Annotated in this window: 53 protein-coding genes and 1 tRNA gene (2 of these 54 cut by a window edge); 20 read left to right on the top strand and 34 right to left on the bottom strand. The window is 62.8% G+C overall.

Going from position 1 to position 56,280, the window contains the following annotated elements; all coding sequences use genetic code 11:
* From U8326_RS06200 to U8326_RS06190, 3 genes are all read right to left on the bottom strand, one after another.
* Positions 1-899, bottom strand: the 5' portion of a protein-coding gene (locus U8326_RS06200) for a D-alanyl-D-alanine carboxypeptidase family protein (RefSeq protein ID WP_324742986.1). The gene continues 181 nt to the left of window position 1, outside the view; the window shows 899 of its 1,080 coding nt (coding positions 1-899); its start codon is at positions 897-899; the stop codon falls past the left edge of the window.
* A gap of 117 nt (positions 900-1,016) precedes the next feature.
* Positions 1,017-1,877: an SPOR domain-containing protein gene (locus U8326_RS06195; protein ID WP_324742985.1), complete on the bottom strand. Its 861-nt coding sequence runs from the start codon at positions 1,875-1,877 to the stop codon at positions 1,017-1,019.
* Positions 1,878-1,998: 121 nt separating this feature from the next.
* Positions 1,999-2,979: a lytic murein transglycosylase gene (locus U8326_RS06190; RefSeq protein ID WP_324742984.1), complete on the bottom strand. Its 981-nt coding sequence runs from the start codon at positions 2,977-2,979 to the stop codon at positions 1,999-2,001.
* Positions 2,980-3,144: 165 nt separating this feature from the next.
* Between U8326_RS06190 and U8326_RS06185 the strand changes: the two genes are divergently transcribed.
* Positions 3,145-3,234, top strand: a tRNA-Ser gene (locus U8326_RS06185).
* Positions 3,235-3,280: 46 nt separating this feature from the next.
* On the opposite strand, the gene U8326_RS06180 is transcribed toward U8326_RS06185, so the two are convergent.
* Genes U8326_RS06180 through U8326_RS06170 form a run of 3 tightly spaced genes read right to left on the bottom strand, consistent with a single transcriptional unit; the run spans position 3,281 to position 5,425 of the window.
* Complete coding sequence (locus tag U8326_RS06180; protein ID WP_324742983.1) at positions 3,281-4,183, bottom strand: pirin family protein; 903 nt, start codon at positions 4,181-4,183, stop codon at positions 3,281-3,283.
* Positions 4,184-4,203: 20 nt separating this feature from the next.
* Positions 4,204-4,782, bottom strand: a complete 579-nt coding sequence (locus U8326_RS06175; protein ID WP_324742982.1) for an isochorismatase family protein — start codon at positions 4,780-4,782, stop codon at positions 4,204-4,206.
* Between the two features lie 34 nt (positions 4,783-4,816).
* The gene (locus tag U8326_RS06170) at positions 4,817-5,425 is read right to left on the bottom strand and encodes an FMN-dependent NADH-azoreductase (RefSeq protein WP_324742980.1); all 609 of its coding nucleotides are present in this window, start codon (positions 5,423-5,425) and stop codon (positions 4,817-4,819) included.
* Positions 5,426-5,525: 100 nt separating this feature from the next.
* Between U8326_RS06170 and U8326_RS06165 the strand changes: the two genes are divergently transcribed.
* The 4 genes from U8326_RS06165 to U8326_RS06150 all read left to right on the top strand — a co-directional run bounded on the left by U8326_RS06165 (position 5,526) and on the right by U8326_RS06150 (position 11,770).
* Positions 5,526-5,912 carry a helix-turn-helix domain-containing protein gene (locus U8326_RS06165; protein ID WP_324742979.1) on the top strand — a complete coding sequence of 129 codons (387 nt, stop codon included), beginning with the start codon at positions 5,526-5,528 and terminating at the stop codon, positions 5,910-5,912.
* A 174-nt stretch (positions 5,913-6,086) separates the two neighbouring features.
* Positions 6,087-7,979, top strand: a complete 1,893-nt coding sequence (locus U8326_RS06160) for a site-specific DNA-methyltransferase (protein ID WP_324742977.1) — start codon at positions 6,087-6,089, stop codon at positions 7,977-7,979.
* 105 nt (positions 7,980-8,084) lie between these two features.
* Positions 8,085-8,651, top strand: coding sequence for a hypothetical protein (locus U8326_RS06155; protein WP_324742976.1), 567 nt, complete (start codon positions 8,085-8,087; stop codon positions 8,649-8,651).
* Between the two features lie 20 nt (positions 8,652-8,671).
* Positions 8,672-11,770, top strand: a complete 3,099-nt coding sequence (locus tag U8326_RS06150) for a type III restriction-modification system endonuclease (RefSeq protein ID WP_324742975.1) — start codon at positions 8,672-8,674, stop codon at positions 11,768-11,770.
* Positions 11,771-11,886: 116 nt separating this feature from the next.
* On the opposite strand, the gene U8326_RS06145 is transcribed toward U8326_RS06150, so the two are convergent.
* Together U8326_RS06145 and U8326_RS06140 are read right to left on the bottom strand one after the other, a co-directional pair.
* Positions 11,887-13,044 (bottom strand): acyl-CoA dehydrogenase family protein, encoded by a 1,158-nt coding sequence (locus U8326_RS06145; RefSeq protein WP_324742974.1) that lies wholly within the window; start codon positions 13,042-13,044, stop codon positions 11,887-11,889.
* Positions 13,045-13,093: 49 nt separating this feature from the next.
* On the bottom strand, positions 13,094-13,603 hold the full coding sequence (locus U8326_RS06140; protein WP_324742972.1) for a VOC family protein: 510 nt from the start codon (positions 13,601-13,603) through the stop codon (positions 13,094-13,096).
* A gap of 219 nt (positions 13,604-13,822) precedes the next feature.
* On the opposite strand from U8326_RS06140, the gene U8326_RS06135 reads away from it, so the two are divergent.
* Positions 13,823-15,124, top strand: coding sequence for an O-acetylhomoserine aminocarboxypropyltransferase/cysteine synthase family protein (locus U8326_RS06135; RefSeq protein WP_324742970.1), 1,302 nt, complete (start codon positions 13,823-13,825; stop codon positions 15,122-15,124).
* Between the two features lie 327 nt (positions 15,125-15,451).
* Here U8326_RS06135 and lpdA read toward each other — a convergent pair whose 3' ends face one another.
* Genes lpdA through U8326_RS06115 form a run of 4 tightly spaced genes read right to left on the bottom strand, consistent with a single transcriptional unit; the run spans position 15,452 to position 18,986 of the window.
* A complete protein-coding gene (lpdA, locus tag U8326_RS06130) occupies positions 15,452-16,864 on the bottom strand; it encodes a dihydrolipoyl dehydrogenase (RefSeq protein WP_324742969.1) in 1,413 nt (470 codons plus the stop codon).
* Complete coding sequence (locus U8326_RS06125) at positions 16,864-17,271, bottom strand: acyl-CoA thioesterase (RefSeq protein ID WP_324742968.1); 408 nt, start codon at positions 17,269-17,271, stop codon at positions 16,864-16,866. Before U8326_RS06125 ends, lpdA begins: the two co-directional genes overlap by 1 nt.
* 3 nt (positions 17,272-17,274) lie before the next feature.
* Positions 17,275-17,694, bottom strand: coding sequence for a hypothetical protein (locus U8326_RS06120; RefSeq protein ID WP_324742967.1), 420 nt, complete (start codon positions 17,692-17,694; stop codon positions 17,275-17,277).
* Positions 17,691-18,986, bottom strand: coding sequence for a pyruvate dehydrogenase complex dihydrolipoamide acetyltransferase (locus U8326_RS06115; protein ID WP_324742966.1), 1,296 nt, complete (start codon positions 18,984-18,986; stop codon positions 17,691-17,693). The genes U8326_RS06120 and U8326_RS06115 overlap by 4 nt, the downstream gene beginning before the upstream one ends.
* 119 nt (positions 18,987-19,105) lie before the next feature.
* Between U8326_RS06115 and U8326_RS06110 the strand changes: the two genes are divergently transcribed.
* Positions 19,106-19,558 (top strand): universal stress protein, encoded by a 453-nt coding sequence (locus U8326_RS06110; RefSeq protein WP_324742965.1) that lies wholly within the window; start codon positions 19,106-19,108, stop codon positions 19,556-19,558.
* Positions 19,559-19,585: 27 nt separating this feature from the next.
* Here U8326_RS06110 and U8326_RS06105 read toward each other — a convergent pair whose 3' ends face one another.
* From U8326_RS06105 to radA, 8 genes are all read right to left on the bottom strand, one after another.
* Positions 19,586-21,928 carry a ribonuclease R family protein gene (locus U8326_RS06105; RefSeq protein ID WP_416385515.1) on the bottom strand — a complete coding sequence of 781 codons (2,343 nt, stop codon included), beginning with the start codon at positions 21,926-21,928 and terminating at the stop codon, positions 19,586-19,588.
* On the bottom strand, positions 21,849-23,390 hold the full coding sequence (locus U8326_RS06100; RefSeq protein WP_324742963.1) for an aminoacyl--tRNA ligase-related protein: 1,542 nt from the start codon (positions 23,388-23,390) through the stop codon (positions 21,849-21,851). Before U8326_RS06100 ends, U8326_RS06105 begins: the two co-directional genes overlap by 80 nt.
* A gap of 135 nt (positions 23,391-23,525) precedes the next feature.
* On the bottom strand, positions 23,526-24,080 hold the full coding sequence (gene phaR / locus U8326_RS06095) for a polyhydroxyalkanoate synthesis repressor PhaR (protein WP_324742962.1): 555 nt from the start codon (positions 24,078-24,080) through the stop codon (positions 23,526-23,528).
* Between the two features lie 79 nt (positions 24,081-24,159).
* On the bottom strand, positions 24,160-25,212 hold the full coding sequence (alr, locus tag U8326_RS06090; RefSeq protein ID WP_324742961.1) for an alanine racemase: 1,053 nt from the start codon (positions 25,210-25,212) through the stop codon (positions 24,160-24,162).
* The gene (locus U8326_RS06085) at positions 25,205-26,758 is read right to left on the bottom strand and encodes an MFS transporter (protein ID WP_324742960.1); all 1,554 of its coding nucleotides are present in this window, start codon (positions 26,756-26,758) and stop codon (positions 25,205-25,207) included. The genes alr and U8326_RS06085 overlap by 8 nt, the downstream gene beginning before the upstream one ends.
* Before the next feature lie 86 nt (positions 26,759-26,844).
* Positions 26,845-27,282: an iron-sulfur cluster assembly scaffold protein gene (locus U8326_RS06080; protein ID WP_324742959.1), complete on the bottom strand. Its 438-nt coding sequence runs from the start codon at positions 27,280-27,282 to the stop codon at positions 26,845-26,847.
* Entirely contained in the window at positions 27,279-27,812 is a 534-nt protein-coding gene (locus U8326_RS06075; protein ID WP_324742958.1) for a CvpA family protein, read from the bottom strand. Before U8326_RS06075 ends, U8326_RS06080 begins: the two co-directional genes overlap by 4 nt.
* A gap of 11 nt (positions 27,813-27,823) precedes the next feature.
* Complete coding sequence (gene radA, locus U8326_RS06070) at positions 27,824-29,191, bottom strand: DNA repair protein RadA (RefSeq protein ID WP_324742957.1); 1,368 nt, start codon at positions 29,189-29,191, stop codon at positions 27,824-27,826.
* Positions 29,192-29,289: 98 nt separating this feature from the next.
* Here radA and U8326_RS06065 point away from each other — a divergent pair, with 98 nt between their 5' ends.
* Positions 29,290-31,608: a patatin-like protein gene (locus tag U8326_RS06065; protein WP_324742956.1), complete on the top strand. Its 2,319-nt coding sequence runs from the start codon at positions 29,290-29,292 to the stop codon at positions 31,606-31,608.
* A gap of 21 nt (positions 31,609-31,629) precedes the next feature.
* On the opposite strand, the gene dnaJ is transcribed toward U8326_RS06065, so the two are convergent.
* Positions 31,630-32,760, bottom strand: coding sequence for a molecular chaperone DnaJ (gene dnaJ / locus U8326_RS06060; protein ID WP_324742955.1), 1,131 nt, complete (start codon positions 32,758-32,760; stop codon positions 31,630-31,632).
* Between the two features lie 70 nt (positions 32,761-32,830).
* The gene (gene dnaK, locus U8326_RS06055) at positions 32,831-34,744 is read right to left on the bottom strand and encodes a molecular chaperone DnaK (protein WP_324742954.1); all 1,914 of its coding nucleotides are present in this window, start codon (positions 34,742-34,744) and stop codon (positions 32,831-32,833) included.
* Positions 34,745-34,923: 179 nt separating this feature from the next.
* Here dnaK and U8326_RS06050 point away from each other — a divergent pair, with 179 nt between their 5' ends.
* Together U8326_RS06050 and U8326_RS06045 are read left to right on the top strand one after the other, a co-directional pair.
* Positions 34,924-35,403: a copper chaperone PCu(A)C gene (locus U8326_RS06050; protein ID WP_324742953.1), complete on the top strand. Its 480-nt coding sequence runs from the start codon at positions 34,924-34,926 to the stop codon at positions 35,401-35,403.
* Positions 35,404-35,477: 74 nt separating this feature from the next.
* Entirely contained in the window at positions 35,478-35,918 is a 441-nt protein-coding gene (locus U8326_RS06045; protein ID WP_324742951.1) for a vgr related protein, read from the top strand.
* A gap of 5 nt (positions 35,919-35,923) precedes the next feature.
* On the opposite strand, the gene U8326_RS06040 is transcribed toward U8326_RS06045, so the two are convergent.
* From U8326_RS06040 to hrcA, 3 genes are all read right to left on the bottom strand, one after another.
* Positions 35,924-36,178, bottom strand: coding sequence for a YMGG-like glycine zipper-containing protein (locus U8326_RS06040; protein ID WP_324742950.1), 255 nt, complete (start codon positions 36,176-36,178; stop codon positions 35,924-35,926).
* Between the two features lie 115 nt (positions 36,179-36,293).
* Positions 36,294-36,884 (bottom strand): nucleotide exchange factor GrpE, encoded by a 591-nt coding sequence (gene grpE / locus U8326_RS06035; protein WP_324742949.1) that lies wholly within the window; start codon positions 36,882-36,884, stop codon positions 36,294-36,296.
* Between the two features lie 18 nt (positions 36,885-36,902).
* A complete protein-coding gene (gene hrcA, locus U8326_RS06030; RefSeq protein WP_324742948.1) occupies positions 36,903-37,946 on the bottom strand; it encodes a heat-inducible transcriptional repressor HrcA in 1,044 nt (347 codons plus the stop codon).
* Positions 37,947-38,028: 82 nt separating this feature from the next.
* Here hrcA and rph point away from each other — a divergent pair, with 82 nt between their 5' ends.
* A complete protein-coding gene (gene rph / locus U8326_RS06025) occupies positions 38,029-38,742 on the top strand; it encodes a ribonuclease PH (RefSeq protein WP_324742947.1) in 714 nt (237 codons plus the stop codon).
* A complete protein-coding gene (gene rdgB / locus U8326_RS06020; protein WP_324742945.1) occupies positions 38,739-39,365 on the top strand; it encodes an RdgB/HAM1 family non-canonical purine NTP pyrophosphatase in 627 nt (208 codons plus the stop codon). The genes rph and rdgB overlap by 4 nt, the downstream gene beginning before the upstream one ends.
* A gap of 12 nt (positions 39,366-39,377) precedes the next feature.
* Here rdgB and U8326_RS06015 read toward each other — a convergent pair whose 3' ends face one another.
* On the bottom strand, positions 39,378-39,914 hold the full coding sequence (locus tag U8326_RS06015; protein WP_324742944.1) for a CAP family protein: 537 nt from the start codon (positions 39,912-39,914) through the stop codon (positions 39,378-39,380).
* A 46-nt stretch (positions 39,915-39,960) separates the two neighbouring features.
* On the opposite strand from U8326_RS06015, the gene hemW reads away from it, so the two are divergent.
* Positions 39,961-41,112 (top strand): radical SAM family heme chaperone HemW, encoded by a 1,152-nt coding sequence (gene hemW / locus U8326_RS06010; RefSeq protein ID WP_324742942.1) that lies wholly within the window; start codon positions 39,961-39,963, stop codon positions 41,110-41,112.
* Positions 41,109-42,005 (top strand): tyrosine recombinase XerC, encoded by an 897-nt coding sequence (locus tag U8326_RS06005; protein ID WP_324742941.1) that lies wholly within the window; start codon positions 41,109-41,111, stop codon positions 42,003-42,005. Before hemW ends, U8326_RS06005 begins: the two co-directional genes overlap by 4 nt.
* Here the strand turns inward: U8326_RS06005 and U8326_RS06000 are convergent.
* The 4 genes from U8326_RS06000 to rsmI are packed head-to-tail and all read right to left on the bottom strand — an operon-like array spanning position 42,002 to position 44,749.
* On the bottom strand, positions 42,002-42,613 hold the full coding sequence (locus U8326_RS06000; RefSeq protein ID WP_324742940.1) for a DedA family protein: 612 nt from the start codon (positions 42,611-42,613) through the stop codon (positions 42,002-42,004). The two genes, U8326_RS06005 and U8326_RS06000, sit on opposite strands and share 4 nt — an antisense overlap.
* A 14-nt stretch (positions 42,614-42,627) precedes the next feature.
* Positions 42,628-43,584, bottom strand: coding sequence for a glutathione synthase (gene gshB, locus U8326_RS05995; RefSeq protein ID WP_324742939.1), 957 nt, complete (start codon positions 43,582-43,584; stop codon positions 42,628-42,630).
* Between the two features lie 17 nt (positions 43,585-43,601).
* Positions 43,602-43,952 carry a YraN family protein gene (locus U8326_RS05990; RefSeq protein ID WP_324742938.1) on the bottom strand — a complete coding sequence of 117 codons (351 nt, stop codon included), beginning with the start codon at positions 43,950-43,952 and terminating at the stop codon, positions 43,602-43,604.
* Positions 43,949-44,749: a 16S rRNA (cytidine(1402)-2'-O)-methyltransferase gene (rsmI, locus tag U8326_RS05985; protein ID WP_324742937.1), complete on the bottom strand. Its 801-nt coding sequence runs from the start codon at positions 44,747-44,749 to the stop codon at positions 43,949-43,951. Before rsmI ends, U8326_RS05990 begins: the two co-directional genes overlap by 4 nt.
* Before the next feature lie 75 nt (positions 44,750-44,824).
* On the opposite strand from rsmI, the gene U8326_RS05980 reads away from it, so the two are divergent.
* Together U8326_RS05980 and parE are read left to right on the top strand one after the other, a co-directional pair.
* A complete protein-coding gene (locus U8326_RS05980) occupies positions 44,825-45,973 on the top strand; it encodes a penicillin-binding protein activator (RefSeq protein WP_324742936.1) in 1,149 nt (382 codons plus the stop codon).
* Between the two features lie 56 nt (positions 45,974-46,029).
* Positions 46,030-48,036 carry a DNA topoisomerase IV subunit B gene (gene parE / locus U8326_RS05975; RefSeq protein WP_324742935.1) on the top strand — a complete coding sequence of 669 codons (2,007 nt, stop codon included), beginning with the start codon at positions 46,030-46,032 and terminating at the stop codon, positions 48,034-48,036.
* A gap of 53 nt (positions 48,037-48,089) precedes the next feature.
* On the opposite strand, the gene U8326_RS05970 is transcribed toward parE, so the two are convergent.
* A complete protein-coding gene (locus tag U8326_RS05970; protein ID WP_324742934.1) occupies positions 48,090-49,985 on the bottom strand; it encodes an acetate--CoA ligase family protein in 1,896 nt (631 codons plus the stop codon).
* A 34-nt stretch (positions 49,986-50,019) separates the two neighbouring features.
* Positions 50,020-50,760, bottom strand: coding sequence for a class I SAM-dependent methyltransferase (locus tag U8326_RS05965; protein ID WP_324742933.1), 741 nt, complete (start codon positions 50,758-50,760; stop codon positions 50,020-50,022).
* Between the two features lie 113 nt (positions 50,761-50,873).
* Here U8326_RS05965 and U8326_RS05960 point away from each other — a divergent pair, with 113 nt between their 5' ends.
* The 3 genes from U8326_RS05960 to ygiD all read left to right on the top strand — a co-directional run bounded on the left by U8326_RS05960 (position 50,874) and on the right by ygiD (position 54,015).
* On the top strand, positions 50,874-51,722 hold the full coding sequence (locus tag U8326_RS05960) for a MoxR family ATPase (protein WP_324742932.1): 849 nt from the start codon (positions 50,874-50,876) through the stop codon (positions 51,720-51,722).
* Between the two features lie 249 nt (positions 51,723-51,971).
* A complete protein-coding gene (locus U8326_RS05955) occupies positions 51,972-53,153 on the top strand; it encodes a vWA domain-containing protein (protein ID WP_324742930.1) in 1,182 nt (393 codons plus the stop codon).
* Positions 53,154-53,211: 58 nt separating this feature from the next.
* Positions 53,212-54,015: a 4,5-DOPA dioxygenase extradiol gene (gene ygiD, locus U8326_RS05950; protein WP_324742929.1), complete on the top strand. Its 804-nt coding sequence runs from the start codon at positions 53,212-53,214 to the stop codon at positions 54,013-54,015.
* On the opposite strand, the gene U8326_RS05945 is transcribed toward ygiD, so the two are convergent.
* Together U8326_RS05945 and U8326_RS05940 are read right to left on the bottom strand one after the other, a co-directional pair.
* Positions 54,009-55,211, bottom strand: coding sequence for a DUF1343 domain-containing protein (locus tag U8326_RS05945; protein ID WP_324742928.1), 1,203 nt, complete (start codon positions 55,209-55,211; stop codon positions 54,009-54,011). The genes ygiD and U8326_RS05945 overlap by 7 nt on opposite strands.
* 11 nt (positions 55,212-55,222) lie before the next feature.
* Positions 55,223-55,744 carry a DOMON-like domain-containing protein gene (locus U8326_RS05940; RefSeq protein ID WP_324742927.1) on the bottom strand — a complete coding sequence of 174 codons (522 nt, stop codon included), beginning with the start codon at positions 55,742-55,744 and terminating at the stop codon, positions 55,223-55,225.
* 44 nt (positions 55,745-55,788) lie between these two features.
* On the opposite strand from U8326_RS05940, the gene tyrS reads away from it, so the two are divergent.
* On the top strand, positions 55,789-56,280 hold the 5' portion of the coding sequence (gene tyrS, locus U8326_RS05935) for a tyrosine--tRNA ligase (protein ID WP_324742926.1). The gene runs 738 nt beyond the window's last position; 492 of the gene's 1,230 nt are visible here — the first part of the coding sequence; its start codon is at positions 55,789-55,791; its stop codon lies beyond the right edge, outside the window.

Genomic DNA, 56,280 nt, shown 5'->3' with positions numbered 1-56,280 from the left:
AGCTTTACTTCGCCCAGCGAGCCGCGCGGCGCGGTGGCGAATACGGGGCGGCTCGCAAGCAGCCCCACCGAGCGATCCGCGCCGCCCTGAACCTTGGCCTGCCCGATGCTGTCACCCTTTGCGAGCAGCCGTCTGCTGTCGAAAGCGGAAAACCCCCATTCCATGAGATCGCGGGATGCGCGCGCGCGATTGGCGGGATTGTCGGCGCCCGCCACCACCATCAGCAGCCTGCGGCCGTTTCTGGATGCCGTGCCGAGATAGCCGTAACCCGCCTGCCTCGTATAACCTGTCTTGATCCCGTCGGCCCCATCCACGACGCCCACCATCGGATCATGGTTGTTCTGGGCGATCCCGTTGAACAGCATGCTCTTGTGGCCGACGTAGCGATGAAACAGCTCGGGATGTCGTTCGAGCAGGGCGTCAGCCAGGCGGACGAGGTCCCGGGCGCTAACATAGGTATATCCGTCGTCCATCCACCCGTTCGGCGTGCCGAAATGGCTGTCCCGCATACCGAGTGAACGGGCGTTTGCATTCATCAGCGCGACCCATTTCTCGACAGAACCCAATGCGCCTTCGGCCAGCACTATGCATCCATCGTTGGCGGAGACGGTGCTGATCCCCTTGAGCAATTCATCCACGCTCACCTGCGCGCCGTTGGCGAGGAACATGGTGGACCCCTTGCGCGACCACTCGCGAAAGGCCGTTTCGCTCACCGTGAAGTGCTGATTGGCCGTCAGTTTTCCGGCCTTGATCAGCTCGAATGCGGTGTAAAGCGTCATCACCTTCGTGATCGACGCCGGAACGAAGCGGCGGTCGGCTTCCCGCGCATACAGAATCTGCCCCGAGGATTGATCGACCAGCAGCGCGACCGGTATCTCCGGTCCCGGAAGGGCGGGCACTATGTGCTTGTCCGCAGCGATTGCATGCGGGAAACCCGAAACCAGAAGAAGGGCGATCGGCAAAATCGAGGCGAAGCGGCGCAAGGTTTCTCCCAGGCCCCGCCTTGATGCGGGGTGCTAATCGGTGCGGTAGATTCGAGATCCGCTATAACCCTTGGCCGCAACCTTGGCGAGGGAGGCTTCGGCCTCTTTCCTCGTGGCGAACGGCCCGGTCTGGGCAAGCCACAAAGTCTTGCTTTTCTTCACCCTGCCGCCGATCGCATCGGCGACCCGCTTGGCGCGCTCTTCGGTTGAAAATGCACCGACCTGAACAATGAAGCCATTGGTTACAGTCGGTTTTGCGCGCGCTTCCGGCGGCTTGTCCCCTTCGGTAATTGCAGGAGACACAGGCGTAGCTACAGGAGACGGCGCAGTTACAGGCGCGGCTTCTGCTTGAGGTGCCTCGGTGCCAGACTTTTCATCCAGAACCGGAGTGGCGGCGGCCGAGGGCGGCAGTTCAACCGCGCTCGGGCCAGGCAATGGAACTGCATTCCTTTCCGGTTCGGCCGTCGCGGAAGAGGCAGGGTTTGCCGGCAATTTCCGGCGCAATACCTCGACCAGCGATTTCGGCGTGTCCATTCGCAGGGGAGCGGCTTCTTTCTGCCGCAGCAATGCCCGCTCCTGCTCAGGCGGATTGACCCGGCGCACGCGTATCGGAGCATTGCCCGAAGAACCCAGCTGCTTTTCGGCATCCGCGGACAAGGCGATCAGATAGGGGCCTTCCATCGGTCCACGGCGCTCGACCCTGACCAGGATGGTGCGACCCGTGTCCAGCGATGTGACTTCCACATAGCTCGGCAAAGGCAGAGTGCGATGCGCTGCGCTCACCCCGGGGCCAGCCTCCCCATCAAGGGTCGCATATCCGACTGCGTCGTAATTCAGCGTGTCGAGCGGCGTATAGGTCACGCCATCAATGGTAAACGGATCTCCGATCACCACGGGATAATCGGCGGCCGGCCCATTCGCCGGAGGCGCCACGGGGGCCTCCGGCCTGCCCTCGCCGCCGCAGCCCGCAAGCGTCAGCAGCAGGCCAAGCGACAGGGAATGAACGAAAAAATGATCAACGCGAAATCTCATCTGCAAGCAACCCCACGGACAATGCGTAGTAGTTCGAGCAGTTATATTCGAGGATAACCCTATAATTCCCGGTTAAGAGGTATGCAGGTTTTCCCGGACCGTCCGGTTCGAACAGGGACGCCATGACATTGTCAGCCAGATAGCGCTGGGGCTGAATACCCAACGCACGCCATTCCTTCACCGTTTTCCACTTGCTCAGCCTTATATGGACGCGCGGGCATACCGGCGAGGCAAGGCCGGTCTGGACGGCGCTGCGGTTGAAGCTCGAAGGAACAGAGGCCGGAACGCCCCAAGGCTGCCCGGGCCTCCAGCCCGCATCGCGGAAATAGTTCGCAATGGAAGCCAATGTATCGGCCCTGCTCGACCAGATATCGCGCCGGCCATCCCCATCCCCATCGACAGCCAGGCGCAAATAGACGCTCGGCAGGAATTGAGGGTAGCCAAAGGCCCCGGCCCAGCTCCCTTTCAGCCGATATTGAGGCACACCCTGATCGACCATCTTGAGCAGCGCGATGAACTCGCTGGCGAAGAGATCGCGCCTGCGGCCTTCCCATGCGAGAGTGGCGAGAGAGCGGGCCAGATCGAAATCGCCCGTATAGCTCCCGTAATTGGTTTCGTGGCCGAAGATCGCGACCACGATCGGTAGGGGCACGCCATATTCACGCTGGATTGCGGTTGCCGTGGCCGGCGAGATCGAAGCCAGGACGCGCCGTCCGCCGTTGATCCGGGCCGCGTCAACATGCTGGGAAATATAAGGCGCCATGGGCGGAAAGCCGCTGGTCGTGGGTGAACCGGGCTGTGCCCGGTCGAGGTCGATCACTCTCTGGTTGGGGGTAAGCCCCTGCATAACCTGCTGTATCGTGCGCTCGCTCACCCCTTCCGCCCGTGCTTGGGCGGAGAGAAGCTGAAGATAGGCAGGAAAGCTGCCGCCATAGCCCGAGGACTGGGCGGACGCCCCACCCATCGGGAGGCAAAGGGAAAGCGCGGAAACGGCTGCCAGGATTCTTATGCGATTCATCCTGCGATTGTGTCACAGTCAGCGCTTGCATGTAATCCCTTGATGTCCGAACGGTGGGCTAACCGGGACAGGTGACAAACCGTTTCGGCCACGCTAGCGAGCCGGCAATGCGGACAGGTGGCAGAGTGGTTGAATGCACCGGTCTTGAAAACCGGCGTGGGTGCAAGCCCACCGTGGGTTCGAATCCCACCCTGTCCGCCAAAACCGATTTCCGGTCGTAAGTGTCCTGGGGCGCTCCTTCCTGCATTTAGCGGAATACCGGAATCGTTCCCGATTGCGTGCGCCGGTCGCCCGCCTCCTGGAGCTTCCGCCCCAATTCCGCGATGCGGCTTTCGCCAGCCGCAAGGGCCTGCGCCGAGGTGTGGACGGAATAATAACCAAGGTGCAGCGGATGGGGATGCGGCACCGCCGAACCCAGGACGAACACGGCTTCGCCAGCGCCCGCCGCTTCCAGTGCGATTGGCGTTTCGGCCTGCTCGAAGATGACCATTTCGCCCGCATCGATTGGCGTATCGGCGCGCAGCTTGCCCTTGGCGAGCGCCAGCCAGCCGACAGCATGGCCTTCCGGCGGGCGATAGGCCCACTTCTCGCCGGGTTGCAAGGTGACAAGCAGGTAGTTGATGCCCGCGGGCGCGGACGCCGACAAGGGGCTTCGGGTCCCCTTATACTTGCCGAGGATGACATGGGCGGGACCAGCCCGCGCCATGTCCCTGGCCTCGACATAGTTGCTTACCGGCGCCGTGTTTTCGAGATCGGGCGGCAACGCGATCCAAAGTTGGAAGCCCTGGATGCGGTCGACATTCCCCGGCGACAATTCCTTGCCGTGCCAGACGCCACCTCCGGCGCGCATCCATTCGACGCCGCCATATTCCAGCACGCCGGAGCCTATGGCCGGATCATTGTAGTGCATATAGCCTTCGGTAAAGACCGTTACCGTGGCGATCCCGGAATGAGGATGCAGCGGCATTTCGCTCATTGCTCCGATGGTCGCCTTGTTCGCATCGAAAATATCGAGGAACACAAAGGGCTTCACGACGTGGCCGAGATCGGAAGGGCTCATCAGCCGTGTGATCGGGCCATGCCCGTGGCCCCGCGTACGGCGCGTGATGCCCCGGAGAGCGAGGTCATTGGCGACGGTGGAATTGGTCATTCTGGATACTCCTTTCGGCCTCACGCACCGAGGCCGAGAAGCTGGCCAAGCGCCTGCCCTCTTGGCGTGGTCCAATCGACGGCCAGTTCCGAAATGATTTGCCCTGTCGAGGTGATGACCGCGCACGCCTGTTCCACGCGGCGGAGGGCTGCATCGTCGCCAATCCTGGTGAACGATGACGAGGCATCGGTCACGACCTGCACCTCATAGCCTTCGTCAAGCAATTGGAGGACGGGGAACACGACACAAACTTCCGTCGTGATTCCCGCGACCACGACTTTCTTGCGCCGGGTGGCTTTGACGGCGTCGTTGAAATTGTCGTCGTGCATCGCGTTGACGATGCCCGCCCGCCTGATGCGCTGGGCAAATGCCTTCGGGGCCGCCTCTTGAAGCTCGGGAATCAACAGCCCTTGGACGTGTTCTTCCATGCTGGAAGTCAACACCAGCGGCATATCGACAGCCGTTGCGATCCTGGCGAGTTGGACGGCGTTTTTCTTCACTGCTTCGACGTCATGCGAATGCGTCCAGGACAGTGTGCCGGACTGATGGTCGATCAGCAGCATCGCTGCATTTTCGGGAGTATATACCTTGTTGTGCATGGCCATTCTTTCGCGTGGATGGTGCGCTTGCCGCTCAGGCGGCGAGTTGCTGGATCTCAGACAGCGCCGCCTGAACGGCAGCCGTGCGGCTGTCCGGCGACAGCGCCAGGCCTTCGGCGCGCACGAAAGTGATGTCGGTGATGCCGAACAGGCTGAAAATGCCGCGCAGGTAGGTTTCCTGATGGTCGAGCGCAGCCTGCGGTGTGCCCTCGCTATACAGGCCGCCACGCGACGACGCGACGATCACGCGCTTGCCGCCCGCCAGTCCTTCCGGCCCGCTTTCCGTGTAGCGGAAGGTTCTGCCCGCCACCGCGAGCCGATCGAGCCATGCCTTGAGTTGCGAGGGCAGCGTGAAATTATACATCGGCGCACCGATGACGACCACATTGGCCGCGAGAAAATCGTCGAGCGCCTTGGCGTTGCGGGCAACGTCGCGCTTCGTGGCGTCGTCTTGGGGTTCCACGCCCTGCAGCGCCAGAAACTCGGCCGTGGAAAGATGCCCCAGCGGCTCGGCGGCGAGATCGTAATGGACGACTTCGGTGGCGGGGTTGGCGTCTGTCAGATGCTTGACGATGGCTGCGGTCAGCGGACGGCTGGCGGATTGTTCGCCAAGGATGCTTGAGTTGATATGCAGGAGCGTCATTGTCTATATCCCATTGTTGGTTTAAGATTGTGCCATGGGATAAAAATGTAACCTCTGCACATAACTGACGCAAGAAGGCACACATAAGGAACATGGTATTATGGATGTAACCGACGCCCTTGAAGATATTCATGGCGCCGACTGCCAGAAAATAAGTCAGGTTCTTGCCCGAGTTGGCGAGAAATGGAGCGTCCTGATTGTAATGTATCTTGCCGATGGGCCGCATAGATTTTCCGATATAAAGAGAGCGGTAAATGGAATATCGCAGAGAATGTTGACTCTATGTCTTCGAGGTCTTGAACGTGATGGGTTGGTAAAGCGCACGGTCTATCCGGATACTCCGCCGCGTGTGGAATATGAACTGACTCCGCTGGGGCGTTCACTCATCGAGCCGGTGACGGCGCTTGGCACTTGGGCGCGGGATCACATTCCCGACATCGATGCGGCCAGAGCCGCTTTTGATGCACGGGAAGCGGACCGGCGATAGCCGCTGGGGGAACAATCGCTTCAACCATCTTCGCAGCCAGCTTGCATTCGCCTATCGGAAGCGCGGGGCCTATAGGTCAAACGATCGTGAATTTTCTGGGCGCTGGTTGAGGCTGGATATTGCCTTGGTCACAACCCATACGCGCGTAACGCAAGTCCGATCAAAGGTGCAAACGTGACAATCAAGAAGCTCGACATGCAAACCCCTCAACTGTCCCGGGATATTGCAACGAAAATTCTTGAGGCAATGCCGGAGCTGGCCACCGAGGCGGTGGACGAAAGCGGCTCGATCCAGCAGCTTATCGATTTCGATCTGCTGAAGACAGTTCTGGAAGGGCATGTCATCGAGGGCGCGCGTGAGCGCTATCACCTGAATTGGCCTGGCAAGGCATCGGCGCTCATCGAATCCAACGCGCCGATACGAAAAACCCTGCGCCCGGACATGTCGGAAAGCGTGAATTTCAACAGCACAAAAAATCTATTCATAGAGGGTGACAATCTGGATGCCCTGAAATTGCTCAGGGAAACCTACCTGGGCAGGGTGGACATGATATATATCGATCCGCCTTACAACACGGGAAGCGACCTGATTTACCACGATGATTATTCGGAGAACTCGAGCGCCTATCTCGAGAGATCCGGTCAAGTCGATGAGGATGGCGGAAGGCTTGTCGCGAACTCCCAATCAAACGGGCGCTTTCATTCGGATTGGTTGTCAATGATGTATCCGCGACTGCGGATTGCACGGCAGCTTCTTGCCGATACTGGAATTATTTTCATTTCGATAGATGATAATGAACGCGCAAATTTGCAAAAACTTTGCGAAGAGGTCTTTGGTGGGCAAAATTTTCTCGGCTGTTTTGTCTGGAAACGTCGAAGCGGAGCGATGGATGCGGTTACCAACTTGAGTGAAGATCACGAATATGTCTTGGTCTACACCAAGTCGAAAGGCATCCTGAAGGGTGTGCAAAGAACATTTGAGAAATACGCTAATCCAGACAATGACCCTCGTGGCCCCTGGATTTCGGATAATTTGAGCGCCGGGAAGCCTGGCGGGGATACACATTATCCGATTACAGACCCGGCCAGCGGGCGTGAGTATCTCCCGCCGAAAGGAAGATACTGGCCCTACAGCCGCACAACCATGGCGCGTAAAATTTCCGAGGGCCGGGTTCTCTTCCCGAAGGACGGCAAGGGTGTGCCAATGCTCAAGCGCTTCGCATCGGAGGCCGTGAAGCCCACGATACCTGTTTCATCATGGATTGAGAGGCCGAATGGCGGGGGCGGGCAAAGCACAATCGTTTCACCGATGAACAGTTCCGCCACGACAGCGCTGAAGTCCCTGTTCGAGGGGAAACTGTTCTCGTTCCCGAAGCCGGTTGAGCTTATCAGCGCGCTCATCGATCAGGGCGCGGGCAAGAATGCGCTCATTCTCGACTTCTTCGCGGGATCGGGAACCACGGCCCAGGCCGTATTCGAGTGCAACGCAGCCGATGGGGGCAATCGGCGGTATATTTTGATCCAATTGCCGGAGGCTGTTGGGGAAGAGTCCGACGCCTTCAAAGAGGGATACAGGGCCATCTCGGACTTGACGAAAGAGCGCATCCGCCGCGCCGGGAAGAAGGTTCTGGAAGGCGAGCGCCACGGCGACTGGAACGGCGACGTCGGTTTCAGGGTGTTCAAAATCGCTTCGTCAAACATGAAGGACGTCTATTATCGCCCGGACGAATTGAAGCAGTCCAGCCTGCTCGACATGATCGACAATGTGAAGGAGGGGCGCACGCCCGAGGATCTGCTGTTCCAGGTGCTGGTCGACTGGGGCGTCGATCTGTCGCTTCCCATCCACCGCGAGGCTGTCCACGGCAAGACCGTTTTCTTCGTCGACGACAACGCGCTGATCGCCTGCTTCGACGATGGAGTGACTGAGGATTTGGTGGAGGAAATTGCCAAGAGCGAGCCTTTGAGAGTCGTCTTCCGAGATAGCGGCTTCATCTCTGACGCGGTTAAGATCAATGCCGCGCAAATTCTTCGGCAGATCTCAGCAACGACAGATCTGAAGGTGATCTAGATGCCAAGGATTACAGAGATCCGGCATATTAAAAGTTCGGATCGATACTGGGTTTACGTGGATAATCAGTATTGCACGAGCATAAGGGCAAGAACCTTTCCCGCGATGAATCTTGATGTCGGACAGGAAATTTCCTGTGACGAGATCATCTCTTTGGAGAAATTTCACTGGAAGCACAAATATGGCGAAGAGGCCTGGGAAAAGGAGAAGCTGATAATTGAGCGAGTCAAGGAGATCATAGAAAGTAAATTTTCAAGGATAGAAGTGATCGTGACTGGCTTTGGGGCTGATTCAAATGAATTTATTCCAGAGCACCCGGATGAATCCGGCAAGCCGGATCTTGTTATCAAGGGGCGTGATACGGGTCGGGAATACTGCATGTTGGAAGTCACGGGAACAGACGTCATGCGGGGAGGCAAATATTGGATTCGCCCGGACAAACTTCGATATGCCCAGGACCATCCGGAAAAAGATGTCTGGATTTGCCTTCACTACAGTCAGCCGCGTGAGAGAATAATATTCGTCAAACCGGAGCCGTTGAGAAAATATCTGCATACCGAAATCGAGATACGAGGCTCTGTAGAGCACTTTGTTGAGTTTTCGGACAGTTCAGAAGAGCTCAGGAGTGCGGAGGGCTTCTTCGCATACCTCTTGTCAAAGAGAGAAATCTGATTCTGGGGAAGTCGGAAGAAATGAAGCTCAAGTTCAAGGTCCAGCCTTATCAAACCAATGCCGTCGATGGTGTAGTGGATTGCTTCGCCGGCCAGCCGATGACCTCGGACCTGACCTATCGCATCGACCCCGGCGGCAAGGAACAGGCCAGCGCCTTCGAGGAAGGGTTCAGGAACGCCGCCCTCGCCTTGACCGGCATACAGGTGCTGGAGAACATCCAGAAGGTCCAGCGGCGTCAGAACCTGCCCGTCTCCCAATCGCTGACGGATTTCACCACCTTCAATGCCCGTGGAGAACGGGTGCCCGTTCCGGCCGCCTACAAGCGCGCCGCGCTGGCCGCCACCAGCCTTCACCTCGATGTCGAGATGGAGACGGGCACGGGCAAGACCTACTGCTACATCAAGACCATCTTCGAGATGAACAAGCGCTATGGCTGGTCGAAGTTCATCATCATGGTGCCGTCCATCGCCATTCGCGAAGGGGTCTGCAAGTCGCTGCAGATCACGGCCGAACACTTCGCCGAAAGCTACGGCAAGAAGGCGCGATTCTTCATCTACAACTCCAAGCGCCTGCATGAGCTGGAGAGCTTTTCCTCGGACGCCGGGATCAACGTGATGGTGATCAACATTCAGGCGTTCAATGCGAGCGGCAAGGACAACCGCCGCATCTACGAAGAACTGGACGACTTTCAGTCGCGCAAGCCCATCGACGTGATCGCGTCGAACCGGCCGATCCTGATCATGGACGAGCCCCAGAAAATGGAGGGCAAGGCCACGATGGAAGCACTGCCGAAATTCAAGCCCCTGTTCATCCTGCGCTATTCTGCCACTCACCGCACCCAGCACAACCGGGTTTACAGGCTGGACGCACTAGATGCCTACAACCAGAAGCTGGTGAAGAAGATCGCCGTGCGCGGCATCCAGACCCGTGGCCTCGCCGGCACGAACGCCTACCTCTACCTCGAAGGCATCGACATCTCGAAGACGGCTCCGGTGGCCCGGATCGAGATGGAGGTGAAGTTGGAATCCGGCGAAATCAAGCGGAAGCCCAAGCGGCTGAAGTTTCGCGACGACCTCTTCGTGGAGTCGCGTAAACTGGACCAGTATCGCGGTTTCACGATCAGCCAGATCGATGCCGTCAACGACACCGTCGAGTTTACCAATGGCATCGTGCTGAACGCCGGTGAAGCCAATGGCGACGTTTCCGAGCGCGACATCCGCCGCCTCCAGATTCGTGAGACGATCAAGACGCACCTCGACAGGGAAGAGCAGCTCTTCTCCCAGGGGATCAAGGTTCTGTCGCTGTTCTTCATCGACGAGGTGGTGAAATACCGCGACTACGGCCAGGCCGATGAAAAGGGCGAATATGCGCGGATTTTCGAGGAGGAGTATGAACTGCTGAAGGCCGAGTATCTATCGGAGCTCGCAATCGGCAATGAGGCCTACCGCGCTTATCTGGCCGGGATCGATGCGGCCAGGACTCACAACGGTTACTTTTCGATCGACAAGAAGACCAACCGCCTGAAAGATCCGGATGTGGGCGCCCGTTCCGTCGATTCCGACGATGTGGATGCCTACGATCTGATCCTCAAGGATAAGGAGCGGCTGCTTTCGTTCGCGGAACCGATGCGCTTCATTTTCTCTCACTCGGCACTTCGCGAAGGCTGGGACAACCCGAACGTCTTCGTGATGTGCATGCTGAAGCACAGCGACAACACCGTTTCGCGCCGCCAGGAAGTCGGACGCGGGCTGCGCCTGTGCGTCGACCAGCATGGGGACCGCATCGACCATCCGGCCGTGGTGCATGACATCAACGTGCTGACTGTGGTGGCGAGCGAAAGCTACAAGGACTTCGTTGCCGGCCTTCAGCAAGAGATCGTGGAGACGCTGTCGTCGCGTCCGCGGCAGGCAACGGAAGCCTATTTCATGGGCAAGACGATCGCTACCGACCAAGGCCCGCTTGAAGTAACCGCTGCGATGGCCAGGCAGATCTACCGCTATCTGCTGAAGAACGACTATACGGACGATGCGGATCGGATCGCAGACGCCTATCATGAGGCCAAGGCGGCCGGTGCATTGGCCGAATTGCCCGAAGGGCTGAAACCCCACGCCCGGCAGGTGTTCCAGCTGATCGACGGCATCTTCAGCGACGCTCAGTTGCCCAAAGTGGATGATGGCCGCAAGCCCAAGACCAATCCGCTCAATGCGAACTTCGAGAAGAAGGAGTTCCAGGAGCTTTGGGCGCGGATCAATCGCAAGGCGGTCTATCGGGTAGAGTTCGACCCGGACGAACTGATCCGGAAGTGCATCGGTGCGCTGGACAGCCAGCTGCGGGTTACTCCGCTGCAGTATACGGTTCGGGCCGGCGTGCAGAACGATGGTTTGACCGACAGCCAGCTTCGCAGCGGTGACGGCTTTACCGGCACCGGCACCACGACCGAGCATGGCGGCTCGCTCCACTCTCTCGTGAAATACGACCTCGTCGGCAAGCTCGCCGAAAACTCGCAGCTGACACGGGAGACGGTGGCGGCCATCCTCGGCCGGATCGCGCCCGCGGTTTTCGAGCAGTTCGCGAACAACCCTGAGCATTTCATCTCCGAGGCCTCGCGCATCATCGCCGAACAGAAGGCTGCCATGGTTATCGAGCGTCTGGCATATGACGAGGTGGAGGAGCGATACGACGCCGGCATCTTCACGGCGAACCAGACCGGCCAGAATTTTTCCCGGGCCACAGGGAAACTCAAGAACCACATCTACGACTACGCGATCACGGATTCGGACGTGGAAAGGGAGTTCGTGCAGGAGCTGGATGGCAGCAGCGAGGTGGTTGTCTATGCCAAGCTGCCGCGCGGCTTTTTGATTCCCACACCCGTCGGCGATTACAATCCTGACTGGGCCATCTCATTCAGGGCCGGCAGCGTTCGGCACATCTACTGCGTGGCCGAAACCAAGGGCACGATGTCCTCGATGAGGCTGCGCGAGATCGAGAAGATCAAGATCGAGTGCGCGCGGAAATTTTTTGCGACAATCGGTCAAAGTGCCGCGCAGGATCAGGTGAAGTATGATGTCGTGACGGACTATGCGCAGCTTATGGACATTGTGGGCGGCCAGGCTGCTTGATGCCAGCCGTATCGAGGGGCGGCATGGCCTTCGATCCTTTGCGGTGCGGCGAAAACCAACATTGGTGTCAGGCGCTAGTTGGGTGGGCTTTGGGCTGATCCAGCCAGCGGCGCAGCTCAAATCAGGGGATCGTCTGTCGGCAGGCCGAGATGGAGGCAGCCGGTCGTTTCGGCGGCGGTGTCGATGTCCAGGAAGGCGTGGACCGCCAGGACATTGATATCCCGGAAGTAGCGCTGCAAGGGCGAATGATCGCGAAAGCCATCGCCCCCGATCCCTTTCGCGATGTCATTCACGCCATTGCGGCAGAGGTCGGTGATATAGGCGCCCTTCATCTTCATCGCATTGCGATATAGCCGGTCCCTCTGGCCGGGATGCGGCTTGAGCGCGCCCATCAGGTCTACCAGCAATGTCTCCGCCGCGTCTGCGGTTGCAAGCGCCCTGCCCAGGCGCATCTGCGTGGCCTGCTTGGCAATGGCCTTGGCACCGCTGATCGTCCCCTGCCGTTCCCGCACGCGCGCCTCGAACGCGGTCGTCGCCCCCCTCATGATCCCGGTAACGACGGGTATCACTTCCACCATCAGGAACGGAATGAAGGGAAACCGATACATGGGATTGGCATGGACCGCCTGCCCGGCCGTGGTCCCTTCGAGCACGTCGAGGAAGGGGGAGGCACGGTGATGCGGGACGAACACATCCTCGACCTTGATGTCGTTGCTGCCTGTTCCCCGCATGCCCGCGATGTGCCAGGTATCCAGCACTTCCGTCTCCGCCCGGGGAACCACGAATGTCATCGGCGCGGGTTCTTCGTCGCCGCCTTTCGCGATACCCATGAAGACGATCCACTCCGCATGGACCGAGCCGGAGCCCCAAGGCGTCTGGCCGCTGATGCGATAGCCGCCGGGCACGCGGATGACCTCGCGCAGCGGCGCGGCTTGCCCGGCGCTCAGGACAAAGGGCTTGTCCGCGAAAATCTCGCGCTGGGCTTCTTCCGGAAACAGGTTCATCCGCCACGCCGCGCCGATGTAGAATGCCGCGACCCAACCCGCCGAGGGGTTGGCGGAGCTCAATATCTGGATGATCCGGGCGGCGGTGGCGAAGTCCTGTTCGTGTCCGCCATAGATGGCAGGCGCAAGCGTTGCCAGAATGCCGCTGTCGATCATGTCCTGGACCGTTTCGTCCAGCGGGGCGCGGCGCTCATCCTCCAGTCCTGCCCTTTGCGCGAAAATCGTTGCGAGATCATGCGCCTTGTCGACCAGCGTCTGGGAAATTGTCATGCGTTTGGCTTTCTGGTCCCTGCTTCTGTTCTTCGGAAGTGCCGATCGTTCAAGCTGCCGCGCCGGACGATTCCTGGTGCCCGAGTTCCTTGATCTCGTCGAAGAAGGCCAGGAGCGACGGGGTCTTCTCGAAGGCTTCCAGCATGAAGCCCATAGTGTCGCGCGTGTCGATGAATCCGAACCGATAGCCCGAGAAAACGCCATTGAGGACAAGCGGTCTGCCTTCTCCGGCATGTTTCTCGACAAACAGGTCATAGTCGGATGCGATCATGCCGACATGATGCAATCCTTCCTCGGGAAAGCCGTCCGGGAAGCTGTCATGATAGATCGAGGGAGCTTCCGAGAGCGGTTGCATCAGCTCGATCTGGACGCCGTCGAATTGGCCGAGCGCCAGATTCAGCTTCACCGTGGCAGGCTGTCCGCGATAGGTCAGTTCGACCTCGATATCCCGGAAGACCCGGAACGGGCCTGCGCCACGCACAACCCATCGGTCGATCGCCCTGTCGATATCGCCCACCACGAAGCCGGTTTGAACGATTCCTTCCACGCCATTGAACATTCGTGCATCCTATCCATTATCATTGACCATTCGCACCGACTTGCGATGGCGTCGGCACCCTACCCTTCGTGCCGCGCCTTTTACAAACGATAAGAACATCTCGCGGAAAACCGCTGTGGCGGGTTCATGCTTCACCGACTTGTCGCGGCCATGCGGAAGCAGCTAAGCATCGCCGTCTTGAGCAGAATAGCTGAAGAGATCCCCGCTGAGAGGAGTGACATGTCCACCAACGCAGAAAACCCCGCGCTATCCTTCGACACATTGCAGGTCCATGCAGGTTGGGATGGCGATCCGGCGACGGGCGCGAGACAGGTGCCGATCTACCAGAATACGGCCTATCTCTTCCAGGATGCGGATCATGCGGCGCGCCTCTTCAATCTGGAGGAAGTGGGATACATCTATTCCCGGCTGACCAATCCCACCGTGAATGCCTTGCAGGCGCGGCTCGCTGCGCTCGAAGGCGGCGCCGGGGCGACTTGCTGTTCATCCGGCCATGCCGCGCAGATCATGGCGCTGTTTCCCCTGATGATGCCGGGCGACAACGTCGTCGTCTCCAATCGGCTCTATGGTGGCTCGGTCACGCAGTTTTCGCATACGATCAGGCGGTTCGGATGGCAAAGCCGCTTCGTCGATCTGGAAGACCCCGGCGAAGTGGCGCGGGCCTGCAACAAGCGGACCAGGGCGATCTTCTGCGAAAGCGTCTCCAATCCCGGCGGGCATGTCACCGACCTGCCGAAGATCGCGGCCATCGCGGAGCGCAAGGGCGTGCCGCTGATCGTCGATAATACCAGCGCCACGCCCTATCTCTGCAAGCCGATCGATCACGGGGCGACTCTCGTGGTCCACTCCACGACGAAATATCTGTCGGGCAACGGAACCTCGATGGGCGGCGCGATCATCGATTCCGGAAAGTTCGACTGGTCGGCATCGGACAAGTTCCCGTCGCTTTCCCAGCCGGAGCCCGCCTATCACGGATTGACGTTTCACCAGGCATTCGGAGCGCTGGGCTATACCTTGCACAGCCATGCGGTGGGCTTGCGGGACCTGGGGATGACCATGGCCCCGATGAACGCCTTTCAGACCATTCTCGGTATCGAAACCTTGAGCCTCAGGATGCAGAAGCATGTCGCCAACGCCAAAAAGGTTGCCGAGTGGCTGGAAGCGGATGACCGGGTGAGCTTCGTGTCCTATGCGGGGCTGAAGTCGTCGCCCTATCACAAGCGCGCGAAAAAGCTTTACCCCAAGGGCACGGGGGCCTTGTTCACATTCGGCGTAAAGGGCGGTTACAAGGCCTGCATCAGGCTGGTCGATGCGCTGCAGCTGTTCAGCCATCTGGCCAATCTGGGGGATGCGCGTTCACTGGTGATCCATTCCGCATCGACCACGCACCGCCAGCTGACGCCGGAACAGCGGCAGGCAGCGGGCGCGGGGGATGATGTGGTGCGCCTCTCGATCGGCATAGAGGATGCGGATGACCTTATCGCGGATCTCGATCAGGCGCTGGGCAAGGCGGCCCAATGAGCAGGTTCCTTCTTCAGGAATGGGGAGCATGGAATTTATCTGTTTTCCGCGATTTCCGAGGCGGCAATTGATTTCACTCGCCTCGAAATCACTCTGGGTTCCTTGCCATTCCTGAGGTCCCTTAGGTCCGCGGCGATCATGGCGCGCCGCAGGGGATTTACGGGAATGCCGTTATCGAGGCTCGGATTGTTGGTTATCGGGTCCAGCAGCTGAAAATCGATTTCATATTCCATCGCTCGTCTCCGCAGGCTTCCAACGCCGGAAGCCCCGGAAGGCTCCCGGCGTGGAGACAAAGCGTGCAGAATGGAATGCGAAGCGGGATGGTTGTCAGAAGTGCAAGGCGCGTCCGTATGCGGCGAGCACGCTTTCATGCATCATTTCGGACAAGGTGGGGTGCGGGAATATGGCCTGCATAAGCTCGGATTCCGTCGTTTCGAGCTGCTTGCCGACCACATAGCCCTGGATCAGCTCGGTCACTTCCGCGCCGATCATATGAGCGCCCAGCAACTCGCCGGTTTTCGCATCGAACACCGTCTTGATGAAGCCTTCCGCTTCGCCCAGCGCGATGGCCTTGCCATTGCCGATGAACGGGAAGTTCCCGACCTTGATCTCGTAACCGGCTTCTGTGGCCTTGGCCTCGGTCAGGCCGACGCTGGCGATCTGCGGATGGCAATAGGTGCAACCGGGAATATTGCGCCGATCCAACGGGTGCGGATGAACATCCTTGTTGCCCAGTTCCTGCGCGATGGCCTCAGCCGCCGTCACCCCTTCATGGCTGGCCTTGTGCGCCAGCCACGGTCCCGGCACGCAATCGCCGATCGCCCACAGGCCCTTCACGCCCGTGCGGCCATAATCGTCGATCTGGATGAAACCGCGCTCCGTCTTTACCCCCAGCTTTTCCAGGCCGATATTCTCGGTGTTGGGCTGAATGCCGATGGCGACGATCACATGGCTGTATTCGCCGGAAGTGACCTTGCCGTCCTTCCCCTTGATCTTGGCGGAAACCTTGTCTGCGCCGGGCTTCAGCTCCTCCAGCGCGGCGCCGGTCATGATCTGGATGCCCTGCTTCGTCAGTGCCTTTTCGAGGAAGGCGGAGATCTCCGCATCTTCCACCGGCACGATCCGGTCGAGCATTTCAACCACCGTCACATCCGCGCCCATATCGTTGTAGAAGCTTGCGAATTCGATCCCGATCGCGCCGGAGCCGATCACCAGCAGTTTGTCGGGCATTTCCGGCGGGGTCATTGCATGACGATAGGTCCACACCCGCTTGCCGTCGGCCGGAGCAAAGGGAAGGTCGCGCGCCCTCGCGCCCGTCGCGACGATGATATGCCTGGCGGTGAGCGTCTCCGTGCCCTTCTCGCCCTTCACTTCCAGCGTATTGGCGGATTTGAAGGCGCCCTCGCCCATATGCACCGCGATCTTGTTCTTCTTCATCAGATGCGTGACGCCCTGATTGAGCTGCTTCGCTACGCCCCGGCTGCGCTTGACCACGGCTTCCAGATCCGCGCTGATCTTCTCCGCCGCCAGCCCGTAATCCTTGGCATGTTGCATATAGTGATAGATCTCGGCCGAGCGCAGCAGCGCCTTGGTCGGGATGCAGCCCCAGTTGAGGCAGATCCCCCCCAGGCTTTCCCGCTCCACGATTGCGGTCTTCAATCCCAGTTGGGCCGCGCGGATCGCCGCGACATAGCCGCCGGGGCCAGACCCGAGAACGATAAGATCATACGTGCCGGACATTATTCCTCCGCCGCCGCCTTGATTGCGAGCGTTCCGATGGCGCGAGGCCGCCCTTCCCCGTCGATCACGACGAATTTGAAGGTGCCGCGCGCCACCACCTGCGTGGCCTCGCCATTGCGTTCGCGCGCGATGGCTTCGGCTGCGATAGTCAACGATGTATTCCCGACCGCCGCGACTTCGGCATAGACGGACAGTTCATCCCCCACCGCCATGGCCCCGGGAAAGGTGAAATCCGTGGCATGAACCACCACCGCGGTGCCATTGGCCTTGCGCGACGCGAGCGAGCCCGCGCCGAGCGCCATCTGGCTCATCAGCCATCCGCCGAACACGCCGCCATAGGGATTGGTATCCTTGGGCATGGCCGTGACGCGGATTAGCGGATCTCGAAAGCTGTTGTCAGCTGCCATTCCCTATCCTGCCACAAGATCGAGATATTTGGCGAGGACCCAGCCATGCCGGCAAGGGCCGCCATAGGGTTCGGGCGCGGTGACGGGGCTGCTCACCCGGCAATCGCCCAGATCCTGATAGGCGCCATGCGGATAGACGATGCCCTGCCAATCGCCGTCCTTGTCGCACAACCAGACCAGCGTGGCCGGGTCGAGGCGATCGTTCTCGTGACCGGAAAGATGCGGCGCGGCGCGAACCGCAAGATAATTGTCCCCTTCCGGATCGAGGCCGGTAACGCGGCCGACCGCAACGCATGCGTCCAGTTCCGGCCCTTCGCTGCCCACCATCACGGGATGACCATCCTTGGGATGCTCCGCCTTGAGAGGGGCCGCGAGGGCCAGGCAGGCCACCATTCCCAGCGGCCAGGCCCGGATCGATCTCACGCGATGATTCCCAGCGGGCTTTCCACCAGTTGCTGGAAGGCCTGCATCAGCAATGCCGCATCGGCCCCATCAATCGCGCGATGGTCGAAGCTGCCGGTCACGCTCATCACCGTGGCGATGGATACTGCATCATCGACGATGAACGGCCGCTTCTCCCCGGCGCCCACGGCAAGGATCATGCCTTGGGGCGGATTGATCACCGCCTCGAACTGTTTGATCCCATACATGCCGAGATTGGACAGGCTGGCGGTGCCGCCCTGATATTCATGCGGCTGCAGCTTCCCGTCGCGCGCCTTTTCGATCAGGCCCTTCATCTCGCCCGCGATGGCCGAGACGGATTTCTTCGCCGCGTCGGTGACGATGGGGGTTATCAGCCCGCTCGGTGCGGCCACCGCGACGGAGATGTCGACGCGGGTATATTTGCGCAGTTCCTCGCCGGCAAAGCTGACATTGCATTGCGGCACGCGGTCGAGTGCCTTGGCCAGGGCCTTTATCAGCAGGTCGTTGACGGAGAGCTTGAGGCCCTCCCCTTCCAGCGAGGCATTGAGTTCGCTCCGCAGCTTGAGCAAGGCGTCGAGCCGCACATCGACGGTGAGGTAGATATGCGGAATCTGCTGCTTCGCTTCGGTGAGCCGGCGGGCAATCACCTTGCGGACATTGTTGAGCTTTTCCGCCTCGAACGGAATGCCGAAATCCGGAATTTCCGTGGGCGCGGCCGGAGCCGGGCGCGCTTGCGGAGCGGTGGGAGCCGCTGCTGCGCCCTGCAGGCCGTCCACGTCGGCCTTCACGATCCGCCCGTTCGGCCCGCTGCCCTTGATCGTCGAAAGGTCGATGCCTTGCTGGGCGGCAATCCGGCGGGCCAGCGGCGATGCCAGGATGCGCTGGCCGGAACCGCTCGTCGCAACGGTGGTGGGGGCCGGCTTCGCTTGCGGAGCGGGAGCCTTTTCCACGGCCTGCGGCTGCTCAGGCTCGGCCTTGGCGGCAGGTGCCGCTTGCTCGGCCTTTGCAGGCTTGGCGGGTTCGGCGGATTTCGCTGCGCCGGGATCTTCGCCTTCCGCCGCAAGGGTTGCGATCACCGTGCCCACCTTCACGCCTTCGGTTCCTTCTGGCACGGCAATGTCGACGATGGTGCCTTCATCGACCGCCTCGAACTCCATCGTGGCCTTGTCGGTTTCGATTTCCGCCATGATATCGCCGGCGGATACTGTATCACCGACCTTTACCAGCCAGCGCGCCAGTGTACCCTCCTCCATGGTGGGCGAGAGTGCGGGCATCTTGATCGAGGTGGGCATGGCAGTTCAACTCTTCCCGTTGCTGAGTGTTTGTGCCTATCTGGCCGATAAGTGCGATGGCGGCAAGAGGGTTGGTGCATCGAGAGAGATAACCATATAGGTTTTCATAGGGGTGAGATATGCGTGTATATCTGGTTATAATGGACGAGACTGACGAGGCCCGGGTGGCCTTGCGTTTTGCCGCCAGGCGCGCGGCCAAGACAGATGGCGCGGTCCATATTCTCGCGTTGGTGCAACCGCAGAGCTTCAATGCATTCGGCGGCGTTCAGGCCACGATCGAGGCCGAAGCGCGCGATCGCGCAGAGGTGATCGCCACCGGCGCGGCGGGAAATATTCTCAGCGAGAGCGGCAAGATGCCCACCATCTCCGTCCGGGTCGGCGATGGCAAGGAAGTCGTGCATGAATATCTTGCCGAGCACCCGGAGGTAGCCGCATTGGTACTTGGCGCCGCGGCCGAGGGAAATCCGGGCCCGCTCGTCACCGCCTTTTCGCAGAATGCGGGAACGCTTTCCTGTCCCCTGTTCGTGATTCCCGGCGCGCTGGGCGAAGAGGATATCGACCGCTTGAGTTGAGCCGGTGCGCCCGGGGCGGGCGGCGATCTAGCGCTTTTTTCTGCCCTGATGCCGGATGTTGGAAGGCCGGCCCCGCTGGCCGACGACGTATTTTCCCTTCCTGCGGGGCGCTGGCTTGCCGCCGCGCGGCTCGATGGGGGCGCCGGCCCCTTCCACCGGCTCGAACTTCAAGGCTCCGGTGAGCGGATTCGCCTCGGCCAGGCGCAGCGGCAGCCGATCTCCGATGGCGTAGCGCGTGCCGGTTTGCTCGCCTGTCAGCGTATGCGCTCCGTCATCATGGTGGAAGCGTTCCGGGCCGAGCACCGAGACGGGAACCAGCCCATCGCCGCCCAGCCCCATGATGGTCGCGAACAGGCCGAAACGCTGGACCCCGGTGATGCGGGTCTCGAACACTTCCCCCACCTTGCCGGAAAGCCATGCCGCGACATAGCGGTCGATCGTTTCCCGCTCCGCTTCCATGGCGCGGCGCTCGGCGGCGCTGATCGCTTCGCTGACTCGCGCCAGATCGCCGCGGTCGCGATCCGAAAGCCCGGTGGCGGCGGGTATGGCTCCCCCGGCCGGCCGGGGCTGCTCCAGCCCGAAGGCATCGACCAGCGCGCGGTGGACCAGCAGGTCCGCATAGCGGCGGATCGGTGAGGTGAAATGCGCGTAGCTGCCCAGGGCAAGGCCGAAATGCCCGGCGTTGCGCGGCCCGTAATAGGCCTGCGTCTGGCTGCGCAGCACGGCTTCCATGATGAGCGCTTTTTCGCTTTCGTCCGCGATGTCCTTCAACATGCGGTTGAACAGACCCGGGGTGATGACCTGCCCCAGCGCAAGTTTGCGGCCGAATGTGTCGAGATACTCTCGCAGCGCGACCAGCTTCTCCCGGCTAGGCGGCTCGTGGATGCGATAGACGACCGGCGAAACCTTGCTTTCCAGCGCCTTTGCCGCCGCGACATTGGCCGCGATCATGAAATCTTCCACCACGCGATGCGCATCGAGCCACTCGCGAATGGCGATTTCCGCTATCTTGCCCTGATCGTCCAGCATGACCCGGCGTTCCGGCAATTCCAGTTCCAGCGGATCGCGTTGCTTGCGCGCCGCTTCCAGCAAACGCCAGCAGGCCCAGAGATTGCTCAGGCTTGCATCGGCTTCGCCCTCGTCGATCCTTGCCTGCGCCGCCTCATAGGCGATGTTTTCCGAGATGCGCACGATGGCGCGCGAGAACCGCCAGGCCTTGAGCTTGCCCTGCGCATCGATCTCCAGATGGCAGGCCATGGCCGCGCGGTCCTCTCCCGCTCGCAGGGAGCAGACATTCGCGCTCAGCACTTCGGGCAGCATGGGGACGACGCGGTCGGGGAAATAGACCGAATTGCCGCGCTTGCGCGCCTCCCGGTCCAGCTTCCCCCCGGGGCGGACATAGAAGCTGACGTCCGCGATCGCCACGATCGCCCGGAAGCCCCCTGCTCCATCCGGCTCCGCCCAGATCGCATCGTCATGATCGCGCGCATCGGCCGGGTCGATCGCGACGATGGGCAGATGCCGAAGATCCTCGCGCCGGTCCTCGCTGAGTGGCAGCTTGGCGGATGCCTCCGCCTCGGACAGCACTTCCGCTCCGAACAGATTCGGAATGCCGTATTTATGGATCGCGATCAGGCTGAAGGCGCGCGGCGCAAGCGGATCGCCCAGCACCTGGATGACTTTCACGCCCGCGCGAGGGCTGCGGCCCGCAGGCTCGGCCAGCACGAGATTGCCCGGCTCCGCGCCGCCCAGATCGGCAATCGGCGTGGCGTTGCGCACACGCTTGTCGACCGGCGCGAGCCAGCCCTTGCCCGCCCCGTCGAGTTCGACCACGCCAAGCATGGCCTCGCCCTGCGCGGGCAGCTTCTTCATCGGATAGGCGCACCAGCCGTCGCCGGCTTCCTCGGTGCGGGCCAGGACGCGATCCCCCACCCGCAAGGCAGGGCCTTTCCGGCTTTCCACCAGCCGCAGGCGTGGCGGCGGAGTGGCGTCGTCCGGCTGCCAGCTATCGGGAATGGCAATCGCTTCGCCATCGTCGGTATCGACAACGCGCAGCACGGTCACCTTCGGCAAGCCGCCCATGCGATGGAAGGCGGTTCGCTTGCCGTCGATCAGCCCTTCGTCCGCCATGTCGCGCAGCAAGGCCTTGAGCGCGATCTTCTCCTGCCCCTTGAGGCCGAAGGCGCGGGCGATTTCCCGCTTGCCGGCAGGGGTGTCGCTGCTCTGGATGAAGTCGAGTATCTGCTGCCTGCCGGGCAGGCCGGGAGCGGGTTTCGGCTTGCGCACCAACTCAATAGGCTCGCGCAATGAAGATGCGTTCGACCGCCGGGGCGCCGGTGAAGATGCAGGCGCCATCTGCGGGAGCGGCATCGGCAGGCACATTGCGGATGGTGAGCTTCAGCGCTTTCAGCTGCTCCACCACCTTGTCCAGCGCATCGCCCGTGGGCTTTGCCCACTGCACCTCGACCCAGCCGGGATAGCGTTGATCTTCCGCGTAGAAGGCGGACAACGCTTCGAGGCTGTCCACGCCGCGCGTGATATTGGTGTCGCGCCGTTGCCGTGCTTCGGCGAACAGCCCGTTCTGGATTTCTTCCAGCAGGGCGCCGATTGCACCCGCGCATTCCTCGGCGGAGGGGCTGGCGAAATCCGTCTTGCCCGCGGCATTCCACAAGCGGTCGCGGCGCAGCAGGCTGACCTTCCCGGCCTCCATGTCGCGCCCACCGATCTCGATGATGACCGGGGCGCCCTTGCGCACCCAGTCCCAGCGCTTGGCGGCGGCCTTGCCCGGCTTCCTGTCGAGCAGGACCCTGACCGGCTCGCCCAGGGCGGCTTGCGCCGCGATCCGCGCACGCAGGCTCTCGCAATATTCGAGCAATGCGGCATCGCTCGCATCATCGCGCAGCATCGGCAGGATCACGACTTGCTGCGGCGCGATGGCGGGCGGAACCCGCAGCCCGTCATCGTCGCCATGGGTCATGATTACGCCGCCGATCAGCCGGGTTGAAACGCCCCAGCTCGTGGTGTGGCAAAGCTGCTGCCCGCCTTCGCGATCCTGATAGCGAATGCCCGCCGCCTCGGCGAAGCTGGTGCCGAGATAATGCGACGTGCCGGCTTGCAGCGCCTTGCCGTCCTGCATCATCGCTTCGATGCTGTATGTCGCTTCCGCGCCGGGGAAGCGCTCATTCTCAGGCTTTTCGCCAGCGATCACGGGCATGGCCAGCACGTCTTCGGCAAAGGAGCGATACATTTCCAGTGCGCGGAGCGTTTCGTCCATCGCATCTGCACGGTCCTCATGGGCGGTATGCCCTTCCTGCCAGAGAAATTCCGACGTGCGCAGGAACATCCGGGTACGCATTTCCCAGCGCACCACATTGGCCCACTGGTTGGTCAGCATCGGCAGGTCGCGCCAGCTTTGTATCCAGCGCGCCATCGCTGCGCCGATCACGGTCTCGGAAGTGGGGCGGACCACCAGCGGCTCTTCCAGCTTCGCTTCGGGATCGGGAACCAGCCCCCCTTCCTCGCCCGCGATCAGGCGATGATGGGTGACGACCGCCATCTCCTTGGCGAAGCCTTCCACATGCTCCGCCTCCTTGGCGAAGTAGGAGAGCGGGATGAACAATGGAAAGTAGCAGTTCTGCACACCGGCCGCCTTGATCCGGTCATCCATCAGGCGCTGGATACGTTCCCAGATGCCGTAGCCCCAGGGCTTGATCACCATGCAGCCGCGCACGCCGGATTCCTCGGCCATGTCGGCTTGCGCGATCACCACCTGATACCATTGGGCGAAATCTTCGGCGCGCGTGATCGGGAGAGCGTGACGAATGGCGGACACGAAATGCTTCCTGTTTATGCGTGAATTCTGCCGCGCCTCATTAAGGCAATTGCCGCCCATGTCGAGCGGCTTGCCCTTGCGTTGCACCAAAATTTGGATGGCGCGGGAACCCGCGCCCTCTGCGGCTTCGCCGGCCTATTTGCCCAGCGCGTCGAGACGCTTCTGCATCTCCGCCATCTGCTTGCGCAGCGCATCCAGTTCGCTGCCTTCGGCGGGAGCAGGATCTTCGGCGGGCTGGATGCCCTTGGGCATCAGCGCCGCAGCGGCGGCCTTGAACATCGCCATGTTGGTCTGCGCGATCTTCGCCAGCGGATTGTCGCCCACACCTTCGGTAAACGCCTGCTGCAGCTTCTTCTGATTGGCGTAGAAGTTTTCCATCGAGGCTTCGAGATAATGCGGCATCAGCGCCTGCATCGAATTGCCATACATGGAGATCAACTGGCGCAGAAAGCTGACGGGCAGCAATTGCTCCCCGTTCGCTTCCTCATCCATGATGATCTGGGTCAGGATGGAATGGGTGATGTCGTTGCCCGTCTTGGCGTCAAGCACCTGAAAGTCGATGCCTTCACGCGTCATCTTCGCAAGATCGTCAAGCGTGATGTAGCTGGAAGAACTTGTATTGTAGAGACGCCTGTTGGCGTATTTCTTGATAATGACCGGCCCTTTTTTGGCCTCGTCAGGCGCTGCCATCGCCGGACTCCTCTTGCTGCCCCACTTGTTGCACTTAGCACGCGCATTATGTGCAGTGCAATAAATTTGCAGTTAACGCTTATCCGCGTCTGAAGCGCTGCCCCAGGATGGTGAGCAGTTCATATTGCGACAGGCCGGAGACGGCTGCCGCATCCGGCAGATGATACGGAACTTCCAGCCAGTCGCCTTCAGCCAGGTCGGGTGCTTCGGTCAGATCCACCACCACCATGTCCATCGAGACCCGTCCGAGCAGCGGCAGCTCTCTTCCATTGCTGCGCAGCAAACCCCTGTCGGACCAGCAGCGCAGGAAGCCATCGGCATAGCCGAGGGAAACGACGCCGGCGCGCATTGCGCGGGCAGCGGTGAAGGTGGCGTTGTATCCCACGCTGTCGCCGGCCGACAGGTCGCGTCGCTGGATGATCGCTGCCTCCAGCCTTGCCACCTGGCCGATCTCGGCAAGGAGTTCGCTGCGGGGAATGCCTCCGTAGAGTGAAAGCCCGGGCCGGGTGAGATCGAAGGCGTAGTCCTTGCCCAGTGCAATTCCGGCGCTGTTGGAAAGACTGCGGCGGCGGGCAGGTATCGCGCGGCACGCTTGATCGAAGCGGCGGAGCTGCTGCGCGTTCTGCGCCACGTCTTCATCCGCCGAGGCGAGATGAGACAGGAGGACGTCGATGTCGAGCCTGGCGATCAACGGATCGGACAGGCATGCAAGCGGCAAGCCGAGCCGGTTGATCCCGGTATCCACCATCAGGTCGCAAGGTCCTCCTCCGCTGTCCAGCCATAGCCGGGCCTGGAAGATGCTGTTGATGACCGGCCGCACACCCAGCGCGCGGGCATAGGCGCAATCCTCCGCGTGCACCGGCCCATGCAGCACGGAGATCTGGCCGGCCGGAACATGCGCGATGACCTCGGAGACTTCGCTCCAGTGCGCGACGAAGAAATCCCGCGCCCCGGCATCGCGCAGAGAGGGCACGGCTTTCGCGACGCCCAGGCCGTAGGCATCGGCCTTGACCGCCGCTCCCGCTCGCGCATTGCCGGACAGCCGGTTCAGCGCTCGCCAGTTCATGGCAAGCGCATCATGGTCCAGCTTCAAACGTAATGTAGGCGGAGGCAGAACCGGACGATCAGGCATTATCTTCGGCAAAATCTCGCGGCGGTCCGGAAGGAATGCCCCACAGGCCGACCACCAGCGCCATCAGCACCACACCCCAGGTGTACCACAGGCCGGAATAGGGATCGCCGGTGCTGGCCGCGATGTAGCTGGCGATGAACGGCAGGAACCCGCCGAAATAACCCGTGCCGAAATGGTAGGGGATGGACATGGAGCTATACCGGATCTTCGGCGGAAACATCTCCGACAGCAAGGCCGCGACCGGGCCGTAGGTCATGCCCGACAGCACGCTCAGCACCAGCAGGCACAGGATGATGACGGCAATGTCACGGACCGAAGGGGTCACGGGGCTGAAATCGTAGCCTGCCTGCATCAGGGCGGATTCGACGGCGGCCGGGTCCATCCGCTCGACGATGGTATCTCCGACGGCGACCGAAACGCCTTCCCCGGCTTTCAGTGCGTAGGGAACGCCCCTGGCCGTCAACAGCGCCACCACCTTGCCGCAATCGCTCGCCTGTTCCTTGGCGAATGGATCGAAATGGCAGTCGGCGCCGGAAACGACCACCGGCGCGCTTTTCGCCGCCTGCTCAAGCGCGGGGTTGGCCGCGCTGCCCATGGTCCAGAACAACGGAAACAGGGCAAGCAGCGTCAGAACATAGCCGATGATGATCGGCTTCTTTCGGCCCACCTTGTCGGACCATCTGCCGAACACCACGAACATCATGCTGCCCAGCAGCGCGCCGCCGCATACGATCAGTTCCGCCGCCGTATCCTGCACATTCGCCGGGCCCTTGAGGAACTCCAGGCTGTAGACCATGGCGGTATACCATATGGTCGTCAGCCCGGCGGCGACGCCGAACAGGGCGACGAAGATCCGCTTCGCATTGCCGGGATAGGTGAAGCTCTCGACGAAGGGGTTGTGGCTGATCTCGCCTTCCGCCTGCATGGCGCGGAACACAGGGCTTTCCGACAGCATCAGCCGCATCCACAGCGATGCCGCGAGCAGCAGCAGCGAGAAAAGGAACGGCAGGCGCCAGCCCCAGTCGATGAAGACTTCCTCGTTCATCATCGCCTTCGTCAGCAGCACGATCGCGAGGCTCAATACGAAACCGCCGATCACGCTGGCCTGGATGAAGCTGGTGTAGAACCCGCGCTTGCTGGGGGGCGAATGTTCCGAAACATAGATCGCGGCCCCGCCATATTCGCCGCCCAGCGCCAGCCCTTGTCCTATCCGGCACAGGATCAGCAGCAGCGGAGCGGCGGCGCCGATGGTCGCGGTGGATGGGATCAGGCCGATCCCGGCCGTAGCCAGGCCCATCAGCGTGATCGTGACGAGGAAGGTATATTTGCGCCCCAGCCTGTCGCCGAGATAGCCGAACAGGATGGCGCCCAAGGGCCGGAAGCCGAAGCCGACCGCGAAACCGGCCCAGGCGAGCAGGGTCTGCAACGCCGGGTTGCCCGAAGGGAAGAACGTGCTGCCGATGATCCCGCTTGTCGTCAGGGTCGCGTAAATGAAGAAATCATACCATTCGAAGACCGTACCCGCGGACGATGCCGTGACAACCATGCGGATTTCCCGCTGGCTTGGTTCGCCCGCCGCGTTTGCCGATACTGTCCCCATATGGATCCCTTCCTCCCGTTTCGGGCAACGCTCTAGCGGTTGTTATCCTGCTTGCAAAGCGCATGAATGGCGGCCTTCCACGGCAACAGAATGGCTCCATGTCGGCCTCGAAATGCCTGTGCGGATTCTATCGCGGCAAGGCCCGGCCAGTCTGGCAGGGGCGCGTCTCCGGCAAGCCAGCTTTCCAGATCGGATTGGGTGCGCAGCAAATCCGGCAAGCCAAGGCCGGGCGCCGCATCGGCGAATATGGTGCATGCGGCCTGGCCCACCGCGCAGGCCTGGACCCGCAGGCCCCGGTTTTCGATCTTCCCGTCCTGCCCCAGAGACAGCGCCATTTCGATCCGGCTGCCGCACATCGGGGATCGCGCAAAGCCTGTCAGTGGCAAATCCGGAAGCAGCGGATATTCGGCCAGGCGCAGCGCAAGCGCGAGCATTTCCGGTGTGTAGAGCCGGGCGGCGGGATCGCTCATCGCGCCGCTTTGGGGTCGGATCTGGCCTGAGCCTCCACGCTGCGGCGATGTTCCGCGATCATCTCCACCAGTTCGTCCGCCGCCGCATTGACGAAGGGATAGGACCGCGATGTCGTGATCCAGGCCGGCCGCCCCGCCACGCCCCAGACCGTGTCGTAACCAAGCGCCAGAACGGAGAAAGCCAGCACCGCGATGATGAGGCCCTTGAGCGCGCCGAAGCCGAGACCGAGTATCCGGTCGAGCGGCCCAAGTATCGACGCACGGGTGGTGCGCCCTGCATGGGATGCGATGAGCTTCATCCCCGCATAGGGAATGAGCAGAAGCAGGGAGAAGGACAGAATCGCCGCGCCGGTGGCGGTATCGAGCTTCGGGATGAACCAGTTGGTGAGCGGCGTGTGCAACGAACGGATGGCGAACAGCGCGAGTATCCAGGCGGCAAGCGAAAGCACTTCCTGGACGAAACCGCGCATGAAGCCACCGATGGCCGCGACCGCCACCAGGATCAGGACGATAATATCGAAACCGCTCATCGCGCGGAGGATTATGCGCTCCCCATGATCCGGTCAACGAGGTTCGGCAGCATCTTCAGGCCTGCGAATCCCCGGCTTTCCAGCGGGGCTGAAACCTCGACGGGGCCATAGCTGCGATCGAAGCCGAGCTTGGCCGCTTCGCGCAGCCGCAAGCCGGCATGGGCGACCGGGCGGATTTCGCCGGCAAGGGATACTTCGCCGAACCATACCGATCTCGCAGGCAAGGGGCGATCCGCCAGCGCGGAAATCAGCGCCGCGGCGATGGCGAGGTCGGCCGCGGGGTCCGACAGGCGGTATCCGCCGGCGATATTGAGATAGACTTCGGCGGACGAGAAATTCAGCCCGCAGCGCGCCTCCAGCACGGCGAGCAGCATGGCGAGCCGGCCCGAATCCCATCCCACCACCGCACGGCGCGGAGTTGCGCCGCTTTGCAGGCGCACGATCAATGCCTGGACTTCCACCAGCACCGGGCGCGTCCCTTCCAGCGCCGGGAACACGGCGCTGCCGGCAATCGGCTCGTCCCGTCCCGAAAGGAACAGCATGGATGGATTGGACACTTCTTCGAGGCCCTGCCCGGCCATGGCGAAGACGCCGATCTCGTCGACCGCGCCGAAGCGGTTCTTGAGCGCGCGGAGAATGCGATACTGGTGGCTGCGTTCTCCCTCGAAGCTCATCACCACGTCGACCATATGTTCCAGCACGCGCGGCCCGGCGATCGTGCCGTCCTTGGTCACGTGCCCGACCATCACCAGCGCGACGCCGTTCTCCTTGGCATAGCGGATCAGCTCGAAGGCGCAGCCGCGCACCTGGCTCACTGTCCCCGGCGCTCCTTCGATCATGTCGGAATGCATGGTCTGTATCGAATCGATCACCAGCAGGGCGGGCGGTTCCATGCCGCCCAGGGTGGTGAGAATGTCCCGCACGGAAGTCGCGGCGGCAAGGCGGATCGGCGCATCGCCAAGGCCGAGCCGTGTTGCCCTGAGGCGGACCTGCCCGGCAGCCTCTTCCCCGCTGATATAGACCACGGGGGCGCCATCCTGCGCGACCTTGGCGGCTGCCTGCAGCAGCAAGGTGGACTTGCCGATCCCCGGATCGCCGCCCATCAGGATCGCCGAGCCCGGCACCAGCCCCCCGCCCAACGCGCGATCCAGTTCCGCGATGCCCGTGGCTCGCCGGACGGGCAATTCCCCCGGCGCGTCGAGCGATACGAATTCGACCGTCCTGCCGCCGCCGGAAAGGTCATGCTTCTGCGAGAATACGGTCGCGGGCGCATCCTCGGCGAGCGTGTTCCACTCCGCGCAATCGGGGCATTGCCCCTGCCAGCGATGGGACACGCTGCCACAGGCCTGGCAGATGTAACGGCGTTTGATCTTGGCCATAAGACCACCTAGGCGGAACACAAGAAGAACACAAGCGCGGCTGAACCCATCCACAGCCATTTCTTGAGATTGGCGCGGTGTCCTGCCATCAAGCCGCAATGCGCCAGAAGGAACTCAGGATAGCGCTGGTCTGTTACGGTGGTGTCAGCCTTGCGGTCTATATGCATGGCGTCACCAAGGAGATCTGGAAGCTGGCTTGCGCAAGCCGGGAATTCCACTCCGCGCGCCGCTGCGCCACCGGCAGCGAGGCGGTCTATTGCCGGCTGCTGGATCATCTCGCGCGCGAGCATGAGCTGCGCCTGAGAGTCCTGCCGGACATATTGAGCGGAGCGAGCGCCGGCGGGATCAATGCGGTTTTCCTGGCCGAGGCGATCCATTCCGGGCGCTCTCTGGAACCGCTGACGGAACTCTGGCTTTCGACCGCCGATGTCGACCGGCTGCTGGACCCGGAGGCCAGGCCCTGGTCCCGCGCCGCCAAGCAATGGGCCTGGCCGCTGGTCCAGTTCATGCTGACGCGGCCGGGCAACGCGGTGACGGAAAGCGTCGCGCCCGAAACCCGCAAAGAGGTGCGCACCAAGCTGTCGCGCTTCATCCGCAGCCGCTGGTTCGCCCCGCCCTTCTCCGGGATCGGCTTTTCCCGCCTGCTTTCCGAAGCGTTGGCCGCCATGGCCAGCGTGCCGCCCGAAGAGCCGCTCCTGCCCGCGGGCCATCCGATCGACCTGTTCGTCACCGCGACTGATTTCCGGGGCTATCGGGAATTGCTGCGGCTCAACAGCCCGCCGGTGGTGGAGGAAAGCGAACACCGGCTTACCCTGGGCTTTCATTCCCGCACGCCGATGGAGGGCGGGATCGAGCTTGCCGACCCGCTCGAACTGGTCTTCGCCGCACGGTCGACCGCGAGCTTTCCGGGCGCGTTCCCGCCGCTCCAGCTTTCCGAGATCGACCAGCTTGCGCGGGAAGGAAAGCGGGAATGGACCAATCGCGGCGACTTCCTCAAGCGGGTGATGCCCGCCCATGTCCGCCAGGGCGATCTCGAAACGGTGTCGCTGATCGACGGCTCGGTTCTCGTCAACGCGCCCTTCGCGGAAGCGGCCGCGGTGCTCGGCAAGCGCCCTGCCCAACGCGAAGTCGACCGCCGCTTCGTCTATATCGACCCCCGCCCCGACCGGGTCGGCAACGTCAGCGGCGATCCGGCCCGTCCGGTCGGTTTCTTTTCCGCGATCTTCGGCTCGCTTTCCACCATTCCGCGCGAGCAGCCGATCCGGGACAATCTGGAAATGCTGGAGGAACAATCCCGCGAAGCGGAACGCCTGCGGCATATCCTGGCCGCGCTGCGGCCCGAAGTCGAACTGGCGGTCGATCAACTTTTCGGCCGGACGCTGTTCTTCGACAGGCCGACTCCCAAGCGCTTGCGGACCTGGCGGGCCAAGGCGCAGCAGACCGCGGCGGAACAGGCGGGCTTTGCCTTTCAGGGATATGCCCAGGCAAAATTCACGGGGATCATCGACCATCTGGCCCGCAGCATATTCGATGCCGCGCCGGGCCTGCTGCTTCCCGATCCGGCGCCCATCGCCATCAGGCTGCGGCAGGAACTCGCGCAACGCGGCCTCGAACGGCTTTCCTCGCCCAGAGGAGGAGCCAGCGCCGCCGCCATCGCCTTCTTCCGCGCCCATGACATCGCATTCCGCATCCGCCGCTTGCGGCTGCTCGCGCGCCGTCTGGCAAGGGACTGGGAATTCGATCCGGATATTCCGGAGGCTGACAGCGAGGCGGCCCGGAAGCTGGTCTACGAGGGCCTGTCGTTCTACTTCGAGCGGGAGTCAGCGGATTGGCTGGGCGAAGATTTCGGCTCGATCGCGGGACGCGTGCTCGAAGATCCCGGCGGCGCGCTGGATGCCCTGGCCCGGATCAGGGATTTGCCGGGCGTGGACGAGCGGGTGGAAACGCATCTTGCCGAAGGGCTGGTCGCCATGCCTTCCCTGCTGAGACGGCGGATGCTGCTCGCCTATCTCGGCTTCCCCTTCTACGATGTCGCGACCCTGCCCTTGCTGCACAATGAAGGCTTCACGGAATTCAATCCGATCAAGGTCGATCGGATCTCGCCCGACGACGCCAAGTCGATCCGGCCCGGCGGCACTCGGGTCACGCTGCGGGGCACGGAGTTCTACAATTTCGGCGCGTTCTTCAGCCGCGCCTACCGCGAGAACGACTACCTGTGGGGGCGCTTGCACGGCGCGGAAAGAATGGTCGACCTGGTGGTTTCGACCATGACGGACCCGATGGATAATAGCGAGATCACGCGCTTCAAGCGCGAGCTTTTCCTTGCCATCCTGGATGAGGAAGAGCCTCGCCTGAGAGCCGATCCCACGCTGGTGCGGGCTCTGCGGAAGGAAGTGCTTTCACGATTGCCGGAGTAATAGCCGCCGCGCCTGGCCGCCCTATTCCGTCAGATCGTTCCAGGCATCTTTCAGCTTGTCGAAGAACCCCCGCGATTCCGGGCATTCCTCGCCGGTTTCGGTTTCCTGAAATTCCCGGAGCAGTTCCTTCTGTTTCGCGCTGAGCCGGGTCGGGGTTTCGACCATGATCTCGATCACCAGATCGCCGCGCCCCTTCGATTGCAGGACGGGCATTCCGGCGCCTCGCTTACGAAGTTGCTTGCCGGACTGAATCCCAGCCGGGATTTCGATGGAAATGGCTTCTCCATCCAGCCCGGGGATTTCTATCTGCCCGCCGAGCGCGGCGGTGGTGAAGCTGATCGGCACCCGCGTCGCCAGGGTCGTTCCGTCGCGCTGGAATACCTTGTGCGGCCGGATATGCATGAAAATATACAAGTCGCCCGGCGGCGCGCCGCGCTGCCCGGCTTCGCCCTTGCCCGACAGGCGGATGCGTGTGCCGTGATCCACGCCGGGGGGAATTGAGATGTCTAGCGTCTGGGTCTTGTCAACCCGCCCTTCGCCCTGGCAATTGCGGCAGGGTCGTTCGATCACCTCGCCCCGGCCATGGCATTGCGGACAGGGGCGGTCGATCACGAAGAACCCCTGCTGGGTGCGAACCTTCCCGTGCCCGTGGCAAGTGCCGCAGGCTCTCGCCCCGGTGCCCGGTTCGGCCCCGGTGCCATTGCATGGCTCGCAACTGACGGAGATGTCGACTTCGATCTTCGCGTCCTTGCCATGAAAAGCCTCTTCGAGGCCTATTTCCATGTCATAGCGCAAATCCGCCCCGCGCCGCGTCTGCTGGCGGCCGCCACCGCCGAATGCGCTGCCGAAGATCGTTTCAAATATATCGCCGATGTCGCTGAAATCCGCCCCCGGCCCGCGTCCGCTGCCATTGCCCATGCCCTGCCGGAACGCGGCATGGCCGAAGCGGTCGTAAGCGGCGCGCTTCTGCGGGTCCTTCAGGCAATCGTAAGCCTCGCTGATGGCCTTGAATTTCGCCTCGGATTCGCCGCAGCCCGGATTCTTGTCCGGGTGATAGCGCATGGCCAGCCGCCGATAAGCCGATTTGATCGACTTCTCGTCAGCCGTGCGCTCCACCTCGAGCAGTTCGTAATAATCGACGCCGGTTGTCATTGCCCCTCGCCAAACTCAGCCACCGCCGACGCTTGCTGCGCCAGCGGTGGCCTGGGTTTCAATCAGGCGATCAGCCCTTGTTCTCTTCGTCGACTTCGGAGAACTCGGCATCGACAACATCCTCGCTGCCCGCTTCGTCACTGGCCGCGGCGCTTGCACCGGCGGCCTGCTCCTTCTCGTAGATCGCCTGGCCCATCTTCATGGCCAGTTCGGTAAGGGCCTGGGTCTTGGCGTTCATTTCCGCAGCATCGCCGCTTTCGATGGCGGTCTTGGCTTCGGCGATCGCCGCCTCGATCTGGGACTTGAGATCGGCGTCGATCTTGTCGCCATTTTCCTCGAGCTGCTTCTCGGTCGCGTGGACGAGGCTGTCCGCATTGTTGCGGGCCTCTGCCGATTCACGCCGCTTCTTGTCCTCTTCCGCGAACTTTTCCGCATCCCGGACCATCTGGTCGATATCGGAATCGGTAAGGCCGCCGGACGCCTGGATCTTGATCTGCTGTTCCTTGCCCGTGCCCTTGTCCTTGGCGGACACGTTCACGATGCCGTTGGCGTCGATATCGAACGTGACCTCGATCTGGGGCACGCCGCGCGGCGCGGGCGGAATGCCGAGCAAATCGAATTGGCCGAGCAGCTTGTTGTCCGCCGCCATTTCGCGTTCGCCCTGGAACACCCGGATCGTCACCGCCTGCTGATTGTCCTCGGCAGTGGAATAGACCTGCGTCTTCTTGGTGGGGATCGTGGTGTTGCGGTCTATCATGCGGGTGAACACGCCGCCCAGCGTTTCGATGCCGAGCGAGAGCGGCGTCACGTCGAGCAGGAGAACGTCCTTGACGTCGCCCTGCAGCACGCCTGCCTGGATCGCTGCGCCCATCGCCACCACTTCGTCGGGATTGACACCGGTGTGCGGTTCCTTGCCGAAGAATTCCTTCACGGCCTCGCGCACCTTGGGCATGCGGGTCATGCCGCCGACCAGCACGACTTCATCGATTTCCGACGCGGAGATGCCGGCATCGGCCAGCGCCTTCTTCATCGGCTCCTTGGTCCGCTCGATCAGCTTGCCGACAAGCTTTTCGAGATCGGAACGGGTGATGGTTTCGACCAGGTGCAGCGGGGTGGTGCTGCCGCCTTCCATGCGCGCGGTGATGAACGGCAGGTTGATTTCCGTGGTCTGGGCGCTCGACAGCTCGATCTTGGCCTTTTCGGCGGCTTCCTTGAGCCGCTGAAGGGCGAGCTTGTCGTTCTTGAGGTCCATGTTCTCCTTGGCCTTGAACTTGTCGGCCAGATATTCGACGATCGCGCTGTCGAAGTCCTCGCCGCCAAGGAAGGTGTCGCCATTGGTGGACTTTACTTCGAACACGCCGTCGCCGATCTCGAGGATGGAAACGTCGAATGTGCCGCCGCCAAGGTCATAGACGGCGATGGTCTTGCCGTCTTCCTTGTCGAGGCCATAGGCCAGCGCGGCCGCGGTCGGCTCGTTGATGATGCGTAGCACCTCGAGGCCCGCGATCTGGCCGGCGTCCTTGGTCGCCTGGCGCTGGGCGTCGTTGAAATAGGCCGGGACGGTGATGACCGCCTGCGTGACGGTTTCGCCGAGATAGCTCTCGGCGGTTTCCTTCATCTTCTGCAGGATGAAGGCGGAAATCTGCGATGGTGAGTAATCCTCGCCCCCGGCATTGACCCACGCATCGCCGTTCTTGCCCTTGACGATGGTGTAAGGGACCAGTTCCGTGTCCTTCTTGGTGACAGGATCGTCAAACCGGCGGCCGATCAGGCGCTTCACAGCGAAAACCGTATTGTCGGGGTTGGTCACCGCCTGGCGCTTGGCCGGCTGGCCGATCAGGCGTTCACCGTCTTTCGTGAAGGCGACGATGGACGGCGTCGTGCGCGCGCCTTCGGAATTTTCTATGACCTTGGGCTTCCCCCCATCCATCACCGCGACGCAGCTATTGGTCGTGCCAAGGTCGATACCGATAACTTTTGCCATTCTTTCACCATCCTAAAACAAGAGTTGGACACCGCTCGTTTCGCTTCCCGGATGTGGCAAAGCGCTTCGGCGGCTCATGCAAACCTGCTGGTTCGACGGCGATATAGGTGCCGTTTTTCCTTGCACAAGGGATTGCAAGGCTTAGTTTCCCGCAATTGGAAGCAGGAGGGAGAAAAGCTATGAAATATTCGAGCATCGCGCCCGTTTTGCTGGTGCTTTGCGCAGGGGCACTCGCCAGTTGCCAGAAAGAGAGCCCGCCGGCGGAAGCGGCGCCCGATGGAATTCCGGGGGTAAGCGCATCCAATGCACGCCTTGTCCTGCCTGCGGTGAAAGGCAACCCGGGCGTGATCTATTTCGACATCATCAATGCAGGCGATGAATTCGTGGCCATGCGCACTGTCGAAGTCGCCGCGGCCAAGCAGACCATGATGCATGAAACCATCACCCAGAACGGCCAGACGACCATGGCCGAGATGGCCCCGCTGACGCTCAACAAGGGCGAGCCTGTGAAGTTCGAGCCGGGCGGCAAGCATGTCATGGCGATGGATCTCGACCCTGCCCTCAAGGCGGGCGACACCACCGAAGTGACCGTTACCTTCGCCGGCGGCGACAAGATGAGCTTCCCGGCTACGGTCGAAGCACCGGGAGGCGCGAACTGAACAGAGAACCCGCCCCTGCCGAGCAATTCTGCCCGGCCGGGGGCGAGCGTCGGCTTACCGCGGGCGAAGTAGCCTTGGCCCGGTCGATCTTCGGAGACGAGGTCGATTATCCAAGCGTCTTCATACGAAGGCGCAAATGGTTCCCGCTGCAGCCGCGCAAGGTGGCGATGGCGCCTTGCGGGCACATCCATTTCCACCCGGACGGAAACCTCTATTGCGAGGATTTTGCGCATTCCCCGCTGGATCGGCAGGGCCTGTTCATCCATGAAATGACGCATATCTGGCAGGCGCAGCAGCGCGGCCCTTGGTATCTGCCGCTCATGCGCCACCCGTTCTGCCGCTATCGCTATGTGCTGTCACCCGGCAAGCCCCTGATGGCCTACGGCATCGAGCAGCAGGCGGAAATCGTGCGCCATGCCTTTCTGCTGCGGCAGGGCGCGCGGATTGCCGGGGCAGGCGATGCCCGCGTCTACGATCGCCTCTTGGACTTCCGAAATGCGGGCACAGCAGGCTGAACTAATCAGCACCGGACGCGATATTCATCGCCATAACGGTCGCGGCGGTAGCACTTGCCATCCTTCTTTATCAAAGCGCCGCCTACCGCGCCCACACCGGCGCCGATCGCGGCGCCTTCGCCGACATCTCCACCTCTGATCGCGCCGACGCCAGCGCCGACAGCCGCGCCTGCAAGCGCGCCTTCACCAGCATAATTGCTGGAACAGGCTCCCAATGCGAGCAGGCTGGCAGCCATGGCGGGAACAATCCACATGCGCATGATCGAATCTCCGTTGCGTTTTTACGAAAAACCAACGGGACGAGACTCGCTATGTTCCTGAGAAACCGATATTTCGTCGTGCCTCAGGCCCTGTCCAACGATTGATCGCGCGGGTTCAGTCCGGCTTTTTGGCGACCCCGACCATCGCAGGCCGCAACAGCCTATCCTTGATCATGTAGCCTGCCTGCATTTCCTGAACCACTGTCCCGGGTTCCGCATCGTTGGTCGGGATTTCCATCATCGCCTGATGCTGGTTCGGGTCGAGCGGAAGGCCAACCGCCGCGATCCGGCTGATGCCGTGCAGGCCGAACACCTTCTCGATCTCGCGCGCGGTGGCTTCGATGCCGGCGAGAAGGCCTTTCAGCTTCTCGTCTTCCCGCAATTCCGCCGGGACGGAATCCAGCGCGCGCGCGAGATTGTCGGATACCGAAAGAATATCGCGGGCAAAGCCGGTTGCGGCATAGGCGCGCGCATCGGCGATATCCTTTTCCAGACGGCGGCGCACATTCTGCGTCTCCGCCTTGGCGTAAAGCACCTCCTGCTTCGCGGCTTCCAGCTGATCGCGCAGGGCGGCCACCTCCTCGGTTGCGGAAGTTTCTTCCGCATCGTTCCGCTGCAGCATTTCTTCGGGAACGCCCTTGAGTTCCTCGGCCATTGCCCGATCCTCTTCAACGGCCCCCTGCGGTTCCGGTTTCGTATCCATCATGTCGTATCTTTTTTCCAGCTATCCGATGAGCTTGCCCAGGCTCTGGGCGGTGAAATCCACCATGGGGACTACGCGCGCGTAATTCAACCGGGTCGGTCCGATAACCCCCACCACTCCGACCACCTTGCCGCCCCTGTCGCGATAGGGAGACGCAATGACGGCGGACCCGGACAGGGCGAACAGGCGATTTTCCGAACCGATGAAGATCCGGGTCGCATCCGCCTCGCGCGCGCTGTCCAGCAGTTCCACCACCGATTGCTTGCTCTCGAGATCGTCGAGCAGGGAACGGACCCGCTCGAGATCGCCGATGGCCGATTCGTCCAGGAGATTGGCCTGCCCGCGCACGATCAGCACCGGCCGCCTGGCGGCGTCTTCGCTCCATACGGCAAGCCCGCGCTCAACCAGATCCCTGCTGGCTTCGTCGAGAGCGGACTGCCCCGATGCGATCTGCGCCCGCATCGCTTGCGCGGCTTCGCCCAATGTGCGGCCCGCGAGATGCGCCGATATGTAATTGCTGGCCTCCTCGATGGCGGAAGGCGGAATTTCCGCAGGCAGCTTGAGCAGGCGATTCTCGACCTGCCCATCTTCCCCCACCAGAACCGCCAGCGCCTCTCCCGGGGAAAGGGAGATCATGCTGAACTGGCGCAGGCGCGGTTCGCGCCGGGGCACCATCACGACCCCGGCGGCCGCGGAAAGATCGGAAAGCACCGCGCTGGTCGCTTCGAGCGCCTGTTCGATCGGCCCCGGTTCGCCAAGGCGACGTTCGATCGCCGCGCGTTCCTCCGCGGTCGGCTCCGCCACCTGCATCATGCCGTCGATGAACAGCCGCAGCCCGGATTCGGTGGGCATCCGGCCCGCGCTGGTATGCGGCGCGGCCAGAAGGCCGAGTGATTCGAGGTCGGACAATACGGAGCGGATCGAAGCCGGAGAAAGATTCACCTGCCCTGCCCCGGCCAGCGTCTTGGAGCCGACCGGCTGCCCATTGGCGAGATAGCCTTCCACCACAAGGCGGAATATCTCGCGGGTGCGGGCCGAAATTTCGATGACAGGTTGGGTTGGCATGGCAGCAATTTAATGGCTGCTCTTGCAGCCTCAAGGGATAAGCGCCAAACGCGCGTCGCAACGCTGTTGAAAAGGATATTCCATGCGACCTTCCGGCCGGGCGCCCGACGAGATGCGGCCCATACTTATCGAAACCGGATTCACCAGGCACGCGGAAGGGTCATGCCTGATTTCCTTCGGCGACACCAAGGTGCTGTGCACCGCCAGCGTCGAGGAACGGCTGCCTGGCTGGCTGCGCGGCAAGGGCGAAGGCTGGGTGACGGGCGAATACTCCATGCTGCCCCGCGCCACCCATACGCGCGGCAGCCGCGAGGCGGCCAAGGGCAGACAAAGCGGACGCACGCAGGAAATCCAGCGCCTGATCGGCCGCTCGCTGCGCGCCGTGACCGACCTCAGGAAGCTGGGAGAACGGCAGATCACGCTCGATTGCGACGTGATCCAGGCTGATGGCGGCACGCGCACGGCGGCGATCTCCGGCGCATGGGTCGCCTTGCGCCTCGCGGTCGACAAGCTGATGGCGGAAGGCGCGATCGCCTCCGATCCGATAATCGCGAAGGTCGCGGCGGTCAGCTGCGGTATCTGTGGCGGCACCCCCGTTCTCGATCTCGATTATGCGGAGGATTCCTCGGCCGATGCGGACGCCAATTTCGTGCTGATCGAAGGCGGCCAGATCGCCGAAGTGCAGGCGACGGCCGAAGGGGCGACCTATGATGAGGAAGGCCTGCTTCGGCTGCTTCGCCTCGCCCGGATCGGCTGCGACAGGATCTTCGCGGCACAGGATGCGGCAGTGAAATGACCCGGCGGATCGGTTCCGGCAAGCTGGTGATCGCCACCCATAACGCAGGCAAGCTGAAAGAGATTTCCGCATTGCTTGCGCCCTATGGGCTGGATTGCATTTCCGCGGGCGCGCTCGGCCTGCCGGAACCGCCCGAGACGGGAAAGACCTTTATCGAGAATGCCTTGATAAAGGCCCATGCGGCCGCGCGGGATTCGGGCCTTCCCGCATTGGCGGACGACAGCGGGTTGTCCGTTGCCGCACTGGATGGGATGCCCGGCGTCTACACGGCGGATTGGGCCGAACGGCAATGGTTCGAAGGCCCCTCCGGACGGGACTGGTATATGGCCATGGGCAAGGTCGAAGGGCGCTTGCAGGCGATCGGGCCGGAGGCCGACCGATCCTGCTGGTTTTCCTGCGTTCTCGCCCTTGCCTGGCCGGATGGAGAAAGCCTCACCTACGAAGGGCGGGTGGACGGGGCGTTCACCTGGCCGCCGCGTGGGGACAAGGGCTTCGGCTACGACCCGGTGTTCGTGCCGAACGGACGCAATGAAACTTTTGGCGAGATCGACCCGGACGAAAAACACCGGATCAGCCATCGCGCCAATGCCTTCGCAAGGCTGGTGGCGGATCAGTTCGGCTGAAGGAGGGGCGGATCAGCCGACCTTCCGGCCCAGCCAATTGCCGCCCGGGCGATAGCGGCACACCAGGAAATCGTTGACCTTCCCGCGCGCGACCGCGCAGCCGACCTCGCGCGTATCGGCCCAGATGATCTGGGTATAGTGGCCCACGTCCTGCCAGCGCCCGGTGCGTGACACGTCGGGAAATTCCCCGGCGCGGAAATGCTTCCTCTCCTCGAGGAATGTCTCCACCATGCTGCGCGGCGTGAAATATCCGGCCTGGCCCATCCAGAGATTTTCCCCGGTGCTCTTGCGCTGCGCCTGCGTGGTATGCTGCATCCGCCCGAGCCCGGCGAGATGCCCCGCCCATTGCTGGGCGTCCCGCGCGAGTTCCTGGCTCCACTTGAGGCGGGGGAGCTTCATGCGATCCCGTTCCAGATTATGCGCGGCGAGCAATTCCCAGGCGAAATTGCGCGCGGGGTCTTCGGGGGCAGCCGCCGAGGGCGCCGCGAAACCGGCGGCAACCGCCACCATGCCACTGCCCAGCAGGGCCGCGATCCGTCCCTTTCCCATGCCATCGACCTTGACAGGGAAGCGTTAACCGGCGCTGAAAGCCGGTATGGCCCGCGCGCTCTATATCCATTGGCCCTTCTGCCTCGCGAAATGCCCTTATTGCGACTTCAACAGCCATGTCCGCAGCGGGGTGGACATGGCGCGCTGGGAAACGAGCCTGCTGGCCGACATGCGGTTCGAGGCCGAACGTGCCGGCGGCGAGCAACTGCAATCCATCTTTTTCGGCGGCGGCACCCCTTCCCTGATGCCGCCCGCGCTGGTTGGCGCATTGCTGGATGAAGCCGAGCGGCTCTGGGGTTTCGCGCCGGAGATCGAGATCACGCTGGAAGCAAATCCCTCCTCGGTGGAAGCAGCCAATTTCGCTTCGCTGGCCCAGGCCGGGATCAATCGCGTTTCCCTGGGGTTGCAGGCCTTGGACAATGAAACCCTGCGCTTCCTTGGCAGGCTGCACGATGTGGCCGAAGGGCTAGCCGCGCTGGACATCGCCCAGCGCCACTTCGCGCGCGCCAGTTTCGATCTGATCTATGCTCGGCCCGATCAATCGCCCGGGCAATGGGAGCGCGAATTGTCGCGCGCCTTATCGTTCGGAACCGAGCATCTCTCGCTCTATCAGCTTACCATTGAACCGGGCACGCGGTTCGCCACCCTGTTTCGCGAAGGCAAGCTGGCTCCCCTGGATGACGATGCGGCGGCGGATCTGTTCACCCTGACCCGGGAACTTACGGCTGCGGCGGGTTTGCCTGCCTATGAAATCAGCAACCACGCCCGGCCCACCTCCGAAAGCCGCCATAACCTGACCTATTGGCGCTATCAGGATTATTGCGGGATCGGGCCGGGGGCGCATGGGCGGCGCAAGGGTGCAGCGACGGTTCGCCATCGCAAGCCGGAAAACTGGCTGGAAGCGGTGGCGTGGCACGGACATGGAATTTCGGAACAGCGCGAGCTGGGAATTGCCGAGCAGGCTTCCGAAGCCTTGCTGATGGGCCTGCGGCTTGCAGAAGGTATTGACCTGGACGGCTTGTCCCGGCGCTTCGGTCTGGCGGCGGACGATCTGCTCGATCCCGCCAAGCTGCGGTTCCATGCGGCCAACCGGCTGCTGTGGCAGGACGGATCGCGCATCGGCGTGAGCGAGGCCGGAATGCCCGTGCTGGACGCCCTGCTGGGCGAACTCGTGCCCGGCGATCTGGTGCGGGCGTGAGCAACGCCGATCTTCTGGAGGAATGGGGCGCGCATCTCGCGCGCAACCGCAGGCGCTCGCCGCACACCGTGCGCGCCTATGTTGCCTGCGCGGCCCGGCTTCTCGACAATCTGCCGGAAAGCGACTGGGGGGCTGTGGCGCGGCTCGATGCGCAGGCGCTACGTCGCCAGCTGGCCGCGCGGCGGATGGAGGGCATCGGCAATGCGTCCGCCGCTCGCGAGCTTTCCGCCCTCAAGGGTTTCCTAGCCTTCGCTCGCGAAAAGGCGGGAATGGCGGAGGCGGAGCCGGTTCGTCTGCGCGGCCCCCGGCTGAAGAAAGGGCTGCCCCGCCCGATCACCCCCGACGATGCGATCAATCTGGCGGATGTGGTGGCCGAGTTTGCGGAGGAACCTTGGATCGGCGCGCGCGACCGGGCCGTTCTGCTGCTGCTCTATGGCGCGGGGCTACGCATCGCCGAAGCGCTGTCGCTGACCGGAAAGGACATTCCGCTGGGCGAGACGCTGGCGGTCACCGGCAAGGGCGGAAAGCAGCGCATCGTCCCCATCCTTCCCATCGTGCGTGAAGCAGTGGCGGCCTATGCCGCGCAATGCCCCTGGCCCGCGCAGGCGGACCTGCCGCTGTTCCGTGGCGCGAAGGGCGGCCCGCTCTCGCAGGGGATGGTCCAGAAGGCCGTCGCCCGGGCGCGGCTTGTGCTGGGTCTGCCCGCCACCGCCACTCCTCATGCGCTGCGCCACAGCTTCGCCACGCATCTGCTCGGCGCGGGAGCGGACCTGCGCAGCCTGCAGGAATTGCTGGGCCATGCCAGCCTGGATTCCACGCAGATCTACACCAAGGTCGATGCCGCGCGGATGCTGGAAACCTATCGCAGCGCGCATCCCAGGGAGCGCGATTAGGATTGGCGCCGCGCGCGGGGCTTCCAGGTCCTCACCCGATGAATGTAGGCGATGATCGCGATCACCGTCAAAGCCAGGACCAGCCAGCCCATCCATTGCTGGGTTTCGTCGAGATAATAGGCAAGCAGGCGCCCACCCTGGATCAGCATCACGTTCCAGATCGCGGAGCCTGCGAAGGTGAAGATCAGGAAGCGCCAATGCCCCATTCTCGCCAGCCCGGCGGGCAGGGAGATCATGGTCCGCAGGAACGGGGAGAAGCGGAGGAAGAATACCACCCACGGGCCATGCCGCTTGAAGAAACGGCGCGCCTTCCGGACATCGTGCCATTCCACCGTGAGCCAGCGGCCCCACCGGCGGACGAATGGCGCAAGCCGGCGCGCGCCCCAGCGGTCGCCCGCCAGATACCAGGCGTAATTGCCGAAGGTGGAGCCGATCGTCCCGGCCAGCAGCAGGGGCCAGAACTGCATGTTTCCACGCGCCACGCTGATCCCGCCGATGCCCATGATGACTTCGGACGGAATCGGCGGGAAGATGTTCTCCAGCGCCATCAGCAGGGCGATACCGACATAGCCGCCCCGCTCTATCGCTTCGATGATGAAATCCTGCATCGAACGATAATGCCTCAGCGCGAGGAAAGTCTCCGTTCGATCGCGTCCCAGATACGGCCTGCCGTATCGGTGCCGTTGAAACGGTCGATCGCGACGATCCCGGTCGGAGAGGTGACGTTGATCTCGGTCAGCCACTTGCCGCCGATCACGTCGATCCCGACGAAGATCAGGCCGAGCCGCTTCAGCTCGGGGCCGAGCGCGGCGCAGATTTCCTCTTCGCGCGGGGTCAGCGCCGTTGCCTCGGCGGAACCGCCCACGGCAAGGTTCGAGCGGAACTCCCCCGCCCCCGGCTTGCGATTGATCGCCCCCGCCAACTCGCCGTCGACCAGGACGATGCGCTTGTCCCCTTCCGCCACTTCCGGGAGGAAAGGCTGGATCATGTGCGGTTCCGGCCAGGTCTGGTTGAACACTTCGAACAGGGCCGCGAGGTTCTCTCCATTCTCCGGCACGCGGAAGATGGCCTTGCCGCCATTGCCGTGGATCGGCTTCACGACCACCGAGCCGTGCCGGGCCATGAACTCGCGCGCTTCGTCCGTGCTGCGCGTGACCAGCGTGGGCGGCATGAACTGCCGGTAATCGAGGACGAAGACCTTTTCCGGGGCGTTGCGCACGCTGACCGGGTTGTTGACCACCAGCGTCTCGCGCTCGATCCGTTCCAGCAGATGGGTGGCGGTGATGTAGCCGGTGTCGAAGGGCGGGTCCTGCCGCATCAGCACCACGTCCACGTCGCGCCCGAGATCGATCCGCCTGCCCTCGCCCTTGCTGAAATGATCGCCCTCGACGCGCTGGACCCGCACGGGATGCGCGCGCGCGAACAGGCGGTCGTTCTCGTCCAGCGTCAGGCTTCCTACATCGTAATGGAACAGCTCGTGCCCGCGCGCCTGTGCCGACAGCATCAGGGCGAAGGTCGAATCTCCCGCGATTCCGATATTTTCCAGCGGGTCCATCTGGACCGCGACGCGCAAGCTCATTGATATTCCCCTATGGCCTAAGGCTGCCAAGCGTGGGTGATGTGGCGCGGCAAGCGCCAGGGCGCAAGGAGAAGAACGTCGATACGCGCCCGGTCGGCCTGCTTGCTGAAGCGATGCGCCACCGCCTCGGCCGCTTCCGCGACCCTGCGCAGGCGATAGCCGTCTATCGCGAGGTCGAGATCGCGCTGCTCCTTGCGCCATTTCACTTCGACAAAGGCGATGGTCCGGCCGCGCCGGGCGATCAGGTCGATCTCGCCGCGCGGGGTTTTCAGGCGGCGGGCGAGGATTCTCCAGCCCAGCAGCCGCAGATAGAACGCGGCCCAGGCCTCGGCCCGCCTGCCGCGTTGCTCGGCGGCTTTCCGGCTCACGATTTCCTCAGTTCCAGCGCGCGCGCATAGAGCGTCTTGCGCTCCATCCCGGTTGCCTTGGCGACCTGGGCGGCCGCTTGCGAGGGCTTCTCCTGTTCCATCGCGGCCAGGAGCAACGCGTCCACGTCGACCTCGGTTTCGCCATTCTCGACAGGCGGGCCGACCATCAGCACGATCTCGCCCCTGGGAGGATGGCTCGCATAATGGCCGGCGAGCGATGCGGCTTCTCCCCGCCTGCATTCCTCGAATGCCTTGGTAAGCTCCCGGGCGACAGCCACTTCGCGGCCGGGAAGGCGCGCGGCAATCGCTTCCAGCGACTTGCCCAGGCGTTGCGCGCTTTCATAGAACACCAGCGTGGCGGGAATCCGCGCCAACTCTGCGAGAACGTCGTCCCTCGCCTTGTCCTTCACCGGAAGGAACCCGGCAAACAGGAAGCGGTCGCTCGGCAGGCCGGAAAGCGTCAATGCGACGATCGCCGCGCTCGGCCCCGGCAGGCTCGTCACGGGAATCCCCTGTTCCTGCGCGGTCTTGACCAGGCGATAACCCGGGTCGGAAATCAGCGGCGTGCCTGCGTCGCTGACCAGCGCCACCGCCTTGTCGTGCATCGCGGAGACGAGATTTTCGCGCTGCTGGTCGCTGCTGTGGTCGTCATAGCGCCAGAGCGGCTTGCGAATGCCGAGATGATTCAAAAGCTTTGCGGTGACGCGCGTATCCTCGCAGGCTACAGCGTCGCACCGTGCCAAAATATCGACGGCCCGTTTGGTGATGTCCCCGAGATTGCCAATCGGGGTTGCCACTATATAGAGCCCGGGGTCTAAAGAGTCCTCATTCACGAAAAGCCTCTTGGACCAGACAGGCAGGGAGCGGCAAGCATGATGGGTAAACCAATCAATCGGCGCAAGCTGATGGCAATCGGGCTGACAGCGCTTCTCGCCGCTTGTCAGGTGGTTCCGAAATCGACTGGCCCGAGCACGCCCGCGCCGCCCCCGCCCGAAGACAGCCTGCCCGCCGACGAAGGAAGGCACCGCGTTGCGCTGCTCGTGCCGCTTTCCGGGAAGAATGCGGCAGTGGGGCAATCTATCGCCAACGCCACCACCATGGCCCTGCTGGATACCAATGCGAGCAACCTGCGGATCACCACCTATGACACCGCCGCCGGGGCGAGCGCGGCGGCATCGCGCGCGATGGCCGATGGAAACAAGCTGGTGCTCGGCCCGCTGATGGGCGACGACACCGGGGAAATCGTCAAGATCACCCGGCAGCGCGAAGTGCCGCTGATCAGTTTTTCCAACGACATCACCACGGCATCGCGCGACGTTTTCGTGATGGGCCATATTCCCGGCCAGTCGATCAAGCGGGTAGTGACCTACGCCAGGGGCAAGGGTTTCAGCCGTTTCGGGGCGATCATCCCGAATGGGGAATATGGCGATCGCGCCCAGTCAGCCCTGACCGACGCCGTGAAGGATGCGGGCGGCGCCCTGGTGGGCATAGAGAAATATGATCGCGGCAACACGTCGATTTCGGCGGCGGCGCATCGCCTTCAGGAAAAGGGCGGGATCGATTCGATCCTGATCGCCGATGGCGCCCGTCTCTCCGGCCTGGCTGCCGCGCAGTTCGCCAAGGCGACCCAGAAGCCCAAATTCCTCGGCACCGAGCTGTGGAGCGGGGAAGCGACGGTGGCCTCCACGCCGGCGCTGCGCGGATCGTGGTTCTCGGCCGTTTCGGATGCCCGCTTCAAGCAGTTCGTGGATAGCTACAAGTCTCGCTTCGGCTCGCAGCCGCACCGCATCGCCACGCTGGGCTACGATGCCGTTCTCCTCACCCTGCGCGTCGCGCGGGACTGGACCCCCGGCAAGAGCTTCCCCACAGCCCGGCTGACCGACAGGGCGGGCTTTCTGGGCCTCGATGGTCCGCTGCGCTTTTCCTCCAATGGAATCGTCGAGCGGGCCATGGAGGTGCGGGAAGTCGGGAATAATACCGTTACCGTGGTGTCCCAGGCGCCAACTCGCTTCCAGGATTGACGATAACCTCAAGCCGCCGCTTGTAACGCCGTGAATCCGCGGGTTATGGCGCGGGCATGGCCGATGATCTTTTTGACAAGCTGCCTCAGGGCGGCGGCGATTACGACAGTTCCGCGATCGAGGTTCTGGAAGGGCTGGAGCCGGTTCGCCATCGCCCCGGCATGTATATCGGCGGCACGGATGAGCGCGCCCTTCATCACCTCGCGGCCGAAGTGCTCGACAACGCCATGGACGAAGCCGTGGCGGGCCATGCCACGCGGATCGAGGTCCTGCTGGAGGAAGGCCGTGAAGGCACTGCCGGGCGGCTCACGATCTCGGACAACGGGCGCGGCATCCCGGTCGACGAGCATCCGAAATTTCCGGGCAAATCCTCGCTTGAGGTCATTCTCACGACGCTCCATTCCGGCGGCAAGTTTTCCGGCAAGGCCTATGCCACCAGTGGCGGCCTGCACGGCGTCGGGGTCAGCGTGGTCAATGCGCTTTCGGAGCATACCCGGATCGAGGTCGCCCGGAACCGGGAGCTTTACGCCCAGGAATTCGCCAAAGGGCAGGTGCTCGGCCCGCTTCAGAAGCTGGGCGCGACACCCAACCGGCGGGGGACCACCGTCAGTTTTACCCCCGATCCGGAGATATTCGGCAGCCAGCGTTTCAAGCCTACCCGGCTTTTCAGGCTGGTCCGGTCCAAGGCCTATCTCTTCGCCGGGGTGGAAATCCGCTGGAAATGCGCGGCGGCGCTCACTTCCGACGATGTTCCCGCCGAGGCCGTCTTCCAGTTTCCCGGCGGGCTGTCCGATCACCTCAGGGAACAGGTCGGTGAGCGCGAATGCATCACCGCCGATTTCTTCGCCGGTTCACAGGAATTCCCCGCCAGTGAGGCCGGATCGCCCCAGGGCCGGGTCGAATGGGCGGTGGCCTGGCCGCTGTGGTCGGACGGTTCGTTCAGCTGGTATTGCAACACCATCCCCACCCCCGACGGCGGCACGCATGAGCAAGGGCTTCGCGCGGCCCTGACCAAGGGCATTCGCGCCTTCGGGGAGCTGGTCGGCCAGAAGAAGGCGAAGGACATTTCCGCGGACGACATCGTCACGGGAAGCGAGGTGATGCTTTCGGTGTTCGTCCGCGACCCCCAGTTCCAGAGTCAGACCAAGGACCGGCTGACCTCGCCGGAAGCCGCGCGCCTGGTCGAGAACGCCGTCCGCGATCACTTCGATCATTTTCTTTCCGACAATATGGAGCGCGGCAAGGCCCTGCTGGGCGCGGTGATGGAGCGGATGGACGAGCGCCTGCGCCGCAAGCAGGAGCGCGAGATCAAGCGCAAGACCGCGACCAACGCCAAGAAGCTGCGCCTGCCGGGCAAGCTCACCGACTGTTCGGGCGAAGGGGACGGCGAAACCGAATTGTTCATCGTCGAAGGCGATTCGGCCGGGGGCAGCGCCAAGCAGGCGCGGGACCGCAAGACCCAGGCGATCCTGCCGATCCGTGGCAAGATCCTCAACGTCGCCAGCGCCACGGCGGACAAGATCCGCGCCAATCAGGAAATCGCCGATCTGGGCCTCGCTCTGGGCTGCGGAATCCGGAAGGATTGCGACCCCGAAAACCTGCGCTACGACCGCATCATCATCATGACCGATGCCGATGTCGACGGCGCCCATATCGCCACCTTGCTGATGACCTTCTTTTTCCAGGAAATGTCGGAAGTGGTGCGGCGCGGCCATCTCTTCCTCGCCCAGCCTCCGCTCTATCGCCTGACCGCCGGCAAGGAGAGCCGCTATGCCAGGGACGATGCCCATCGCGCCGAACTGGAAGAGACGGTGTTCAAGGGCAGGAGGGTCGAAGTGGCGCGGTTCAAGGGCTTGGGCGAAATGAACCCGCAGCAATTGCGCGAAACCACGATGAATCCCGAAACCCGCAGCCTGATCCGGATCACCCTGCCGCCGGAATATGAGCAGCGCGCCGCCGTGAAGGAACTGGTCGATCAGCTGATGGGGCGCAACCCCGAGCACAGGTTCAACTTCATCCAGAACCGCGCCTCCGACCTCGACCGGGATCTGATCGACGCCTAGCCGCTTGCCCGGCCCCGCCGGGCTTCTCTCCGCCGGGGTCCTCTATCGCGCGATCAGCACGGCGCCGGTTCCGACAAGAGCGCCTTGGCAAGCGCCGCCTCATCCATCACGTCATAGCGGCAGCCGGCCATTTCCAGCGCATCGAGCAGTTCGGGCGCGCAGTTTTCGCGGGCGGTGGTTAGCACGATGCGTTCGCAATTGGGCGCGATCAGCTCGAATATCCGGGCGATGAAGCCCGCATGCGATTTTCCCGCCATCTTTTTGGGCAGCGGGATCGCTTCGCCGCTGAGCGCGAGAATGTCGATCCGGGGCAGCGGCAATCCGGTACGCAGCGCCGCCCCGTCCCAGATGCCGAGCACCATGGCGTCCAGACTGCGCTGGCTGGCGAGGAACCGCCCCGCCTCGAGGATCGCCACCCTGCCCTTCAGCATCCTGTTTTCGCCCAGCCACACGCCGTCAGGCCCGTGCCTGCCCACCGTCCCGCCGCGCGAAAAGATACCCGCAAGGCTTGCGGAAAGGCGTTTCGCCTGGGCCGTTCCCATCACCGCCAGCACGGGAACCCGGCCGGTTCCGCCCACCAGCTCCTTCAGGATCTGCGGATAGAGATGGCCCGAGGTGACGCCGCCAAGCTGCGGCTGTGCGTTGACTTCGCAGATCGCGCCGCCGCTCTCCTGCCAGGAAACCGCGATGTCCGGCAGGAGCAGGTCGATGCCCGCAAGATCGAGGCGGAACGCATCGGCCGCCTGTATCGCTAGCGCGGCATTATCGGGATGAACCTTGTCGAACACCGCCACCGGCCGCCCCCCGGTCGCCACGTTCGCCGCGCGCCTTATCCGGACGAAGCGGTTGGCGGGAAGCACCGAGGTTTCATCCAGCCCGGCGCGGGCAAGCAGGTGCCGCGCTTCGTCATCCAGCGTCAGCAGCTTCATCGGCTGCAACGGGCCACTGCCGCGATTGGGATCGCGATTGGCGATCTCCACCAGCTGCGCGATCGTGGAGGTCCCGTCGCCGGTGACGCCGCCCGGCTCGCGCTCCACCGCCCAGACAAGCCGCCCATGGAACACCACCAGCCGATAGTCGCGGCCCGGCACGAAGCGCTCCACCAGCACATTGGGCGAAATCTTGCGCGCGATGGCATAGGCGGCGCTTACTTCTTCCGGGGTGCGCAGGTCGGCCGCCACGCCCAGCCCGCCATCCCTGTCGTTCGGCTTGACCACCACCGGGTAGCCCAGTTGGCCCGCGACATTCAATGCATCCTGCTCATTCGCGACTTCCCGGCCGGGCGCGACCGGCAGCCCCATGCGCCGCAGCACTTTGCCGCCGGAAAACTTGTTCTTCGCCAGAACCGCGCCGATCGCGGAGGTCCGGTCGGTGCAGGTGCTGTCCATCAGGACCGAGCGCTTGCCGATTCCGTATTGGGTCAGCGTATTGGAAATCTCGAGGAACGGAATATTCTCATCCATGGCCGCCCTCAGCAACCGGGCCGGATTGGTTTGCAGCAATCCCCCTTCGTTCAACTGGCGAAAAGCCTGCTTGCCCGCCTTCGCCAGCGCGGCCCTTCGCGGATCGCCCCGGGGCAATGCGATATACTGGACCAGAAGTTCGATGATCCGGCCGAGCGGGGCAAGGCTGCGCAGAAGCGTAGGGACGATGCATTCCGCGACATCGCCCTTGCGCCGGACCGCCTTGGCGCGGGACAGCAGCGGTATGTTGGAGAGCGATTGGACGTGATCGACCAGGCCCAGGAAAAATTCGATGAAATCGCCGTCCGCGCCCGCGAACTCGATGGGGCTCGGCCCCTTTTTTCCGGTCAGCGCGCCGATGAAGTGATGGGCCAGCAGGCCGCGCCGTTCCACCGGCAGATCGACCGCTCGCAGATTGAACATGATGACCGGGAGCCGTTCGCCGAAGGCGAAGCCTTCGAGAAATTTCGGCGGCGACATCAACATGGGAGACTTCCCTCGGCTTTGCCCGGTCGGCATTTCAGGCGGGCGAGGAAACGACGGTCATCAACGACCAGCGCATCCCGATTCCGCCATCGGGCAAGGCTTCGGTGCCGAGCATCGTTTCGATTGCCTCGATGATCCCCTCCGCTTCGATACCTCCGATATCGAATAATTTTCCGCAGAATGCCGCCATGTCCTGCTTGTTCGCGAAGCGCCACAGGAAATCGTTGATCCCCGATGCTTCCACCTGCCAGCCGGCATCCGCCAATTCGCGCAAGGTCGCCGCGCCGAGATAGACCCCTTCATGGCCGGTGCTGTTCCAGCGCCCCACGAAATCGTCGAGGAAGCGGGATACCCTGCTCCCCTCGGCGACGTCGGAAAGGGCGAAGCGGCCTTCGGGGCGGGTGACGCGATATATCTCGCGGAACAGGGCGGTCTTGTCTTCCAGATGATGCACCCCGGCAAGGCTGTAGACCACGTCCAGATAGCGGTCGGGCCAGGGCAGCGGCAGGAGCGGCTTGCTGGGCGCATCGGCCACGACATCGCCGTGATTGGTGAAGCTGGCGCAGGGTTCATGCCCGAACCATTCCACCCCTTCGGGAAGGAAGCCGCGCATATATCCGCCGCCCGCCGGCACATCGCCGGCTTTCATGCCCGGCCTGGCGGGCGCCGCGTCCAGCACTTGCGCGAACTCCTGCCGCCGCGCTTCCGGGAAGGCGAGCATTGCCTGATCGTAGGATGAGCCGCGCTGCTCGAATAGTTCGGAATAGGATTGCATGGCGCCCGTCTCGCAACTCGATCCCGAAAAAGCAAGGCGTGGGGACGCTTGCGCGAGCGGCTTTCCCAACCTATCCCTTTTCGCAAACGCGAAATGGCAGGAATTTGACGAGAATGACCCAGCGCTTTGAAGGCACGCAGAATTACATCGCCACCGACGACCTCAAGGTCGCGGTCAATGCAGCCGTGCTGCTGCGCCGCCCGCTTCTGGTCAAGGGCGAGCCGGGCACGGGCAAGACCGTGCTGGCGCATGAGATCGCCAGGGCGATCGACGCGCCGCTGATCGAATGGAACGTCAAATCCACCACCAAGGCGCAGCAGGGCCTTTATGAATATGATGCGGTCGCCCGTCTGCGCGACGGCCAGCTGGGCGAGGAGCGGGTCCACGACATCCGCAACTACATCAAGAAAGGCAAGTTGTGGGAAGCCTTCACCGCCCCGCAGCTTCCCGTTCTCCTGATCGACGAGATCGACAAGGCCGATATCGAGTTTCCCAACGACCTGTTGCAGGAACTCGATCGGATGAGCTTCGACGTTTACGAAACGCAGGAGCGGATCGAGGCGAAGGAACGGCCGATCGTGGTCATCACCTCGAACAACGAGAAGGAGCTGCCCGACGCCTTCCTGCGCCGCTGCTTCTTCCACTACATCAAGTTCCCGGACCCGGAAACGATGCGGGAAATCGTGGAGGTCCACTTCCCCGGCATCCAGAAGCAGCTCGTCACCAAGGCGATGGAGATATTCTACGAGGTTCGCGAGGTGCCCGGCCTCAAGAAGAAGCCCAGCACGTCGGAGCTGCTGGATTGGCTCAAGCTGCTCCTCAACGAGGACATGCCGCTGGAAGTGCTGCAGGATCGCGATCCGACCAAGGCGATCCCGCCGCTGCATGGGGCGCTGCTCAAGAACGAGCAGGACATCATGCTGTTCGAGCGCCTGGCCTTCATGGCGCGGAGGAAAGGGTGACGGCCCTGTGCCGCCGCTTTCCTACACCGGCCCCCATGGATTAAGTTCGCGCAGATGACTTGTCCCGACGCCCCGCCTTGCCCGCTTCTGCCCCGCCGTGGGGCGATGGATGGTCGCGCATCGCGAAAGGTCACACACTTCGGCGCGGCAAAAGCGAGGGATGGCCAGCGTTTCGGCCGCGCTGCCAGCTCTCGGGCAAAGCCACATTTTCGCCGTTCTGCGTCAACTTCGGTGGGGGGGCGGTAAGCGATGTTCTTCAACTTCCTCGACGAGCTGCGCGCCGCGGGCATCCCCGCGAGCCTGAAGGAGCACCTCGTGCTGCTGGAGGCGCTGGACCGCGACGTGATCGAGCAGACGCCCGAGGCATTCTACTATCTCGCCCGCGCGACCTTCGTGAAGGACGAAGGCCTGCTGGATCGGTTCGACCAGGTCTTCTCCAAGGTCTTCAAGGGCATCCTGACCGAATATGGCGAGCAGCAGGTCGATCTGCCGGAAGAATGGCTGAAGGCGATCGCCGAGAAGTTCCTCACTCCCGAGGAGATGGAGCAGATCAAGTCGCTCGGATCGTGGGAAGAGATCATGGAGACGCTCAGGAAGCGGCTCGAGGAGCAGGAAGGACGGCACCAGGGCGGCAACAAGTGGATCGGCACCGGCGGCACCAGCCCCTTCGGCAATTCCGGCTATAATCCGGAAGGCGTGCGGATCGGTGGGGAAAGCCGGCACAGGCGCGCGATCAAGGTCTGGGAAAAGCGGGAGTTCCAGAATCTTGACAGCACGCGGGAGCTGGGCACCCGCAACATCAAGGTCGCGCTGCGGCGGTTGCGCCGCTTCGCGCGCGAAGGCGCGGCGGATGAGCTGGATCTGGAAGGCACCATCCAGGGCACGGCGCGGCAGGGCTGGCTCGACATCCGCATGCGGCCGGAGCGGCACAATGCGGTGAAGCTGCTGCTGTTCCTGGATGTGGGCGGCTCCATGGACCCCTATATCCGGCTGTGCGAGGAATTGTTCAGCGCGGCCAACAGCGAGTTCAAGAACCTCGAATTCTTCTATTTCCACAATTGCCTCTACGACAATGTGTGGAAGGACAACCGGCGGCGCTGGACGGAACGGACCAAAACCTGGGACGTGCTCCACAAATATGGACATGATTACAAGGTGATATTCGTCGGTGACGCGGCGATGAGCCCCTATGAGATCACCCATGTCGGCGGCGCGGTCGAGTTCATGAACGACGAGCCGGGTTCCGTCTGGATGCAGCGGGTGGTCAACACCTATCCGGCGACGGTCTGGCTCAATCCGGTGCCCGAGAACCAGTGGAAATATACGCAGTCGACCCAGATCATGCGCCAGATCATGGGAGACAGGATGTATGGCCTCACTCTGGAAGGATTGGATGACGCGATGCGGGAATTGAGCCGCAAGCACGGATGACCGCGCTGAAAGGATTTCTTCCCTTGCGAAAGCACCGGGTGCGCACGATCTCCGCCTGATGGAGAATACGGCTCGCCAGCCCGCCCTGTTTCTCGGCCACGGATCGCCGATGACCGTGATTACGGACAATGCGGAACGGCGCGCCCTGGAGGAACTGGGGCGGCGCCTGCCCCGCCCGGATGCCGTCCTTCTGGTCACGGCGCATTGGGAAACCCATGGCGAAACCAGGCTGACCGCCGGTGCGTATCCCCGCACGATCCACGATTTCCGGGGGTTTCCCCAAGAGCTTTACGAAATCTCCTATGCCGCGCCGGGCGCCCTTGCGCTTGCCCATCGCGCGGCGTCCCTCATCGGCGAAGGCGCGGTGCTGGATGAGGAAATGGGGTTGGACCATGGGGTGTGGGGCGTGTTGCGGCCGATGTTCCCGGAGGCCGACATTCCCGTCGTGGCGATGAGCGTCGATATGTCGCTCCCTCCCGAGGGGCACCTTGCGCTCGGCGCGGCGCTTGCGCCCTTGCGTGACGAAAACGTGCTGATCGCGGGCAGCGGCAATATCATTCACAATCTGGCGCTATGGCGGCAGTCGGCGGGCACAGTTCCGGCCTGGGCGGACTCGTTCCGTAACCGCATGAACGCCGCGCTGAGGGGCGGCGACGAAACCTCGCTCACGCAATTTGCGGCGGAAGACGAGGAAGCGCGGGCGGCCATCAACAGCGGCGAGCATTACCTCCCGCTGCTCTATCCCTTGGGTGCGAGGGGCGAGGAGGACGATGTCGCCATCTTCAACGACAGCATCGACGGCTCCCTTTCCATGACTTCCGTCTTGTGGGGCGACGCCCGGCTTGCCGAAAGACTTCAGTAAAGGAGCAGCGAAGCGATCTCGTCCCGCCATCGGGCTTCGTCGGCACCGGCGATCCTGTCCAGGTCGCCGGGCTGCGCGGCAGTGTCGTCCACCCATTCCCGCAAGGCGGGGCCGCCGTTGATTACATCGATGGCCAGCCGCTCGAACTCATACTCGTAGGGAAAGTCGCGCCAGATCGGATAGTCCGGATAAAGCCGCCGGATCGTCTTGAAGGCCAGGGCCTGGAGACGCCAGGGACGGAACGCGGAGTGATCGTAGAATGCACCTTCGGCATGGATCATCAGGGCGCTGCACAGGCTCCTGGCGTGCTTGTGGAAGGTAGGCTCGAACCAGCACTCGCGGATCGCGCAGCCCGCCAGCCATTCGGGCGACAGGCGCTGCATTTCCGCCAGCACCGCCCGGGCATCCACGTCCGGCGCGCCGAACAGCACTTCGAGCGGGCGAGTGGTTCCCCTGCCCTCGCTCAGGTTCGTGCCTTCCAGCATGACCGTGCCGGCATAGGCGCGCGCCATGTTGAGATTGGCGGCATTGGGGCTGGGATTGATCCAGATGCGGCTTTCCGGCCAGCCGAAGCCGGGTGCCGCATCGGGCCGCCAGCCGTCCATCCCGATCACGCGATAATCGACATCGAGCCCTAAATGCCGGACGAACCAATGCCCCATCTCGCCAAGCGTCAGTCCATGGCGCATCGGCATCGGCCCCGCCCCGACGAAGCTCTCTTGCCCCGGCAGCAGCAGCGTGCCTTCCACCGGCCTTCCCGCCGGATTGGGCCGGTCCAGCACCCAGACGGCCTTGCCGGTGCCTGCGGCGGCTTCCAGCAGATACAGCAGCGTGGTGACGAAGGTATAGATCCGGCAGCCGAGATCCTGCAGGTCGAACAGGAAGACATCGGCCGCGTCGATCATCGCCGGGGTCGGCCGGCGGACTTCGCCATAGAGGCTGAAAATGGGGATGCGGTATTGCGGATCGATCTCGTCCGCCGTCTCCACCATATTGTCCTGCTTGTCCCCTTTCAGCCCGTGCTGCGGCCCGAATGCAGCCGTGAGCCTTATCTCCGGGCAGGCGGCCAGCGCATCCAGCGAATGGACCAGCCTCTCGGTGACGGAAGCGGGGTGCGCGACCAGGGCAACCCTGCGGCCCTCCAAAGGCTGGCGCAGTGACGGTTCGGCGAGGAGACGATCGATCCCGAATTTCATGGACGCTTCGGTTACAGCGGCTTTGCGGCAAAGCAAGCGGGATGATGGAAATCGGGGCGGCCTTCCGGGTGGGCCAAGGCCCAGTAGGACAGCCGTCCGCCCTCCTCCTCGACTATCGCGCTGACCCCCAGGCGAGTCGCGCCGCGAATGTCATTGCTTGCGAGACAGGCAGTGAGCAGGAATATCTCGGCGCCTCGCTCGCTCCTGATTTCCGGCTGCATCGACAGTTCGGGTTGGATTGGCGCGCTTCGGTAACTTTCGAAGCCGTAGCTCGCCCATCGGCCCGATGGAGAGAAGTTGAACTCGAAATAGGCGGGCGACCCATCGCTCAGGAACAATTCGAAGCAGGTGGTTTTCCAGAGCTCGTCGGCTCGGCCGCTTCCGGAATAGGCCGGCGTTATCAGGCTGCCGCAGCCGTCGAGCCGGTAGCGCAGCATGGTGCGGCCGTCATCGAGATACACCCAGCGCAGCGATACGCCCGTCACGGCCAGCGGCGGATGATCGGGATGCGCGACCAGGCGATGCGTTTGCAACTGCTTTTCCCCGTGCTAGGCGCCCAGCGCGAAAGAAGGGCACCATGAGTCAATATCGATCCGACCTGCTGCGCCTGCTCGATGAGCGGGGCTATATCCACCAACTGACCGATGCGGCCGGGCTGGACGCCTTGGCAACCGGGCAGGTCGTGCCGGGCTATATCGGCTTCGATCCCACCGCGCCATCGCTCCATGTCGGGCATCTGGTGTCGATCATGATGCTGCGCCAGCTGCAGCGCGCGGGCCACAAGCCGATCGTTCTGATGGGCGGCGGAACCGGCAAGATCGGCGATCCCAGCTTCAAGGATGAAGCGCGCCAATTGCTGACCGAAGATACCATCGCGCAGAATGTCGCCTCCATCCGCCGGGTGTTCGAGAACTTCCTGACCTTCGGGGACGGGCCCACCGATGCGATCATGGTCGACAATGCCGAGTGGCTGGACAGGCTGGAATATATCCCTTTCCTGCGGGACATCGGTCGGCATTTCTCGGTCAACCGGATGCTCAGCTTCGATTCGGTCAAGCTGAGGCTGGAT

The organism is Tsuneonella sp. CC-YZS046 (assembly GCF_035581365.1).
Lineage (GTDB): Bacteria > Pseudomonadota > Alphaproteobacteria > Sphingomonadales > Sphingomonadaceae > JAWKXU01.
Note: the sequence above shows the minus strand (reverse complement) of the source record. Positions and strands in the feature narration are given on the sequence as shown.

Coding starts and splice junctions, on each gene's coding strand:
- rdgB (WP_324742945.1), top strand. CDS start 38,739: ATGACCCGGCGGATCGGTTCCGGCAAGCTGGTGATCGCCACCCATAAC.
- hemW (WP_324742942.1), top strand. CDS start 39,961: ATGGCCCGCGCGCTCTATATCCATTGGCCCTTCTGCCTCGCGAAATGC.
- U8326_RS06165 (WP_324742979.1), top strand. CDS start 5,526: ATGGATGTAACCGACGCCCTTGAAGATATTCATGGCGCCGACTGCCAG.
- U8326_RS06080 (WP_324742959.1), bottom strand. CDS start 27,282: ATGAGCGATCCCGCCGCCCGGCTCTACACACCGGAAATGCTCGCGCTT.
- U8326_RS06050 (WP_324742953.1), top strand. CDS start 34,924: ATGAAATATTCGAGCATCGCGCCCGTTTTGCTGGTGCTTTGCGCAGGG.
- U8326_RS06040 (WP_324742950.1), bottom strand. CDS start 36,178: ATGCGCATGTGGATTGTTCCCGCCATGGCTGCCAGCCTGCTCGCATTG.
- U8326_RS06140 (WP_324742972.1), bottom strand. CDS start 13,603: ATGTTCAATGGCGTGGAAGGAATCGTTCAAACCGGCTTCGTGGTGGGC.
- U8326_RS06170 (WP_324742980.1), bottom strand. CDS start 5,425: ATGACGCTCCTGCATATCAACTCAAGCATCCTTGGCGAACAATCCGCC.
- grpE (WP_324742949.1), bottom strand. CDS start 36,884: ATGATGGATACGAAACCGGAACCGCAGGGGGCCGTTGAAGAGGATCGG.
- U8326_RS06105 (WP_416385515.1), bottom strand. CDS start 21,928: ATGCCGCTCCCGCAGATGGCGCCTGCATCTTCACCGGCGCCCCGGCGG.
- U8326_RS06125 (WP_324742968.1), bottom strand. CDS start 17,271: ATGGCAGCTGACAACAGCTTTCGAGATCCGCTAATCCGCGTCACGGCC.
- parE (WP_324742935.1), top strand. CDS start 46,030: ATGGCCGATGATCTTTTTGACAAGCTGCCTCAGGGCGGCGGCGATTAC.
- U8326_RS06155 (WP_324742976.1), top strand. CDS start 8,085: ATGAATCTTGATGTCGGACAGGAAATTTCCTGTGACGAGATCATCTCT.
- U8326_RS06075 (WP_324742958.1), bottom strand. CDS start 27,812: ATGAGCGGTTTCGATATTATCGTCCTGATCCTGGTGGCGGTCGCGGCC.
- U8326_RS06180 (WP_324742983.1), bottom strand. CDS start 4,183: ATGACCAATTCCACCGTCGCCAATGACCTCGCTCTCCGGGGCATCACG.
- dnaJ (WP_324742955.1), bottom strand. CDS start 32,760: ATGACAACCGGCGTCGATTATTACGAACTGCTCGAGGTGGAGCGCACG.
- U8326_RS05945 (WP_324742928.1), bottom strand. CDS start 55,211: ATGAAATTCGGGATCGATCGTCTCCTCGCCGAACCGTCACTGCGCCAG.
- U8326_RS06065 (WP_324742956.1), top strand. CDS start 29,290: ATGCGCCAGAAGGAACTCAGGATAGCGCTGGTCTGTTACGGTGGTGTC.
- U8326_RS06000 (WP_324742940.1), bottom strand. CDS start 42,613: ATGCAGGATTTCATCATCGAAGCGATAGAGCGGGGCGGCTATGTCGGT.
- gshB (WP_324742939.1), bottom strand. CDS start 43,584: ATGAGCTTGCGCGTCGCGGTCCAGATGGACCCGCTGGAAAATATCGGA.
- hrcA (WP_324742948.1), bottom strand. CDS start 37,946: ATGCCAACCCAACCTGTCATCGAAATTTCGGCCCGCACCCGCGAGATA.
- U8326_RS05980 (WP_324742936.1), top strand. CDS start 44,825: ATGATGGGTAAACCAATCAATCGGCGCAAGCTGATGGCAATCGGGCTG.
- U8326_RS06175 (WP_324742982.1), bottom strand. CDS start 4,782: ATGCACAACAAGGTATATACTCCCGAAAATGCAGCGATGCTGCTGATC.
- ygiD (WP_324742929.1), top strand. CDS start 53,212: ATGGAGAATACGGCTCGCCAGCCCGCCCTGTTTCTCGGCCACGGATCG.
- U8326_RS06150 (WP_324742975.1), top strand. CDS start 8,672: ATGAAGCTCAAGTTCAAGGTCCAGCCTTATCAAACCAATGCCGTCGAT.
- U8326_RS06115 (WP_324742966.1), bottom strand. CDS start 18,986: ATGCCCACCTCGATCAAGATGCCCGCACTCTCGCCCACCATGGAGGAG.
- U8326_RS06015 (WP_324742944.1), bottom strand. CDS start 39,914: ATGGGAAAGGGACGGATCGCGGCCCTGCTGGGCAGTGGCATGGTGGCG.
- U8326_RS05960 (WP_324742932.1), top strand. CDS start 50,874: ATGACCCAGCGCTTTGAAGGCACGCAGAATTACATCGCCACCGACGAC.
- U8326_RS06135 (WP_324742970.1), top strand. CDS start 13,823: ATGTCCACCAACGCAGAAAACCCCGCGCTATCCTTCGACACATTGCAG.
- U8326_RS05970 (WP_324742934.1), bottom strand. CDS start 49,985: ATGTTGATGTCGCCGCCGAAATTTCTCGAAGGCTTCGCCTTCGGCGAA.
- alr (WP_324742961.1), bottom strand. CDS start 25,212: ATGCCTGATCGTCCGGTTCTGCCTCCGCCTACATTACGTTTGAAGCTG.
- radA (WP_324742957.1), bottom strand. CDS start 29,191: ATGGCCAAGATCAAACGCCGTTACATCTGCCAGGCCTGTGGCAGCGTG.
- U8326_RS05965 (WP_324742933.1), bottom strand. CDS start 50,760: ATGCAATCCTATTCCGAACTATTCGAGCAGCGCGGCTCATCCTACGAT.
- U8326_RS06145 (WP_324742974.1), bottom strand. CDS start 13,044: ATGACAATTTCCCAGACGCTGGTCGACAAGGCGCATGATCTCGCAACG.
- U8326_RS06110 (WP_324742965.1), top strand. CDS start 19,106: ATGCGTGTATATCTGGTTATAATGGACGAGACTGACGAGGCCCGGGTG.
- phaR (WP_324742962.1), bottom strand. CDS start 24,080: ATGGCAGCGCCTGACGAGGCCAAAAAAGGGCCGGTCATTATCAAGAAA.
- rph (WP_324742947.1), top strand. CDS start 38,029: ATGCGACCTTCCGGCCGGGCGCCCGACGAGATGCGGCCCATACTTATC.
- U8326_RS05955 (WP_324742930.1), top strand. CDS start 51,972: ATGTTCTTCAACTTCCTCGACGAGCTGCGCGCCGCGGGCATCCCCGCG.
- lpdA (WP_324742969.1), bottom strand. CDS start 16,864: ATGTCCGGCACGTATGATCTTATCGTTCTCGGGTCTGGCCCCGGCGGC.
- U8326_RS06085 (WP_324742960.1), bottom strand. CDS start 26,758: ATGGTTGTCACGGCATCGTCCGCGGGTACGGTCTTCGAATGGTATGAT.
- U8326_RS06190 (WP_324742984.1), bottom strand. CDS start 2,979: ATGGGTGGGGCGTCCGCCCAGTCCTCGGGCTATGGCGGCAGCTTTCCT.
- dnaK (WP_324742954.1), bottom strand. CDS start 34,744: ATGGCAAAAGTTATCGGTATCGACCTTGGCACGACCAATAGCTGCGTC.